35 protein-coding genes and 1 pseudogene are annotated in these 41900 nt (G+C 52.0%); 13 read left to right on the plus strand and 23 right to left on the minus strand.

Translation table 11 applies throughout. From position 1 onward, the window contains the following. The first annotated feature begins 255 nt into the window (after window positions 1–255). The gene (locus AACU94_RS19230) at window positions 256–570 is read left to right on the plus strand and encodes a DUF485 domain-containing protein (RefSeq protein ID WP_001337746.1); all 315 of its coding nucleotides are present in this window, start codon (window positions 256–258) and stop codon (window positions 568–570) included. Then, window positions 567–2216 (plus strand): cation/acetate symporter ActP, encoded by a 1650-nt coding sequence (gene actP / locus AACU94_RS19235; RefSeq protein WP_000832550.1) that lies wholly within the window; start codon window positions 567–569, stop codon window positions 2214–2216. The genes AACU94_RS19230 and actP overlap by 4 nt, the downstream gene beginning before the upstream one ends. An 82-nt stretch (window positions 2217–2298) precedes the next feature. Here the strand turns inward: actP and AACU94_RS19240 are convergent, their stop codons facing one another. From AACU94_RS19240 to soxR, 3 genes are all read right to left on the minus strand, one after another. After that, complete coding sequence (locus AACU94_RS19240) at window positions 2299–3948, minus strand: Na+/H+ antiporter (RefSeq protein WP_130205832.1); 1650 nt, start codon at window positions 3946–3948, stop codon at window positions 2299–2301. Window positions 3949–4097: 149 nt separating this feature from the next. Continuing rightward, complete coding sequence (gene ghxP / locus AACU94_RS19245) at window positions 4098–5447, minus strand: guanine/hypoxanthine transporter GhxP (protein ID WP_130205830.1); 1350 nt, start codon at window positions 5445–5447, stop codon at window positions 4098–4100. 543 nt (window positions 5448–5990) lie between these two features. After that, window positions 5991–6455 (minus strand): redox-sensitive transcriptional activator SoxR, encoded by a 465-nt coding sequence (gene soxR / locus AACU94_RS19250; protein WP_000412428.1) that lies wholly within the window; start codon window positions 6453–6455, stop codon window positions 5991–5993. A gap of 85 nt (window positions 6456–6540) precedes the next feature. On the opposite strand from soxR, the gene soxS reads away from it, so the two are divergent. After that, entirely contained in the window at window positions 6541–6864 is a 324-nt protein-coding gene (gene soxS, locus AACU94_RS19255) for a superoxide response transcriptional regulator SoxS (protein WP_000019357.1), read from the plus strand. A gap of 2 nt (window positions 6865–6866) precedes the next feature. Here soxS and AACU94_RS19260 read toward each other — a convergent pair whose 3' ends face one another. Continuing rightward, window positions 6867–8453, minus strand: coding sequence for an EAL domain-containing protein (locus AACU94_RS19260; protein WP_135490087.1), 1587 nt, complete (start codon window positions 8451–8453; stop codon window positions 6867–6869). Between the two features lie 439 nt (window positions 8454–8892). Between AACU94_RS19260 and AACU94_RS19265 the strand changes: the two genes are divergently transcribed. Next, a complete protein-coding gene (locus tag AACU94_RS19265) occupies window positions 8893–9174 on the plus strand; it encodes a YjcB family protein (protein WP_135385191.1) in 282 nt (93 codons plus the stop codon). A 98-nt stretch (window positions 9175–9272) separates the two neighbouring features. Here the strand turns inward: AACU94_RS19265 and ssb1 are convergent, their stop codons facing one another. Beyond that, entirely contained in the window at window positions 9273–9809 is a 537-nt protein-coding gene (gene ssb1, locus AACU94_RS19270) for a single-stranded DNA-binding protein SSB1 (RefSeq protein ID WP_000168309.1), read from the minus strand. Window positions 9810–10061: 252 nt separating this feature from the next. On the opposite strand from ssb1, the gene uvrA reads away from it, so the two are divergent. After that, window positions 10062–12884, plus strand: coding sequence for an excinuclease ABC subunit UvrA (gene uvrA / locus AACU94_RS19275; protein WP_130205822.1), 2823 nt, complete (start codon window positions 10062–10064; stop codon window positions 12882–12884). Window positions 12885–13091: 207 nt separating this feature from the next. Here uvrA and AACU94_RS19285 read toward each other — a convergent pair whose 3' ends face one another. From AACU94_RS19285 to AACU94_RS19315, 7 genes and pseudogenes are all read right to left on the minus strand, one after another. Continuing rightward, entirely contained in the window at window positions 13092–13448 is a 357-nt protein-coding gene (locus AACU94_RS19285) for an MmcQ/YjbR family DNA-binding protein (protein WP_135490088.1), read from the minus strand. Between the two features lie 3 nt (window positions 13449–13451). Then, window positions 13452–13869 (minus strand): annotated as a pseudogene (locus AACU94_RS19290) (secondary thiamine-phosphate synthase enzyme YjbQ). 110 nt (window positions 13870–13979) lie between these two features. Then, window positions 13980–14693 (minus strand): acid phosphatase AphA, encoded by a 714-nt coding sequence (gene aphA / locus AACU94_RS19295; protein ID WP_130205816.1) that lies wholly within the window; start codon window positions 14691–14693, stop codon window positions 13980–13982. 339 nt (window positions 14694–15032) lie between these two features. Beyond that, window positions 15033–16226, minus strand: a complete 1194-nt coding sequence (gene tyrB, locus AACU94_RS19300) for an aromatic amino acid transaminase (RefSeq protein ID WP_135385193.1) — start codon at window positions 16224–16226, stop codon at window positions 15033–15035. A 253-nt stretch (window positions 16227–16479) separates the two neighbouring features. Beyond that, entirely contained in the window at window positions 16480–17559 is a 1080-nt protein-coding gene (alr, locus tag AACU94_RS19305) for an alanine racemase (RefSeq protein WP_130218569.1), read from the minus strand. A gap of 52 nt (window positions 17560–17611) precedes the next feature. After that, complete coding sequence (gene dnaB / locus AACU94_RS19310) at window positions 17612–19027, minus strand: replicative DNA helicase (protein WP_130205810.1); 1416 nt, start codon at window positions 19025–19027, stop codon at window positions 17612–17614. A 70-nt stretch (window positions 19028–19097) separates the two neighbouring features. Then, window positions 19098–20132, minus strand: coding sequence for a LacI family DNA-binding transcriptional regulator (locus tag AACU94_RS19315; RefSeq protein ID WP_130205808.1), 1035 nt, complete (start codon window positions 20130–20132; stop codon window positions 19098–19100). 255 nt (window positions 20133–20387) lie between these two features. Between AACU94_RS19315 and AACU94_RS19320 the strand changes: the two genes are divergently transcribed. The 5 genes from AACU94_RS19320 to AACU94_RS19340 all read left to right on the plus strand — a co-directional run bounded on the left by AACU94_RS19320 (window position 20388) and on the right by AACU94_RS19340 (window position 27174). Then, window positions 20388–21959: an acyl CoA:acetate/3-ketoacid CoA transferase gene (locus AACU94_RS19320; RefSeq protein ID WP_135490089.1), complete on the plus strand. Its 1572-nt coding sequence runs from the start codon at window positions 20388–20390 to the stop codon at window positions 21957–21959. Further along, window positions 21952–22731 carry an enoyl-CoA hydratase/isomerase family protein gene (locus tag AACU94_RS19325; protein ID WP_135490090.1) on the plus strand — a complete coding sequence of 260 codons (780 nt, stop codon included), beginning with the start codon at window positions 21952–21954 and terminating at the stop codon, window positions 22729–22731. The genes AACU94_RS19320 and AACU94_RS19325 overlap by 8 nt, the downstream gene beginning before the upstream one ends. Window positions 22732–22808: 77 nt before the next feature. Further along, window positions 22809–24038 carry an Nramp family divalent metal transporter gene (locus tag AACU94_RS19330; protein ID WP_167856195.1) on the plus strand — a complete coding sequence of 410 codons (1230 nt, stop codon included), beginning with the start codon at window positions 22809–22811 and terminating at the stop codon, window positions 24036–24038. A gap of 10 nt (window positions 24039–24048) precedes the next feature. Continuing rightward, window positions 24049–26085 (plus strand): FAD-dependent oxidoreductase, encoded by a 2037-nt coding sequence (locus AACU94_RS19335; protein ID WP_130224284.1) that lies wholly within the window; start codon window positions 24049–24051, stop codon window positions 26083–26085. A gap of 105 nt (window positions 26086–26190) precedes the next feature. Beyond that, on the plus strand, window positions 26191–27174 hold the full coding sequence (locus AACU94_RS19340; RefSeq protein WP_130224282.1) for a quinone oxidoreductase: 984 nt from the start codon (window positions 26191–26193) through the stop codon (window positions 27172–27174). A 163-nt stretch (window positions 27175–27337) separates the two neighbouring features. Here the strand turns inward: AACU94_RS19340 and pspG are convergent, their stop codons facing one another. Together pspG and dusA are read right to left on the minus strand one after the other, a co-directional pair. Beyond that, window positions 27338–27580, minus strand: coding sequence for an envelope stress response protein PspG (gene pspG, locus AACU94_RS19345; protein ID WP_000891404.1), 243 nt, complete (start codon window positions 27578–27580; stop codon window positions 27338–27340). 133 nt (window positions 27581–27713) lie between these two features. Then, window positions 27714–28709, minus strand: coding sequence for a tRNA dihydrouridine(20/20a) synthase DusA (gene dusA, locus AACU94_RS19350; RefSeq protein ID WP_135490092.1), 996 nt, complete (start codon window positions 28707–28709; stop codon window positions 27714–27716). 155 nt (window positions 28710–28864) lie between these two features. Between dusA and zur the strand changes: the two genes are divergently transcribed. Next, window positions 28865–29380, plus strand: coding sequence for a zinc uptake transcriptional repressor Zur (gene zur / locus AACU94_RS19355; RefSeq protein WP_130205794.1), 516 nt, complete (start codon window positions 28865–28867; stop codon window positions 29378–29380). A 41-nt stretch (window positions 29381–29421) separates the two neighbouring features. Here the strand turns inward: zur and AACU94_RS19360 are convergent, their stop codons facing one another. From AACU94_RS19360 to dgkA, 4 genes are all read right to left on the minus strand, one after another. Continuing rightward, window positions 29422–29631 carry a CsbD family protein gene (locus AACU94_RS19360; protein ID WP_001030602.1) on the minus strand — a complete coding sequence of 70 codons (210 nt, stop codon included), beginning with the start codon at window positions 29629–29631 and terminating at the stop codon, window positions 29422–29424. Window positions 29632–29746: 115 nt separating this feature from the next. Next, window positions 29747–31072 (minus strand): MATE family efflux transporter DinF, encoded by a 1326-nt coding sequence (gene dinF, locus AACU94_RS19365; RefSeq protein ID WP_130218583.1) that lies wholly within the window; start codon window positions 31070–31072, stop codon window positions 29747–29749. A gap of 72 nt (window positions 31073–31144) precedes the next feature. Further along, a complete protein-coding gene (gene lexA / locus AACU94_RS19370; protein ID WP_064525560.1) occupies window positions 31145–31753 on the minus strand; it encodes a transcriptional repressor LexA in 609 nt (202 codons plus the stop codon). A 109-nt stretch (window positions 31754–31862) separates the two neighbouring features. Further along, window positions 31863–32231 (minus strand): diacylglycerol kinase, encoded by a 369-nt coding sequence (gene dgkA, locus AACU94_RS19375; protein WP_000002907.1) that lies wholly within the window; start codon window positions 32229–32231, stop codon window positions 31863–31865. Between the two features lie 170 nt (window positions 32232–32401). On the opposite strand from dgkA, the gene plsB reads away from it, so the two are divergent. After that, window positions 32402–34825: a glycerol-3-phosphate 1-O-acyltransferase PlsB gene (gene plsB / locus AACU94_RS19380; RefSeq protein ID WP_130218630.1), complete on the plus strand. Its 2424-nt coding sequence runs from the start codon at window positions 32402–32404 to the stop codon at window positions 34823–34825. Between the two features lie 152 nt (window positions 34826–34977). Here plsB and ubiA read toward each other — a convergent pair whose 3' ends face one another. From ubiA to malK, 5 genes are all read right to left on the minus strand, one after another. Beyond that, on the minus strand, window positions 34978–35850 hold the full coding sequence (gene ubiA, locus AACU94_RS19385) for a 4-hydroxybenzoate octaprenyltransferase (RefSeq protein WP_130218586.1): 873 nt from the start codon (window positions 35848–35850) through the stop codon (window positions 34978–34980). A gap of 12 nt (window positions 35851–35862) precedes the next feature. Further along, complete coding sequence (ubiC, locus tag AACU94_RS19390; RefSeq protein WP_064525550.1) at window positions 35863–36360, minus strand: chorismate lyase; 498 nt, start codon at window positions 36358–36360, stop codon at window positions 35863–35865. Window positions 36361–36538: 178 nt separating this feature from the next. Continuing rightward, window positions 36539–37459, minus strand: coding sequence for a maltose operon protein MalM (gene malM / locus AACU94_RS19395; RefSeq protein WP_135490093.1), 921 nt, complete (start codon window positions 37457–37459; stop codon window positions 36539–36541). Between the two features lie 241 nt (window positions 37460–37700). Next, a complete protein-coding gene (gene lamB, locus AACU94_RS19405; protein ID WP_135490094.1) occupies window positions 37701–39041 on the minus strand; it encodes a maltoporin LamB in 1341 nt (446 codons plus the stop codon). Window positions 39042–39112: 71 nt separating this feature from the next. After that, entirely contained in the window at window positions 39113–40228 is a 1116-nt protein-coding gene (gene malK, locus AACU94_RS19410; protein ID WP_130205781.1) for a maltose/maltodextrin ABC transporter ATP-binding protein MalK, read from the minus strand. Between the two features lie 364 nt (window positions 40229–40592). On the opposite strand from malK, the gene malE reads away from it, so the two are divergent. Then, window positions 40593–41783, plus strand: a complete 1191-nt coding sequence (gene malE, locus AACU94_RS19415; RefSeq protein WP_130205779.1) for a maltose/maltodextrin ABC transporter substrate-binding protein MalE — start codon at window positions 40593–40595, stop codon at window positions 41781–41783. The last annotated feature ends 117 nt before the right edge of the window (window positions 41784–41900 follow it).

The raw sequence follows: 41900 nt of genomic DNA on the forward strand, positions 1-41900 counted from the left end.
GTAGGCCTGATAAGACGCGACAGCGACGCATCAGGCGTTGATTGCCGGATGCGGCGTAAACGCCTTATCCGCCTACATTCGGCAACAGTTGTAGGCCTGATAAGACGCGACAGCGGCGCATCAGGCATTGATTGCCGGATGCGGTGCAAGCACCTTATCCGGCCTACATTCGGCAAGGGTTACTCGAGCGTTAACCTTCTCCCATAAGGGAGCGGGAATTAAAACAATCCCTACATTACCTCTGGAGAATCTGTGATGAATGGTACGATTTATCAGCGGATAGAAGACAATGCGCATTTCAGGGAGTTAGTCGAAAAACGGCAACGGTTTGCCACCATCCTGTCGATTATTATGCTGGCAGTTTATATCAGCTTTATTTTACTGATCGCCTTTGCGCCCGGCTGGCTGGGCACCCCGCTGAATCCGAACACCAGCGTTACACGCGGTATTCCCGTTGGCGTTGGGGTCATTGTTATCTCCTTTGTTCTCACTGGTATCTACATCTGGCGGGCGAACGGCGAATTCGACCGTCTAAATAATGAAGTCCTGCATGAGGTACAAGCATCATGAAAAGAGTTCTGACGGCGCTTGCCGCCACACTCCCTTTCGCAGCTAACGCCGCGGATGCTATTAGCGGGGCCGTTGAGCGCCAGCCAACAAACTGGCAGGCGATTATTATGTTCCTGATTTTCGTCGTGTTCACGCTCGGCATTACCTACTGGGCGTCAAAACGCGTACGTTCTCGTAATGACTACTACACCGCAGGCGGCAATATCACTGGCTTCCAGAACGGGCTGGCGATTGCCGGGGACTATATGTCTGCCGCCTCATTTTTGGGGATCTCCGCGCTGGTGTTTACTTCCGGCTATGACGGGCTGATCTACTCGCTGGGCTTCCTGGTGGGCTGGCCAATCATTCTGTTCCTGATTGCTGAACGTCTGCGTAACCTGGGCCGCTATACCTTTGCGGATGTGGCTTCTTACCGTCTGAAACAAGGGCCGATTCGTATTCTTTCGGCTTGTGGTTCTCTGGTGGTGGTGGCGCTTTACCTTATCGCCCAGATGGTGGGCGCAGGTAAACTTATCGAGCTGCTGTTTGGCCTTAACTATCACATTGCCGTGGTACTGGTCGGCGTGCTGATGATGATGTACGTCCTGTTCGGCGGCATGCTGGCGACCACCTGGGTACAGATTATCAAAGCCGTTCTGTTGCTGTTCGGTGCCAGCTTTATGGCCTTTATGGTGATGAAACACGTCGGCTTTAGCTTCAACAATCTGTTCAGCGAAGCGATGGCGGTACACCCAAAAGGTGTCGACATCATGAAGCCGGGCGGACTGGTGAAAGATCCGATCTCAGCACTGTCGCTGGGGCTTGGACTGATGTTTGGTACGGCTGGCTTGCCGCATATTCTGATGCGCTTCTTTACGGTCAGCGATGCCCGCGAAGCGCGTAAGAGCGTGTTCTACGCCACCGGGTTTATGGGCTACTTCTATATCCTGACCTTTATTATCGGCTTCGGCGCAATCATGTTGGTTGGTGCAAATCCGGAATATAAAGACGCGGCGGGCCATCTGATTGGTGGTAACAACATGGCGGCAGTTCACCTGGCCAATGCGGTGGGCGGCAACCTGTTCCTCGGCTTTATTTCAGCGGTTGCTTTCGCCACTATCCTCGCGGTGGTTGCGGGTCTGACGCTGGCAGGCGCTTCCGCGGTTTCTCACGACCTGTACGCCAACGTCTTCAAAAAAGGCGCGACCGAACGTGAAGAGCTGCGGGTATCAAAAATCACCGTGCTGATTTTGGGCGTGATCGCGATTATCCTCGGCGTGCTGTTTGAGAATCAGAACATCGCCTTCATGGTGGGCCTGGCGTTTGCCATCGCCGCGAGCTGCAACTTCCCAATCATTCTGCTTTCCATGTACTGGTCGAAGTTGACTACTCGTGGCGCAATGATGGGCGGCTGGTTAGGGCTGATTACTGCGGTAGTACTGATGATCCTCGGCCCAACGATTTGGGTACAGATCCTCGGTCACGAAAAAGCCATCTTCCCGTACGAATATCCGGCGCTATTCTCAATCAGCGTGGCATTCCTCGGCATCTGGTTCTTCTCGGCAACCGATAATTCAGCGGAAGGGGCGCGCGAGCGTGAACTGTTCCGTGCGCAATTTATCCGTTCCCAGACCGGCTTTGGCGTTGAGCAGGGCCGCGCGCATTAATCTCCACTAGCCTCTGGTCACCTGACCAACGGTAAAAAGGTGCGATGTACTGCACCTTTTTACCGATTACACCGCCAAAGCGTTATTGGTTCTCTTCAATTAACAACGCTTCCAGCAGATCGAGATCGTGTAGCAACTTTTGCAGCGTTTCGTTGCTGATCTCCCGCGTGGCGCGCAGGTGATAAAGTTCCGCACGTTCAGAACGCAACGCCGCCAGACGGAAGCGACGCTCCAGGTTCTCTTCCTGGACAGAACTTTCAACGTCGTTTCGGCCGTCGGCGCGACGACGCAGGTTACCGATGACGCGAGAGCTGACTTCGGTAAGCAGCTGGTTGTCGATATTCTCTTCAGTGTCCGCCGCCAGTCGCTCTTCCATTTTCTGGATCGCCACAATCGCCACTTCTGCCGTTGCCGCGCGCGCAATGCGTTCCTCTTTCAACTGCTGAGAATGATCTGCGACTTCAATGTGTTGCAGCAGAACAGGCAGCATCACCACGCCAACAAACAGCGAGAAGAGAATGACGCCAGCCGCCAGGAACACCAGCTCATAACGCGCCGGGAAGACGTTGCCATCCGGCAACAGCAGCGGAATAGAGAGCACACCAGCCAGGGTGATAGCCCCGCGAACCCCGGCAAAAGACGCGATAAGAATTTCTCGTGTGGTCCACGAACCAAACTCCATCGGTTTCTTCTTCAGGAAGCGGTTACTGAACTTTTTCATCGTCCACAGCCAGCCGAAACGGACCAGCATGAGCGCTGCGTAAATCAAGATGATGTCGGTAAACAGCATCCAGATTTCGACGTTCGGGTCGATCTCTGCCGCCATCAGCGACGTCTCCAGAATGCCCGGCAGTTGCAGGCCCAACAGCAAGAACACCATGCCGTTAAAGACAAACTCCAGCATCGCCCAGGTGCTGTTCGCACGCAGACGCATCGCCAGCGGCGCACGGCGCATCACGCCTGAACGGGTAATGGTCATCCCGGCAGCAACTGCCGCAAGGATACCGGAAACGCCAATATGTTCGGCAATCAGATAAGAGGCGAACGGCAGCAGGAACAGCAGGACTATCTGTGTCGCAGGTTCATCGCCGCCCCAGCGGCTCAGGAAGCGCAGCGAGCGACCATATAGCCAGCTCACCACAAATCCCGCGAGAATACCGCCGATCGCGACTTTCATAAATTCGACCGTCGCACCGCCAACAGTGAAGATCATGGTCCCCATCGCGACTGCCACGGCAAACTTCAACGACACCAGGCCGGAGGCGTCATTCATCAACGCTTCGCCCTGCAAAATACCCATGATTTTTTTCGGTATTCGCCCTTCGCCAACAATCCCGGAGAGCGCCACGGCATCGGTCGGAGAGAGCACCGCCGCTAGCGCAAAGGCCGGAATTAGCGGAATGCCTGGCACCACCCAGTAAATGAGGAAGCCAATGCCGACTACGGTGACTACCACCAGCGCCAGCGCAAGACCGAAGATCTCTCGGCCATGTTCGAGAAATTCACGAGTCGGCGTTTTCCAGCCATCAGCAAACAGCAGCGGCGGGATAAACAAAACTAAAAAGAGTTCAGGATCAAACTCCACATGCAAACCAAACGTCGGCCACGCCAGTAGCGCACCAATGGCGATTTGCATAAGCGGAAGCGGGATCTGAAAGGGCATGACACGAGTGACCACCCCGGACAGCGAAACCACGAGGGTCATTATCAGTATGGTAAAGAAGATTTCCATGCGTTCCCTGTTTGCGATGTTTTATGGTTTGAGAAAGGCGTTATGCCTGAATTCTCAGTTTTTTCAGAATATCGCAAAAGCTCACACAATGTACGGAGAAAATAAAAACGGGCGGCCATTGCCACCCGTTTTCAGAATCTTATTAAAGATTAGATAGCCCAGCCACCCGCGTAGAAGGTCACCAGTGCCGCGGCGATAACAACCGTACCAATGTTCAGCTTACGCCATTCGCCAGAAACCAGACGCCCAATAACCAGGGTAGCGAAACCGATCATAATGCCGGTCACGATGTTACAAGTCAGTACAATGAATACCGCCGTCACCAGCCCCGCCATCGCATCGACAAAATCAGCAAAGTCGATTTTAGCCACGTTGCTTAACATCAGCAGGCCAACATACATCAGCGCCGGAGCCGTTGCGTAACCTGGAACAAGGTAAGAGAGCGGAGAGAGGAACAGAATCAGCAGGAACAGCACGCCGACGGTGATTGCCGTCAGACCGGTTTTACCACCCGCTGCCGTACCCGCCGCAGACTCGATGTATACCGCGGCCGGAGCCGCCCCCACCAGGCCTGAGAAAACGCTGCTCAGGGAGTCGGTGGTCAGCGCTTTGCCGCCATCAATGATCTGCCCGTCTTTATCCAGCAGGTTCGCCTGACCGGCGACTGCACGGATGGTTCCGGTCGCATCAAAGACCGCAGTCATCACCAGCGCCAGTACGCTCGGCAGTACCACCGGATTCAGCGCGCCCATAATATCCAGGCTACCAATCAGCGAGTTACCATTTTCATCGCTCAATGACGGCATAGCGAAAACGCCGGAGAAATGAACGTTAGGATCGAAGATCAGGCCCACAATCGAGATACCGATAATGGTCAGCAGAATGCCGCCCGGCACTTTCAGTTTTTCCAGACCGACGATCACCGCCAGACCTACCAGCGACATAATAACCGGGAAGGTGGCGAAATCACCCAGCGCAACCGGCAGACCGTCGAGCGGATTTTTAATGACCAGGCCAACACCATTCGCAGCAATCAGCAGCAGGAACAGGCCGATACCAATCCCCGTACCGTGCGCCACACCGTGTGGCAAGTTGCGCAAAATCCAGCTACGGATACCCGTTGCAGAAATGACTGTAAACAGCACCCCCATCAGGAACACGGCGCCCAGCGCGACCGGAACGCTAATATGCTGCCCCAGCACCAGGCTGAATGCAGTAAACGCGGTCAGGGAGATAGCGCAACCGATAGCCAGCGGCAAATTGGCCCACAGCCCCATCGCGATAGAACCAATTCCGGCAACCAGACAGGTCGCAACAAAAACTGCTGCTGGTGGGAAGCCTGCTTTACCCAGCATGCCCGGAACGACGATGACCGAGTAGACCATCGCCAGAAACGTTGTTAACCCGGCAACCACTTCCTGACGGACAGTGCTTCCACGTTGTGAAATTTTAAACCAGGCGTCGAGTGAACCGCCGGTACGCGCTGATGGCGTAGACATAAAAAACATCCCCTGAGAGTTTATTTTTCGTCAAGATGCGTGGCGGACAATCCCCTGCCAGCGAAACGTTATCTTCCTGCTTCAGGTTTGCGACAATGTGGGGCGTCGCAAAAAAGCAAACGTTTAGCTCCGCGCATACAAAACGGGTGGTAAAAAAAGCAAACGATTATCCGGCGATCATAGCGGCTTTTTCAACCGAAGTTTGCTGCTTTTTTCCCTTTTCTTGTATTGACGATTAAAAACCAGGCAATTGATGCGCAAACGTTATCGTCGATGCGCAAAATTACGGCATTTGTAGGTAGCTTGTAGCGAAGGGTTGCAGTAAAAAATCGTGCAAGATGGCAAAAATATTGCGGCTAAAAAACGTCTTTTTGCACTGGCGAAGATACGGAGTCGGCATACAATTAAAGTATCAACACCAACCGGAACCTCCACCACGTGCTCGAATGAGGTGTGTTGACGTCGGGGGAAACCCTCCTGTGTACCAGCGGGATAGAGTGAAAGACAAAGACCGGAAACAAACTAAAGCGCCCTTGTGGCGCTTTAGTTTTGCTCGTCTTCCAGCAAACGCGCGCCAGTACCTTCTTCCCCTAATCGGTCGCCCGGGTTACGCAACGGGCAGTCGCTACGCGAAAGGCAGCCGCAGCCAATACAACCGTCCAGTTCATCTCGCAGAGCCACTAAGGTATGAATGCGCCGATCTAATTCTTCTCGCCATTGCGAAGAAAGCTGCTTCCACTCTTTGGCGCTTAATGTATGCCCTTCAGGCAACACACCAAATGCTTCACCAATAGTCGCCAATGGAATGCCAATACGTTGAGCAATCTTGATAATCGCCACATATCGCAACACATCACGCTTATATCGTCGCTGATTGCCGCTATTTCGAATACTGGTAATCAGCCCTTTGCTCTCATAGAAATGCAGTGCAGATACCGCTACCCCACTGCGTTTCGCCACTTCGCCTGGGGTGAGCAAGGCTTTAATGCGGGGTAATTTCTTTTCCATAAATCGCTTTACCTCAAGTTAACTTGAGGAATTATACTCCCCAACAGATGAATTAACGAACTGAACACTGAAAAGAGGCAGATTTATGTCCCATCAGAAAATTATTCAGGATCTTATCGCATGGATTGACGAGCATATTGACCAGCCACTGAACATTGATGTCGTCGCAAAAAAATCAGGTTATTCAAAGTGGTACTTACAGCGGATGTTCCGCACGGTAACGCATCAGACACTTGGTGATTACATTCGTCAACGCCGCCTGTTACTGGCTGCCGTTGAGTTGCGCACCACCGAGCGCCCTATTTTTGATATCGCAATGGATCTTGGGTATGTCTCGCAGCAGACCTTTTCCCGCGTTTTCCGTCGGCAGTTTGATCGCACTCCCAGCGATTATCGCCACCGTATCTAGAATTATTGCCCGCACATTAACTCATGTGCGGGTAATTTCCCTGTCCATTCCATAAACATTTGCGGCGGCATCGCCTTTGCAAAATACCAGCCCTGGCAATAACGCACGCCGCGTTTGCGCAGCCAATTAACCTGCTCCGACGTTTCTACCCCTTCCGCTATCGTTTTTAGCCCCAGACTGTGCGCCAGTTCAATGATGTGTTCCGCAATCAAATGGCTGGTTTTGTGCGTGGTCAGCGTCTCAACAAACGATTTATCGATTTTCAAAATATCGATATTCAATGAATTAAGGTTGTGTAAGTTGGAGTAGCCAATACCGAAGTCATCAATCGCAACTTCATAACCGGCCTGACGGAAAGCATGAATAATCGGCGTCATTTTGGTGACATCAAGAAACGCATGTTCAGTGACTTCAAATTTAATTTGCTGCGGACGCACCGCGTATTGCTCTATTTTCTGATTGGTTCGCGCAATTAAACGCGATGTATGAAAGTCGGAGGCCGACAGGTTAATAGAAACATAGCGATCGGCATGTGTTGCCAGATACGCCCCCAGATCGCTGAATACATTATCAATAACATAATCAGTGACTAACTCAATCATCCCCTCTTTTTCCGCCAATGGGATAAACTCTGCCGGACTCATCACTTGCCCCTGGCCACCTGGCCAACGTAGCAACGCTTCAGCGCCAATACATTTTTCTGTTTTGATATCGATAATTGGCTGGTAATAAAGACAAAGCTGTCTTTTTTCGAGGGCGCGTTGCAATTTGCGTTTGGGTGACTGGTACTCCTGGCTAATCCGCAACCAGAGTAACAGGAGTACCAGACTGCAAAAAATACCTGCGGGCAAAGCAAAGATAAGATGATTATAAAAATGAGCGATAAGACGTTTATTTGAAATGGCAACAATGGCCGCTATCGGGCGTTTTGTTGAATGTACCATTGCATACAAATGACCATTTCGTTGCACCGTTAAATCATTCAGATGAATTAACGGAGTAAACGTTTCAGCCGAGGCCTGGTTGCTTAACGAAAAAAAGGTTTTCGTCACCGTATCATACACGCCCCATTGCAACGTCGGATCGTCAGATATCACCTCGCTCCAGAATAAAGGATTGATGACCGCCACATAATTACCCCGCTGCATATAAGTCATTTTATAACCGGAGAAAAAAGGGGTATCGCGGTAATAATAGATAGAAATGTCAGGGTCACGCTTATAATCCGCGGGGGCGATCATATATCCGTCAGCGGGAGCGATAAGCGAAGAACATAAAAAACGGTTATCCTGGGCATATATCAGTTCATTGATATAAAGATAGCCACGAATAATATTCAACATTCGCTTCTGATGATCCGGAGTGCAAACTTGCCCCTGATAGCGTTCCGCTTCATCGCTCGCTGAATCTGCCTGTTGAATGACCAGCTCGGATTTATCCAGCGCCAGTTGGGCAAAGACACGAAGCTGATTGTTCACTTCTGATTTTGCCCAAATGAAGGCAATCCATAGTGACAGGATGATGGGAAGAAGTGCTACAAAGATAATGCCCGGCAACGCCAGCAACTTGTGTCGTGCACGATGACTCATTTCTATCAATTCCCTGTCTGGTTATAGCTGGTCATTGCAAGGTGAAAACCCTGGCCACCGACGACGTTAGATAAATCTTACGGTATAAATAGCACTTTTGCCTGATTTGAAATTGATACCTTTATAATCGTTGTTTTAATAAAAATAACACGCTGATATCAAAAAGAATTTACTAAAAAATGCGGGTCAGTCAGGAATGTACGATATTTTGTATTTCCACGACGCCACTGAAAAACCACAAAATAAGCACGCTAATAAAAATAGTGACTCTATCTGGCTAACAAACAACCAATTGTGATATAGTTCACAAAAATAATGAAACACACTAATTGTTTCATTTTGGTATTTTGTAAGCCCCATGATAGCCAGAGTGCATCACACCTCCCGTGAACAACACCGTGCTGTCCAGGGCATCGGTTATTTTCAGAGGAAATGTTCGATGGCTACCCTCACCACTGGCGTGGTTCTTCTTCGCTGGCAGCTTCTTAGCGCCGTACTGATGTTTATGGCAAGTACGCTCAACATCCGTTTTCGGCGGTCTGATTACGTAGGGCTCGCGGTGATCAGTAGTGGCCTGGGCGTTATTTCCGCCTGCTGGTTCGCGATGGGACTGCTCGGAATCACCATGATGGATATTGCCGCAATCTGGCACAATATTGAGTCGGTAATAGTGGAAGCCACAAATCAGGCACCGCCACAATGGCCGATGATTTTGGTGTGATATGCAGAAGCCTCCATTATGGAGGCTTCTTTTTTATCCCTGGCAGATGCGTTAATCACCTACCTTAAAACAATATAATCTATTGTTTTAAAACAAAATCAGAATGGGATATCGTCATCGAAATCCATCGGCGGCTCGTTAGACGGTGCTGCCGGAGCGGACTGCTGCGGGCGAGACTGCGCGCCGCCGCTGAACTGATTGCCACCCTGCGGCTGCTGAGGCTGGCCCCAACCGCCCTGCGGCTGACCGCCACCGACGTTACCGCCTGCCGGTGCACCACCGCCCTGACGGCCACCCAGCATCTGCATGGTGCCGCCAACGTTCACCACCACTTCCGTGGTGTAGCGATCCTGACCGGATTGATCGGTCCATTTGCGGGTACGCAGCTGACCTTCGATATAAACCTGGGAACCTTTACGCAGATATTCGCTGGCCACTTCAGCCAGTTTGCCGAACAGCACAACGCGGTGCCATTCAGTCTGCTCTTTCATCTCGCCGGTCGCTTTATCACGCCAGGATTCGGAAGTAGCCAGCGTAATGTTGGCAACTGCGCCACCATTTGGCATGTAGCGTACTTCCGGGTCCTGACCCAGATTACCAACGAGAATAACCTTGTTTACGCCTCTGCTGGCCATGTTCATGTCTCCTGAAAAAAAACGTTCTAATAAGTGTAAACGCGCGATTGTAGCATTACCAATAGCGGTTTTACTATGTTGTGACCTCGGTTCCGCTAAACAATTCTGGTCAAACATTGTTACATAGCGCTCTGGGTTTTGCATTCCAACACTGTATATTCATTCAGGTCATTCTGTGTCATAATTAACCGTTTGTGATCGCCGGTAGCACCATGCCACCGGGCAAAAAAGCGTTTAATCCGGGAAAGGTGAATGGATAAGATCGAAGTTCGGGGCGCCCGCACCCATAATCTCAAAAACATCAACCTCGTTATCCCCCGCGACAAACTCATTGTCGTGACCGGGCTTTCGGGTTCTGGCAAATCCTCGCTCGCTTTCGACACCTTATATGCCGAAGGGCAGCGTCGTTACGTTGAATCCCTTTCTGCCTACGCGCGGCAGTTTCTGTCACTGATGGAAAAGCCGGACGTCGATCATATTGAGGGGCTTTCACCCGCCATCTCAATTGAACAGAAATCGACGTCTCATAACCCGCGCTCCACGGTGGGGACAATCACCGAAATCCACGACTATTTGCGTCTGCTGTACGCTCGCGTCGGTGAGCCGCGCTGCCCGGACCACGATGTTCCGCTGGCGGCGCAAACCGTCAGCCAGATGGTGGATAACGTGCTGTCGCAGCCGGAAGGTAAACGTCTGATGCTGCTGGCGCCGATTATTAAAGAGCGCAAAGGCGAACACACGAAAACGCTGGAGAATCTGGCAAGTCAGGGCTACATCCGTGCACGTATAGATGGCGAAGTCTGCGATCTTTCCGATCCCCCGAAACTGGAACTGCAAAAGAAACACACCATTGAAGTGGTTATTGATCGTTTCAAAGTACGCGACGATCTCACCCAACGTCTGGCTGAGTCGTTTGAAACGGCGCTGGAGCTTTCTGGCGGTACGGCGGTCGTCGCTGATATGGACGATCCAAAAGCGGAAGAACTGCTTTTCTCCGCCAACTTCGCCTGTCCGATTTGCGGCTACAGTATGCGTGAACTGGAACCGCGTCTGTTTTCGTTTAACAACCCGGCGGGGGCCTGCCCGACCTGTGACGGCCTCGGCGTACAACAATATTTCGATCCTGACCGTGTGATCCAAAACCCGGAACTGTCGCTGGCTGGCGGTGCGATCCGCGGCTGGGATCGCCGCAACTTCTATTACTTCCAGATGCTGAAATCGCTGGCAGATCACTATAAGTTCGACGTCGAAGCGCCGTGGGGCAGCCTGAGCGCGAACGTGCATAAAGTGGTGTTGTACGGGTCTGGCAAAGAAAACATCGAATTCAAATACATGAACGATCGTGGCGATACCTCCATTCGTCGTCATCCGTTCGAAGGCGTGCTGCATAATATGGAGCGCCGTTATAAAGAGACGGAATCCAGCGCGGTACGCGAAGAGTTAGCCAAGTTTATCAGCAATCGCCCGTGTACCAGCTGCGACGGAACACGTCTGCGTCGGGAAGCGCGCCACGTGTATGTCGAGAATACGCCGCTGCCTGCTATCTCCGACATGAGCATTGGTCATGCGATGGAGTTTTTCAACAATCTCAAACTCGCCGGACAACGCGCGAAGATTGCGGAAAAAATCCTCAAAGAGATTGGCGACCGCCTGAAATTTCTCGTTAACGTCGGTCTGAACTATCTAACACTTTCCCGCTCGGCAGAAACGCTTTCCGGCGGTGAAGCCCAGCGTATCCGTCTGGCGAGCCAGATTGGCGCGGGGCTGGTTGGCGTTATGTACGTGCTGGACGAACCGTCTATCGGCCTGCACCAGCGCGATAACGAGCGCCTGCTGGGTACACTTATCCATCTGCGCGATCTCGGTAATACCGTGATTGTGGTGGAGCACGATGAAGACGCGATTCGCGCCGCTGACCATGTGATCGACATTGGCCCGGGCGCTGGTGTACACGGTGGTGAAGTGGTCGCGGAAGGTCCGCTGGAAGCGATTATGGCGGTGCCGGAGTCGTTGACCGGGCAGTACATGAGCGGCAAACGCAAGATTGAAGTGCCGAAGAAACGCGTTCCGGCGGATCCAGAAAAAGTGTTGAAGCTGACAGGCGCGCGTGGCAACAACCTGAAAGACGTAACGCTGACACTGCCAGTCGGTCTGTTTACCTGCATTACAGGTGTTTCAGGTTCCGGTAAATCGACGCTGATTAACGACACACTGTTCCCGATTGCCCAACGTCAGTTGAATGGTGCGACCATCGCCGAACCGGCACCGTATCGCGATATTCAGGGACTCGAGCATTTCGATAAAGTCATCGATATCGACCAAAGCCCGATTGGTCGTACTCCGCGTTCTAACCCGGCGACCTATACCGGCGTGTTTACGCCTGTACGTGAACTGTTTGCGGGCGTACCGGAATCCCGCGCGCGCGGTTATACGCCAGGACGTTTCAGCTTTAACGTCCGTGGCGGTCGTTGCGAAGCCTGTCAGGGCGATGGCGTGATCAAAGTGGAGATGCACTTCCTGCCGGATATCTACGTGCCGTGCGACCAGTGCAAAGGTAAACGCTATAACCGTGAAACGCTGGAGATTAAGTACAAAGGCAAAACCATCCACGAAGTGCTGGATATGACCATCGAAGAAGCGCGTGAGTTCTTCGATGCCGTACCGGCGCTGGCGCGTAAGCTGCAAACGTTGATGGACGTTGGCCTGACGTATATCCGCCTCGGGCAGTCCGCAACCACGCTTTCCGGCGGTGAAGCCCAGCGCGTGAAGCTGGCGCGTGAGCTGTCAAAACGCGGCACCGGGCAGACGCTGTATATTCTCGACGAGCCGACTACCGGCCTGCACTTCGCCGATATTCAGCAACTGCTCGACGTGCTGCATAAACTGCGCGATCAGGGCAACACCATTGTGGTGATTGAGCACAATCTCGACGTAATTAAAACCGCCGACTGGATTGTCGACCTGGGACCAGAAGGCGGTAGCGGTGGCGGTGAAATCCTCGTCTCCGGTACGCCAGAAACCGTCGCGGAGTGCGAAGCATCACACACGGCACGCTTCCTCAAGCCGATGCTGTAATCGTTAAGGCCGCTTTCTGAGCGGCCTCAGATTATTAACAAAGTGCGCTTTGTTCTTGCCGGATGCGGTGTGAACGCCTTATCCGGCCTACAAAAACATGCAATTTCAATATATTGCAGGGATTACGTAGGCCTGATAAGCGTAGCGCATCAGGCAATTTTGCGTTTGTCATCATTCTCAGGCCGCTTGCTGAACGGTCTTTTCCTTTCAGAGTTGCACCAGCAATTTACGTTTTTCTTCCGGCAGCAAATTCACCGCCTGCTGATACGACGCATCGACCAGATAATAGATTTGCGAATCCGGCAACGAGCCGTCGAGATATACGGTGCTCCAGTGCGCTTTGTTCAGATGCCGACTGGGACGCACATCGCTATGCTGCTGTCGCAAAAGCTCGGCCAGCGCAGGGCTGGTTTTCAGCGAAACCGCTGGGCGATTTTCCACTTCTTTCACCATCGCAAACAGCACATCTTCCACTTTGATTTGCGTTGCTTTCCAGTCACTATGCACACTCTGTTCTGCGCCTGGTTTTGCCATGCAATAATGTAGCAACTCCGAAATGGTCATTTTTTACTCCCCTTGTAGTGTCGCGATAATGCGACGCGAACCGCCGTGGATGCGATGTTCCCCAAGCCATATTCCCTGCCAGGTGCCGGTCTGAATACGCCCCTGATGCACTGGCAATACGAGCGATACCCCCAGCATCGAGGATTTGATATGAGAAGGCATATCGTCTGCCCCTTCATAGTCATGCTCATAGTTTCCGTTGTCGGGAACGGTGCGTAGGAAAAAAACGCTCCATGTCATAGCGTACTGTGGGGTCGCAATTCTCATTAAGTGTCAGAGAGGCGGAAGTGTGTTGCAGCAACAGGTGCAGTAAACCGACATTAACACGCGGCATATCAGCTAGTTGAGTCAGGATTTCATCCGTTACCAAATGAAACCCACGAGATTTAGCGCTAAGCGTGAGCGTCTTTTGAAACCACATGTGCTGCTCCTTGATAAAACTCTCTTAATCAGTTTGCAGCAAGACAGCGAAAGGATAAAGGTGTGATTAAAAAAACAGCATTCGGGAGAGTCAGGCGCTCTCCCGACTTATCAGTATTCTGAATTGATGATCACCTCTTCATCGAATGCACCCGCTTGTGGCAAGGGTTTGTAGGTAGAGTTAGAGGCTCGCAGAATGCGGATGCCACGGATGCCAACATCACGCGCAGCGGTAATATCGTTATCGGAATCACCATAAAAAATTCGGATATTTTTATCCTGTAGCCACTGCGTTTTTGTATTTTGTCCTGCTTTATCGCCCGCAAAAATCACCGGGTTCATACTGGTTGCAGGAATGTGAAAGTCATCAGCCAGCGTTTTTGACACTGTTTCAGTTTTCGTAGGGCTACGACCTGTCACAAAGAAAATGGTGTCGCCACGGCGGACATGCATATCAATCAGCTGACGCGCGACCTCTTTTGGAATACTGAATTCATCCCAACCGTTGTTCATCTTTTCCCAGAATGCCGGGTTTTTTAGATAATCTTCGCTTTCTGGAGAGAACGTTTTTTTGCCGCGCCAGAATCCAGGGCTGGAAAACAGAACAGTGTCATCAATATCAAACCCTACTGCCATCTGTGGGCGTCCTGCCAGACTGTTTTCAATTTGGGCGACTGAAACCCAATGAATTGGCGCCTGTTCAGCGAGTTTGGCTACGTTAGTACCCGGATTAAGCGGTGAAGGTGATGAGGCCAGGGCAACAGCGGAACTGTTTAGAGCGAACAATAAGCAAACGGCACTCAATGCCTGTGTGATCTTGCGCATATTTTTCCCTAAATAGTCAGTAAGTTAAAACTTTTTATTGTGAGATTTGTTGAAAAAACCATCTGACCATAACGCCAGCAGCGGGGGAAAGAAAGGATTATCTGCGGTTTTGTTAGAGAAAGGGAGCAGGATCACATGAGAGAAGTTCGTGTTTTTTAATAGCTTAATGTCTAGCCGTGGAGTAGGTATATCCATTTAGTCCGTGGTTAATATCGCTTACCAGAAGTGAGCGGCTTTATATGAGGGGTAGAATATTTCCTTCTCTCTATTCTCAATGATACTAATTATATCAACGAGTTAAAATTGAGCAGGCGGCTGTTCAACCACCTGCTAACGACATTACATCACGGCTGCAAACGCCTTCGCCACGCGATGCACATTTTGCGCATTAAGTCCGGCAACACACATGCGGCCGCTGGCAATCAGGTAAACACCAAACTCTTCACGCAGTCGGTCAACCTGAGCAGCGCTTAAACCGGTATAGCTGAACATGCCGCGCTGCTTAAGCAGATAATCAAAATTGCGTTCTGGCATCTCTTTACTCAATACCTTCACCAGTTCCTGACGCATCGCCAGAATACGGGTACGCATTTCTTCCACTTCTGCCAGCCAGCTAGCTTTTAACGCCGCATCATTCAGCACCGTAGCCACCACCTGCGCACCAAAATTCGGCGGGCTGGAGTAGTTACGGCGAACAGTTGCTTTCAACTGCCCCAGTACGCGGCCTGCGGCTTCGGCATCTTCACACACCACAGAAAGACCGCCAACACGCTCGCCGTAAAGGGAGAAAATTTTTGAGAATGAATTGCTCACCAGAGCAGGTAATCCGGCGCTGGCGATCGCGCGAATGGCATAGGCATCTTCTTCCATACCGGCACCAAATCCTTGATAGGCAATATCGAGGAATGGAATAAGCTCGCGTGCTTTGAGAATTTCAATCACCGCGTCCCACTGGTCGTTGGCGAGATCGGCGCCCGTTGGGTTATGGCAGCACGGATGCAGCAGCACAATGCTGCGGGCAGGTAATGTTTTCAGCGTCGCCAACAGGTCATTAAAACGCACGCCGTTGGTTGCTTCGTCATACCAGGGGTAAGTACTCACTTCAAATCCAGCCCCCGCGAATATTGCCACATGGTTTTCCCAGGTGGGATCGCTGACCCAGACGCCTGATTCCGGGAAGTAGCGTTTCAGGAAGTCAGCGCCTACTTTTAATGCCCCCGAACCACCGAGCGTCTGAATGGTCGCCACACGCTGTTGTTGTAGCACCGGATGGTCAGCGCCAAACAGCAGCGGCGAAATGGCATGGCGATAGCTGTTCAGCCCTTCCATCGGCAAATAAAGCGAAGCGCCATGAGGTTGTGCATTCAGACGCGCTTCCGCTTCCGCGACAGCTTTTAGTTGCGGAATAATCCCGTCTTCGTTGTAGTACAGGCCGATACTCAAATTCACTTTGTCGCTGCGAGTGTCTTCTTTAAAACGCTCCATAAGCGAAAGAATCGGGTCGCCAGCATAGGCGTCAACTTTTTGAAACACGCGATGGTTCTCCAGGTTTACGGGCAGGTGGTTAAAACACAATAAACCGGAAGATGGCGAAGATCGAGAGGATGTTCAGCGACGAACGGCAATTAGCAACCGAGTGAGACTCATGACAAACGCACAATCGCCAGATGCACGGCCTTTATAAGAGCCATGCGAGAAAATCAATTTATTGAATTTACAAGATATTACGTGCCGGATAAGGCATTCACGCCGCATCCGGCACAGACAAGCAACTATTACAGAACGACTAGTCCACGTATTTCATCGCGACCCTTGACGTCAGGCGCGTGATAAGTTCGTAAGCACTCACTTTTGTTATTTCTGCGATACGTTCTACGGGCAAACCTTCGCCCCATAAAATGACCTGGTCCCCGGCTTTATCCTGCGCCTGTGGACCTAAATCTACGCAGATCATATCCATCGCCACGCGACCAACAATCGGCACTTCACGACCATTAACCAGCACTGGCGTACCGGACGGCGCGGCGCGCGGGTAGCCATCGCCATAGCCCATCGCCACCACGCCAAGGCGGGTATCGCGCTCGCTAATCCAGGTGCCGCCATAGCCTACCGGTTCACCCGCTTTATGCTCACGCACGGCAATCAGGCTGGAGGTCAGAGACATCACTGGCTGGCAACCGAAATCAGCACCGGTGGAGCCATCTTCCAGCGGTGACACGCCGTAAAGAATGATGCCCGGGCGCACCCAATCAAAATGCGACTGCGGCCATAACAAAATTCCACCCGATGCGGCGATTGAACGCTTGCCGGGTTTGCCTTCGCAAAAGGTATTGAAGATATCGAGTTGTTTCTCAGTCGCGCCGCATTTTGGCTCATCAGCGCGAGCAAAGTGGCTGACAATATTTACCGGCTGACGGACGTTTTTACATTGCGTAAGACGTTGGTAAAACGCCTCAGCTTGTTCCGGTAACACGCCCAGTCGGTGCATACCGGTGTCGAGTTTCATCCAGACGGTAACTGGCTCCTCCAGACTGGCCTCTTCCAGAGCAGCGAGCTGTTCTTCGTTATGCACGGCGGTATGCAGATGTTCAGCGGAGATCGTCGGCAGATCGTCTGCTTCAAAAAAGCCTTCCAGTAACAAAATAGGTTGCGTGATGCCCCCTGCTCTAAGCCGCAGGGCTTCTTCGAGACGGGCTACGCCAAAGGCGTCGGCATCAGGAAGCGTTCGCGCGGTTTCAAGAAGACCGTGACCATAAGCGTTCGCTTTCACCACCGCAACCAGTTTACTGGCAGGTGCCAGTTCACGCAGACGTTGCAAGTTGTGTCGCAGAGCGCGGCGGTTAATCACTACAGTTGCCGCTTGCATTTGTATTCCTTGATAAGTGTTTGCTTTAATTACCTAATACATAAAATAATTATTATTCGTCATCGTACTGCGGCCCCGCGTAGTTGTCGAAGCGCGACCATTGACCGTTAAAGGTCAGACGTACCGTCCCGATTGGGCCGTTACGTTGTTTACCGATAATAATTTCCGCGATGCCTTTCAAATCACTGTTCTCGTGATAAACCTCATCACGATAGATAAACATGATCAAGTCCGCATCCTGCTCGATGGAGCCGGATTCACGCAAGTCGGAGTTGACCGGACGTTTGTCGGCACGTTGTTCCAGAGAACGGTTCAACTGGGACAGGGCCACCACCGGCACATTCAGTTCTTTTGCCAGCGCTTTCAGCGAGCGGGAGATTTCCGCAATTTCCAGCGTACGGTTGTCGGAAAGTGACGGCACACGCATCAACTGCAGGTAGTCGATCATGATAAGCCCAATGCCGCCGTGCTCACGGGCAATACGACGCGCGCGCGAGCGCACTTCCGTTGGCGTCAGACCGGAGGAGTCATCAATATAGATGTTACGTTTCTCGAGCAAAATGCCCATCGTGCCGGAAATACGCGCCCAATCTTCATCATCCAGCTGCCCGGTACGGATTTTGGTCTGGTCGACGCGCGACAGCGATGCCAGAGAACGCATCATAATCTGTTCCGATGGCATCTCCAGCGAGAAGATAAGCACCGGTTTATCCTGCAACATCGCCGCATTTTCGACGAGGTTCATCGCAAATGTCGTTTTACCCATCGACGGACGCGCCGCGACGATAATCAAGTCCGACGGCTGCAAACCGGCGGTTTTTTTGTTGAGATCGTCATAGCCGGTGTTTACCCCGGTGACGCCATCGTGCGGCTGCTGGAACAGTTGCTCAATACGCGCCACGGTAGCGTCGAGCACATCGGCGATGTTCTTCGGCCCTTCGTCTTTATTGGCACGACTTTCGGCAATTTTAAAGACACGGGATTCAGCAAGGTCGAGCAAGTCTTCACTGGTGCGCCCTTGCGGATCAAAACCAGCTTCGGCAATCTCGTTAGCAACCGAGATCATCTCACGGACAACAGCACGTTCGCGCACGATGTCAGCATAAGCGCTGATGTTCGCCGCACTTGGCGTATTTTTTGACAGCTCTGCCAGATAAGCGAAACCACCGACGCTATCAAGTTGCCCCTGGCGCTCCAGCGATTCCGCCAGAGTTATCAGGTCTATCGGGCTACCACCTTCCTGCAAACGCGCCATTTCGGTAAAGATATGGCGGTGCGGACGGGTGTAGAAATCGTCTGCCACTACACGCTCGGCCACATCGTCCCAGCGTTCGTTATCCAGCATTAAACCGCCCAACACCGACTGCTCCGCTTCGATCGAGTGCGGAGGCACTTTCAGCCCGGCAACTTGTGGATCGCGTTCGCGAAGCTCAGCCTGCTGTTTGTTGAAGGGTTTATTTCCAGCCATAGTGAATGGAGTTACCTGCTGTTAAAAAGGGATAGAGAGTATAGCGAGAAACAGTTTCTCGCTACAGCATTTAACGCCCCCGTCTTCCGGTAGAAGCGCGAATTTGCAGGGTTGGGCGATAGACGTAATGGCTGAGCGGTGCGTCTGGCTGCGCAATACGCCGTAAAATTTGCTGCGCCGCCTGTTTCCCCAGAGCCAATGGTTCTACCGCAATTGTGGTTAACGGCGGGTTACTGTAAGCACAAGCCGCCACGCCATCATTACCAATCAACGAAATATCTTCCCCGGCAAATAATCCTCTTTCGCCTAGTGCCGACTCCGCGCCAAAAGCCATTAAATCGTTATAACAAATCACCGCTGTGGGTGGCGAAGGCATATCCAACAGTTGTTGCATCAACTGGTAACCGTTGGCCTGAGTCGGTTCAGCGCGAAGCGAAAAAGCATCAGTGCTCCACGGCTGTAAATCATGATGGTTCATCGCCTCCAGGTATCCCTGATAACGCATATGGTGCGTAAGTCCCCCAATAAACACGATGTCTCTGTGCCCTTGTTGAATGAGATATTCCGTAGCTTCCCGGACGCCTGCGTGGCTGTCCACGCCAACGTAATCGACGGGCAATTGTTGCCAGTCCAGAGGGCGCATTGTGATTAATAAGGGTGTGGAACTGTTGGCATAACGCTGTAAATCGGCTTCTGAGGTGCTGTTTACTGGACAGAGGACAATGCCCGCAACGTGGTGTTCCAGCAAGGTATCAAGTACCTGTTTTTGCCGATCGCTACGCTGGGAGGTATTGGACATTACGGTGATAAAACCGTGCTCCGCCAGCGTGATCTCAAGGCCCATTGTAAATTCAGCGAAAAAAGGGTTGGTCAAATCATCAATCACCACGCCGATAGTCAGCGATTTTTGCGAACGCAGATTGGCAGCAAAACGGTTATAGACATAGCCTAATTGCTCAATGGCTTGCTGGACTTTTTGTTGCGTCTCTTTTTTGATAAGCGGACTGTCGTTGAGTACCAGCGACACGGTCGATTTCGAAACGCCAGCCGCACGTGCAACATCGGTTAATGTTACCCGCTTTCTTCCTGTATCCGACTTCGCCATGACTACTCCAAACCCCCATAAGATCAAGGCATTTACTTTATCATAATCTCCTTTTACTCATGCGATCCGTTAACGCCATGGATCGCAGGAGATCGTCGTTTCGATCACAGATTCATACTTCCCTTGTTGTATTTTTTGCACGCCAATCGTACAAATTACGCATAAATTAGATCGTTCCAATTAATTTATAATCACTATTATGTTGTTTTACATTGATATTTTTAATTATTTTTATATCGAAATAAGGAAATTATTATGTGCTCTGTACGCACGATCACTGCATCGGAAGCTGCAGATTTGATTGCTGATGGCGCAGTTGTCACCGTCTCCTCCTCCAGTGGAATGGGGTGTCCGGATGCCGTGCTGGCAGCAATAGGTGAACGCTTTCAACGTGCCGGACATCCGCAAAACATCACCAGCATCCACCCTATCGCCGCAGGTGATATGTATGGCGTAAAAGGCATCGATCATCTGGCGCAATCGGGTTTACTGGCAAAAGTGATCGCTGGCTCCTACCCCTCCGGGCCATCATCAATGACGCCTCCGTTAATCTGGCAAATGATCAATGACAACGCGATCCCCGCCTGGAATCTGCCTTCTGGGATCTTATTTGATATGCACCGGGAAGCGGCGGCTCATCGTCCTGGCGTGCTGACACAAACAGGCATGGATACCTATGTAGATCCCCTGTTGCAGGGCGGCGCAATGAATGAAAAAGCGGCGCAACAATCTCTGGTTGAACGTGTTCGATTTGCTAACGACGACTGGCTGTTTTTCCCCAGCATCGTGCCCCAGGTAGCGATCATTCGCGCTACCACTGCCGATGAACGCGGCAACCTGACTTATGAACATGAAGGGGCTTATCTTGGGCCACTGGAACAGGCCACAGCTGTTCGCAATAACGGTGGCATCGTAATTGCGCAGGTAAAACGGCAGGTTGCCGCCGGAAGTCTGAAACCAAAAGAGGTGCGTATTCCGGGTGTACTGGTGGATTACATCGTGATTGCGCCGGAACAAACACAAACCACGCAAACACAATACGAACCTGCCATTTCCGGCGAAATCAGTCGTCCGCTGTCCGCCTTTCGTTATATGGAACATGGCCCGGCGCGGGTTATTGCCCAGCGAGTCGCGCAAGAACTACAAAGTGGAGATGCGGTAAATATTGGCTTTGGTATTTCTGCCAATGTACCGCGTATTTTACTGGAACAAGGTCGCCACGGTGATGTCACCTGGCTGCTGGAACAGGGCGCAATTGGCGGAGTTCCACTACTGGAATTTCAATTCGGCTGCGCCTCTAATGCAGAAGCATTTTTGCCCTCTCCCCAGCAGTTCACCTATTTCCAGGGCGGTGGCTTTGATCTCACTCTGATGTCATTTTTACAAATCGGCGCAGATGGCTCAGTAAACGTCTCGCATCTGCCTGCCCGTCCACATGTCACTGCCGGATGCGGTGGGTTTATTGATATCACTTCACATGCGAAGCGCATTATTTTCTCTGGCTTTTTCAATGCTGGTGCCCAGCTGCAACTGGATGATGGTCAGCTGCGTATCATTAAAGAAGGCAAAGCCAAAAAGCTGGTGCAAGAAGTCGCCCACGTGACGTTCTCCGGCAAACGCGCAATAAGACTCGGGCAGCAAGTGCAGTACATCACTGAACGCTGCGTTCTGGAATTAACACCAGACGGGCTACTGGTCACAGAAATTGCCCCTGGTATTGATCCTGAACGCGACATTCTCGCCCAAAGCGATGCCCCACTCCGTCTGGCAGACGATCTCAAGCTAATGAATCCCCACTATTTTCAACAAGGACGTCACCATGAATAACGGCACTATTGACCTCCAGCGCAACGGTTTCATTGCCACTCTGGTGATTAATCGTCCGGCGAAACTCAACGCATTAACCCCGGAGATGCTTGAACAGCTGCTGACACATTGCCACACGCTTGAAACGGATTCGGAGATCCGCGTGGTTCTGCTGACCAGCGCCAGTGAAAAAGCGTTTTGTGTCGGTGCGGATATTCATCGCTGGACCTCTCTTTCTGCACTCGATATGTGGCGCAACTGGATCCGCCGCGGTCATCAGGCATTTGACGCTCTGGCACAACTGCCACAACCCGTAATCGCCCTGGTGCACGGACTGGCTTATGGCGGTGGTCTGGAACTGGCTGCTACCGCCGATATCCGTATTTGTAGCGCCGAGGCTCGGATGGCGCTACCAGAAACCGGACTGGCGACAGTGCCTGGCTGGTCAGGAACGCAGCGGCTGACGGCACTGCTTGGGCGCTCACTGGTGAAAGAACTGGTATTTACCGGCGAACCACTAGATGCACAGCGGGCATTGTCCTGCGGGCTGGTGAATCGTGTTGTCGCCAGGGAAGCATTACACGACGCCGGGCTGCAACTGGCACAACGTATCGCCCAGCGTGCTCCGGTTGCTGTGCAGATCGCCAAGCAAGTTATCGATGCCGGAGAAGGTATTGCTGTGGCCTCGACGCTTGAAGCGCTTGCTGGCGCTTTTTCCGCCACTACTGAAGATGCTCGTGAAGGAAGTCAGGCATTTGCCGAGAAGCGTCTCCCGCACTTTCAGGCGCGCTGAAAGCCTCTTACAAGGAAAGAAAGATAATGAATATGACAACCTCTGTTCCCCAAACGCCTTCTTTATTTCGGCGAATAATGACAAAACTTGCGGCCTTTGCGCCTGGCATCTTTCTTATTGGCTACAGCATTGGGACAGGCAGTATCACCACTATGGCGAAAGCGGGTGCAAACTATGGCGTCTCGCTGATGTGGGCCGTGGCGCTTTCTTGCATTGTTACCTGGTTTTTAATCCGTATTTATGGTCGTTATGCTTCCGTCACTGGTGAACGCGCGTTGACTGCATTTCGTCGCCATATCCATCCTGGCGTTGCTATGTTGTTTCTGATCGGGTTAACCGTTGCCGTCAGTGGTTCCATTATGGGGGTAATGGGCATTCTGGCGGATGTAATGGCAACATGGTCCACGACCTGGTTTAGTGGCGGTATCTCAGCACTCGCCTGGGCTATCGCGATGGTCATCATGATTAACGTGATGCTCTGGACCAACAGCAACACCGGGTTCGACAAAATCCTCTCCGCGCTGGTTGGCATTATGGGGCTGGCGTTTGTGATTAATTTTTTCATTATGATGCCGCCGGTCGCAGATCTGCTGGCCGGATTTATTCCGTCAGTTCCCGATCCTGTCGCTGGCGATAACAGTACGCCATTTCTGATAATTTCTGGCATGGTGGGAACCACCGTAGCGCCAGCAATGTTTCTTATGCGCACGACTCTGGTAAAAAGTAATGGTTGGGGTGTGGACAATCTGCCTCATCAAAATCGTGATGCCATTGTCAGTGCAGGAATGATGTTCATCATCAGTGCGGCGGTGATGGCTGCGGCTGCGGGTACGTTGTATCAAACTGGCACAGGTTTAAATAACGCCTCGCAAATGGTCATTATTCTCGAACCTATTGCTGGCTCGGCTGCCGTGGGACTATTTGTTATTGGTATTGTTGCTGCCGGGCTTTCCAGTCAGTTCCCGAATTTACTGTTAACGCCCTGGCTGCTGGCTGACTGGCGTGATACCAGCAACGAAGTTAGCCCAGGTTACCGTATCCTGATGACGGTTATGTCTCTGCTTTGTCTGGTTGTGCCGCTGTTCCACGCACGCCCGGTATTGGTGATGATTGCCAGCCAGGCCTTTAACGCCATTATTCTGCCGCTGACTGTTTTATGTATGTTCTGGCTGGCGAACAAGCCTTCGTTAATGGGCGAATATCGTTGCTCACGCTGGGAAAACGTCATGTTTGTTGCCATAAGCGCATTTACGCTAATCATGGGCTATATGGCAATGAGCGGCTTAATCGAAAGTCTGATGAAATAGGTGGGACGCAATGATTGACGAAACGCTAACGGCGCTCACTGATATCAAAATGCCCCATTACTCACCGCTGGCTCAAGCCAGCGGTAGTATCGACCTTAACGGCGCCATTTTACCTGAGTACCGCTGCAACACGCTGGTGCTAGGCAGTGGTGCTGCCGGATGGCGAGCTGCCGTCGAGCTGAAACGGCAAAATATCGATGTAATGGTAGCCTCCAGCAAAGCCTTCTGGGGCACTTCCGCCTGTTCTGGTTCTGATAAACAAACTCTCCACACCGCCAATACCCGTGCAAATGGTGACCATTTTCTGGCATTAAGTGACACTCTGGCGGCGGGCGGTTCGATGGATCATGACACTGCCTATGTTGAAGCCGTCGGCTCAGTGAACACCTGTGAAGTACTGAAATATCTGGGTCTGGATCTGCCAGAAGATCTCTTTGGCGCAACGTTGCGTTATCAAACCGATCACGATGAGTTCGGTCGCGCCACCAGTTGCGGCCCACGAACTTCTCGCCTGATGGTTAAAGTTCTGGCTCTGGAGGCAATGCGCCTTAATATTCCTCTGCGCGATCACACAACGGCGATTCGTATCCTGACTCGCGGTGAAGGAGAAAACAGACGAGTCGTAGGGGTGATCGCCATCGATAAAACCTGTCGGGATAATCCCTGGCGAATGGTAGTAATTCGCTGCCAACATCTGGTTTTAGCCACGGGCGGGCCAGGTGAACTTTATCGTGACAGTGTCTATCCGGTGAACTGTTTTAGTGCGTTGGGCATGGCGTTGGAAGCAGGTATAAGGCTGGTGAATCTTACGGAGAGTCAGTTTGGTATCGGTACACCGCGCAGCCAGTTTCCGTGGAATCTTTCCGGTACTTACATGCAAGCGATGCCGCGCATCTACTCGCAGGACCACTCCGGACGTCAGTATAATTTTCTGGCAGCTTATTACCCTACGACTCGTATGCTGGCCTCCGCGATATTTCGCAAAGGTTACCAGTGGCCGTTTCACGCGGAACGAATGCTGGAATATGGCTCCAGCCTACTGGATGTCGCGGTGTATGAGGAGACACAAAAAGGGCGCGATGTTTTTCTCGATTTTCTGCGGGAACCCGAACCCGCAGCGGACGGAACGCCATTCAACCTGCGAGAGCTGGATGATGATGTCATCGACTATCTGCAACAAAATCACGCCCTGCTGGCGCAACCGCTGGCGCGATTAACACAGATGAATCCTCTGGCTATTCGCTTGTATCAGATGCATGGTCATGATCTCACAGCCTCACCGCTAAAATTTACGCTAAATAATCAACATCTTAATGGCGGAATTGATGTTGATATTTGGGGGCGTACATCGCTAACTGGTTGTTATGCTGCCGGAGAAAATGCCGGAACACATGGTGTGACGCGTCCTGGTGGGTCGGCGCTCAATGCCGGGCAAGTTTTCGCCCGCCGCTGTGCATTGCATATTGCTCATCAGAAAAGTCAGGACCTCCCTCTCGAGAGGCAACAAATTCTCAGCACGATTAATGAGGCGCAACAGTTCCTGAATCAGGGGCTGCTGCGCGACGACGTGCGAGAAACGATACAAAATACCATGAGCCACCATGCCGCAATTTTGTGTCATACACAGGGGATCAACACTGCCACGCAAACCATAGCAACACTTTGTGAAGATATTCGCCGGGAAGGCATTCAAAGCGATGAAAACAGCCTCGCCCAATCTTTCCAGTGGCGGCAAAGTGCGCAACTGGCGCTGGCTGTACTGCGCTCTTTACAATGCTATATCGAAAACGGTGGCGGGAGTCGTGGTGCCAGGGCTGTCTATGATGGCGAAGCCGGTATCGCACCGCAAACACCAGGTGGGCCGCTCCTGACCTGGCGTTTTCGACCAGAAAATCAGGATGCCCGGCAATACATGATTTGTGTTTGTCTGGAAGCTAATGATTGCCATGCCTGGATTCGCTTGTGCCGTGAGCGGGGCGTATTAACGCTAACCAACTTTGAGCGCCAGTGGCAAAACTGGATTGCGGCGACGCTGTTTCAATACTGACCAGAGATATTCCGGGTTGTGACCACAGCCCGGAAAAAATCCCCGCGCGGCCCGGCGACTACTGTTAGGCTTAAAACAGATATGTCGCTCAGTAAAGGAGTTTAAATGGCAACACGCATCGAATTTCACAAGCACGGTGGCCCGGAAGTTCTGCAAGCCGTGGAGTTTACTCCTGTCGATCCGGCAGAGAATGAAATCCAGGTCGAAAATAAAGCCATTGGCATTAATTTTATCGACACGTATATCCGCAGCGGCCTTTATCCGCCGCCATCGCTACCCAGCGGATTAGGCACAGAAGCGGCTGGCATCGTGAGCAAAGTCGGCAGCGGCGTGAAGCATATTAAAGCGGGCGATCGCGTGGTTTATGCGCAATCAACGTTAGGGGCTTACAGTTCTGTGCATAACGTCAATGCCGATAAAGCCGCAATTCTTCCCGCGGCGATCTCTTTTGAGCAAGCCGCCGCATCATTCCTGAAAGGCTTAACGGTTTATTATCTGCTACGCAAAACGTATGAAATCAAACCTGACGAACAGTTCCTGTTCCATGCGGCTGCTGGCGGCGTTGGCTTAATTGCCTGTCAGTGGGCAAAAGCCTTAGGGGCAAAACTTATTGGCACCGTGGGAACGGCGCAAAAAGCGCAAAGCGCCTTAAAAGCCGGGGCATGGCAGGTCATTAACTATCGCGAAGAGAATCTGGTCGAGCGGTTAAAAGAGATCACCGACGGCAAGAAAGTGCGCGTAGTGTACGATTCCGTGGGCAGAGACACCTGGGAACGGTCGCTGGATTGCCTGCAACGTCGCGGCTTAATGGTCAGTTTTGGCAACTCATCAGGCGCAGTGACGGGTGTGAACTTAGGCATTCTCAATCAGAAAGGCTCGCTGTATGTGACACGCCCTTCCCTGCAAGGCTATATCACTACGCGTGATGAGTTAACCGAAGCCAGTAATGAACTGTTTTCTTTGATTGCCAGCGGGGTAATTAAAGTGGATGTCGCAGAACATCAGAAATACCCGCTGAAGGATGCGCGGCGTGCGCATGAGATTCTGGAAAGCCGGGCGACGCAGGGTTCCAGCTTACTGATTCCATAAAGAAATTGGGCTTCCACCTGGGAAGCCCTTTCTTTTATAGTTCGGCTGTATGTAGGGTACAGCTCGATGAATTTGTTTGACGCGCAATAGTGACAGATTTGATTATCAATTCCTATTTTGTTCTAAGGATAAAACCTGAGGTTGTGATCATCCGCACAATCCCTTAGTAACGCCAGCGGTCATAACGCTGATATTTCGGCACTTTTGGCGCTTTAATCGCCTTGATCACCCACACTACCGCAATCGCCAACAGCAGCCACGGCAGCAGCTTAATCATCAATGCCAGCATACCGCCGAGGAACATAATGGCCGTCGCCACAACCAGCGCAGCGATAATGCCCAGCAATGAAACGCCAGTGACCATCAACATGACAAAAAAGCCAATCACAAAAAGTAGTTCCAGCATGATGTTCTCCCAAAAATGAAATCTCTTGCTGGCTTTACAAGAATCATGCCAGAAATAACATATTGATTTATCAACAAAACGCCCCGCGTCGAAGCGCAGGGCGTGGTGAATTTGACTACTTTGTGGTGAAAAATTAACGCTTATCTGCCACCAGTTTGAGCGCATGTTCCAGCACGTTAATGTCGGCACCCGCTTTATGGGCATTTTCACTTAAATACCGCCGCCACTGACGCGCGCCAGGAATCCCCTGGAACAGGCCCAGCATATGCCGGGTGATATGACCGAGATACGTCCCCTGGCTGAGTTCACGCTCAATGTACGGGTACATGGCGCGCACCACTGCCACCGGGTCGGCATCGGAATCCGAGGAACCAAAAATCTCACGATCCACCGCCGCCAGAATGCCTGGGTTTTGATACGCTTCACGCCCGACCATCACGCCATCCATATGTTGCAGGTGTGCTTTAGCCTCTTCCAGTGACTTGATGCCGCCATTAATCGACATAGCCAGATGCGGGAAATCACGCTTCAGTTGATAGACGCGCGGGTAATCGAGCGGCGGGATCTCACGGTTTTCTTTTGGGCTTAAACCGGAGAGCCAGGCTTTACGCGCGTGGATGATAAACATCTCGCATTCGCCTTTGCCGGAAACGGTGTCGATAAAATTACAGAGAAATTCATAGCTGTCCTGGTCGTCAATGCCAATACGCGTTTTCACCGTCACTGGAATCGACACTACATCGCGCATCGCTTTTACGCAGTCAGCCACCAGTTGCGCATTCCCCATCAGGCACGCGCCAAACATGCCGTTCTGTACCCGGTCTGACGGGCAGCCGACATTCAGGTTGATCTCATCATATCCTCGCGCTTCTGCCAGCTTCGCACACTGCGCCAGCGCCGCCGGATCGCTACCGCCCAACTGTAACGCCACAGGATGCTCTTCTTCACTGTATGCCAGGTAATCACCTTTACCGTGAATAATCGCCCCTGTGGTCACCATTTCGGTATAGAGCAACGTATTACGGGAGAGCAGACGCAGGAAATAACGGCAGTGTCTGTCCGTCCAGTCGAGCATAGGAGCAATAGAGAAACGGTATGCGGGATAAGCGGTTTGTGATTCTGCTGACATGGCGATTTTTTAAGCATCTGGTGAATTGGGGGCGCTACTATAGCATAACGAATATGCGATCAGGCAATGTGGCAGCTTCGATGCCCGGTTGTCGGCGTTTAAGTGAGAATTATGGTAAAGTAAGGACATTCTTAACCCCACTTTCGAGGTGCACAATGGAAAAGACCACAACGCAGGAGTTATTGGCGCAGGCTGAAAAACTCTGCGCGCAGCGTAATGTGCGCCTGACACCGCAACGTCTCGAAGTGCTGCGCCTGATGAGCCTGCAAGAAGGGGCTATCAGCGCCTACGATCTGCTTGATTTGCTGCGCGAAGCCGAGCCGCAAGCCAAGCCGCCAACGGTTTATCGCGCGCTCGATTTTCTGCTTGAACAAGGTTTTGTGCATAAGGTTGAATCCACCAACAGCTATGTGCTCTGCCATCTGTTCGATCAGCCCACCCATACTTCAGCCATGTTTATTTGCGATCGCTGCGGCGCAGTGAAAGAAGAGTGTGCAGAAGGCGTGGAAGACATTATGCATACGCTGGCGGCAAAAATGGGTTTTGCCCTGCGGCATAATGTGATTGAAGCACATGGTCTCTGTGCGGCATGTGTGGAAGTTGAAGCGTGTCGTCATCCTGAACAGTGCCAGCATGATCACTCTGTGCAGGTGAAAAAGAAACCTCGCTAAGAGGGCGTACATCCTTGTACACGTCGGGCAGGAGGGATCAATTACCAGCGGTAATCATGGCGTTTTTCCCAGCTATCAACCTCTTTTTCTGCCTGATCTTTCTGGTAACCGTAACGTTCCTGGATTTTACCCACTAACTGGTCACGCTTACCTTCAATGACCGTCATGTCATCATCGGTCAGTTTGCCCCATTGCTCTTTCACTTTACCTTTGAACTGTTTCCAGTTACCGCCGACTTCGTCTTTATTCATATTCAAATCCTCATCGTTAGGTGGTGAATGAGTGTACGCTCACTTTTTTTCTGAACGTGGGATTAAGTGTAGTCAGGAATTTGGCTTAGGATTATTTATTCAGAACTTTTAACCGTCATGTTGCTGAAAACCAGGTTCCATTACGCCAGTGACGACGCCAGATAACCGCCAGAGAAAGCCCGCGCAACGCCAGAAAGACGGTTAACGCCAGCCATAAACCATGGTTACCCAACCACGGCAACGTCAGTAGCGTCAAAGCAAACCCTGCTGCTGCGACTGCCATACTATTGCGCATTTCGGCAGCGCGCGTTGCCCCAATAAACATACCGTCCAGCAGATAACACCAGACTCCCACCAGCGGTAAAATAACCTGCCAGATTAGGTAGCGATCGGCCAGATTCTGGATCTGCGTTAACGACGTTAGCAACGCGATGATATGTTCACCCGCCAGCAAATAAACCACCGAAAACAACAATGCCACGATCCCCGACTGGCGGCACGCTGCGCGCCAGACATCCAGTAACTGGCTACCGTCGCGCGCACCATACGCCTGACCGGAGTGGGCTTCAACCGCGTAGGCAAAACCATCCAGCGCATAGGCAGTAAAGGTGAGTAGCGTCATCAGAACCGCGTTAACAGCGATAATGTCACTCCCCAGTCGCGCGCCAAGTACGGTGATCGCGCCGAAACAGAGTTGCAACAACAGCGAGCGCAGCATGATATCGCGGTTAAGTGCCAGCAAGCGACGGAAGTTTCCTCGCCAGGCAGTTTTCAGCATTTCGCCGGAGATTCCGCGTAGTTTGAGGATTTTACGCACCATGAGCAGACCAATCAGCAATGTTGCATATTCCGCAATAACCGTCGCCAGCGCCGCGCCCTGCACGTTCATATGCAGCCCCATCACCAGCCAGACATCCAGCACAATGTTGAGGATATTGCCAACCACTAACAAAATCACTGGCGCGCGGGCATATTGCACGCCGAGCAACCAGCCGAGCAGCACCAGATTCGCCAGCGACGCCGGTGCGCTTAACCAGCGGATTGCAAGAAAGCGCCGCGCCTGTTCCAGAACCGCTTCGCTACCACCAACAATATGCAGCGCCAGCTCGATAATCGGCGTACGCAGTAAGGCAATCAACGCTCCGGCCCCCAGTGCCAGCAGCAACGGCTGCACCAGCGCACGCGCCAATGCCTGAGGATTTTTGGCACCATAAGCCTGTGCAGTAAGCCCGGTAGTGCTCATACGCAAAAACAGCAACAGCATAAAGAGAAAACTGGTCGCCGTTGCGCCAACCGCCACGCCGCCCAGATAAACCGGACTATCAAGATGACCAATGACCGCCGTATCAACCAGTCCCAGCAAGGGAACGGTGATATTGGAGAAAATCATGGGTAAAGCCAGATGCCAGAGTGCTTTATCAGATGAAGTGAGGAATGCCATGCAGACAAGCCTGATGAAGAGAGATTAAAAACAAACCGCGATGCCAGGCGGCATCGCGGTATCAGAGATAGATTACAGCCAGTCGCCGTTGCGAATAACACCAACCGCCAGCCCTTCAATGCTGAAGCTCTGCTGACGAAGGTCAACGACAATGGGTTTAAACTCGCTATTTTCTGGCAAAAGTTCGACTTTATTACCCTGTTTTTTCAGACGCTTAACGGTAACTTCGTCATCTATACGCGCGACAACGACCTGACCATTACGCACATCCTGGGTTTTATGCACTGCCAGCAAGTCGCCGTCCATAATGCCGATATCTTTCATCGACATCCCACTGACGCGCAGCAGGAAATCGGCATTCGGTTTGAACAGGGAAGGATCGACCTGATAATGACCTTCAATATGCTGCTGCGCCAGAAGCGGTTCACCGGCAGCCACACGGCCCACCAACGGTAACCCTTCTTCCTCTTCCTGCAACAGACGAATCCCGCGCGATGCGCCGGAAACAATTTCAATAACGCCTTTGCGTGCCAGCGCCTTCAGATGTTCTTCTGCCGCATTTGGGGAACGGAACCCCAAACGCTGCGCGATTTCCGCACGCGTCGGCGGCATACCTGTCTGGCTGATGTGATCACGGATGAGATCAAACACCTCTTGTTGCCTGGCCGTTAACGCTTTCATTCCGCCCCCTGGGTGTATATACAGTTATGCTGTGAGTATATACAGCAAAAGGTGATTTTGGAACCATAAACTACACAATAAACCAGAGATTTATCGAATTCTGGAAGGGTTATCCAAAATGCGACCATAACAGAATGCACCAGGTAATCACGGCGACGATAATGGCGATCAGCACCGCGGCAGAGCCCATATCTTTCGCCCGCCCGGAAAGCTCATGGTATTCAGAGCCAATACGGTCAACCACCGCTTCGATGGCACTATTGAGAATTTCCACAATCATCACCAGCATGACAGAACTAATAAGCAATACTCGGGTTATTGCATCCACATCCAGCCAACAGGCAATAACCACTGCCAACAATACCGCGACACCTTCCTGACGGAATGCCGCTTCGTTGATCCATGCGGCACGTAAACCTTTCCAGGAATAGCCAGCAGCTTTGATAATTCGGGTGAATCCAGTGGTATTATTGGCCATCGAAAGAACCTTTTTACATTATGAGCGTCAATATCAGTGTACCGTTGAATCCGAAGATTACGGTTAGCGTAACGTCGCGCGAAACATGAGCGGATACCACAGAATTTCCCATGACTTTCTGCTATCCTTCCCGCGCATTTGCATTATTAACCAGAGGCTTTACATCGTTTATGTCCGGCTGGCCACGAATTTACTACAAATTACTGAATTTACCATTAAGCATCCTGGTAAAAAGCAAGTCTATTCCGGCAGATCCTGCCCCGGAACTGGGACTGGATACCTCTCGTCCAATTATGTACGTTTTACCGTACAACTCAAAAGCGGATTTGCTGACGTTGCGCGCCCAGTGCCTGGCGCACGACCTGCCTGACCCATTAGAGCCGCTGGAAATAGACGGCACGCTACTGCCGCGCTATGTGTTTATTCATGGCGGGCCGCGTGTTTTCACCTATTACACACCGAAAGAAGAGTCTATTAAGCTTTTCCACGACTATCTCGATCTGCACCGTAGCAACCCAAATCTGGATGTGCAAATGGTGCCAGTATCGGTGATGTTTGGTCGTGCGCCAGGGCGTGAAAAAGGTGAAGTTAACCCGCCACTGCGCATGCTCAACGGCGTACAGAAATTTTTCGCCGTGCTCTGGCTCGGTCGCGACAGTTTTGTTCGCTTCTCTCCGTCAGTTTCGCTGCGCCGTATGGCGGATGAACACGGCACGGATAAAACTATCGCTCAGAAACTGGCACGCGTGGCGCGTATGCACTTTGCCCGCCAGCGTCTGGCTGCTGTGGGGCCGCGCCTGCCTGCTCGTCAGGATCTGTTTAACAAGCTGCTCGCCTCCCGCGCCATTGCCAAAGCGGTAGAAGATGAAGCGCGCAGCAAAAAAATCTCCCATGAAAAAGCGCAGCAGAACGCGATTGCGCTGATGGAAGAGATTGCGGCGAACTTCTCTTACGAGATGATCCGCCTGACTGACCGCATTCTGGGCTTCACCTGGAACCGACTTTACCAGGGCATCAACGTCCATAATGCCGAGCGCGTTCGCCAGCTGGCCCACGACGGTCATGAGCTGGTGTATGTGCCTTGCCACCGCAGTCACATGGACTACCTGCTGCTTTCTTACGTGCTGTATCACCAGGGGCTGGTGCCGCCGCATATCGCCGCCGGGATCAACCTGAATTTCTGGCCTGCCGGGCCGATTTTCCGCCGTCTGGGTGCATTCTTTATTCGCCGCACGTTTAAAGGCAATAAACTCTATTCCACGGTTTTCCGTGAGTATCTCGGCGAACTGTTCAGCCGTGGTTATTCCGTCGAGTACTTTGTGGAAGGCGGTCGTTCGCGTACAGGCCGTTTGCTGGACCCGAAAACCGGTACGCTGTCGATGACCATTCAGGCGATGCTGCGTGGCGGCACACGTCCGATTACGCTGATTCCGATCTACATCGGTTACGAGCACGTCATGGAAGTGGGTACTTACGCCAAAGAACTGCGCGGGGCAACGAAAGAGAAAGAGAGCCTGCTGCAGATGCTGCGCGGTTTAAGCAAGCTGCGTAATCTCGGTCAGGGCTATGTCAACTTCGGTGAACCAATGCCGTTGATGACCTACCTTAACCAGCACGTGCCAGACTGGCGTGAATCTATCGATCCCATCGAAGCGGTGCGTCCGGCCTGGTTAACGCCGACGGTCAATAACATTGCTGCCGATCTGATGGTACGCATTAACAACGCAGGCGCGGCAAACGCCATGAACCTGTGCTGTACTGCGCTTCTGGCGTCACGTCAGCGCTCACTCACCCGCGAGCAGTTAACCGAGCAACTCAACTGCTATCTGGATTTGATGCGCAACGTGCCTTACTCCACGGACTCTACCGTTCCTTCGGCCAGCGCCAGCGAGCTTATCGATCACGCGCTGCAAATGAACAAGTTTGAAGTTGAGAAGGATACTATCGGCGACATCATCATTCTGCCGCGCGAGCAAGCGGTGCTGATGACCTACTATCGCAACAACATTGCGCATATGTTGGTGCTGCCTTCGCTGATGGCGGCAATTGTCACCCAGCATCGCCACATCTCCCGCGACGTATTGATGGAGCACGTCAATGTGCTTTACCCAATGCTGAAAGCGGAGCTGTTCCTGCGCTGGGATCGCGACGAGTTGCCGGACGTTATTGATGCGCTGGCAAATGAGATGCAACGTCAGGGGCTGATTACACTGCAAAATGACGAGCTGCATATCAATCCGGCACATTCCCGCACGCTTCAGCTGCTGGCCGCAGGCGCGCGCGAAACGCTGCAACGTTATGCCATCACTTTCTGGCTGCTGAGCGCCAACCCGTCGATCAACCGCGGTACGCTGGAGAAAGAGAGCCGCACCGTGGCGCAACGTCTCTCCGTGCTGCACGGCATCAACGCACCGGAATTCTTCGACAAGGCGGTATTCAGTTCCCTGGTACTGACGCTGCGTGATGAAGGGTATATCAGCGACAGCGGCGACGCCGAACCGGCAGAAACGATGAAGGTCTATCAGTTGCTGGCGGAGTTGATTACGTCAGATGTACGTTTGACGATTGAGAGTGCGACGCAGGGTGAAGGGTAATTGGTGAGAGTTGCCGGATGTATCCGGCCTACCATGACTTGCAAATTCAATAAATTGCGATGTGTTATGTAGGCCTGATAAGCGCAGCGCATCAGGCAGCTTTTCCCAGAAAAAAAGCCGGATGACCATGACCATCCGGCTTTTTTACATCATCAGAAATGCCAGTAACTCATTGCCAGCCCTAAAAACAGCACCAGGCCAACATAGTTATTATTCATAAATGCTTTAAAGCAGGCTTCGCGCTCGCGGTTAGCAATCAGTTTTTGTTGATATACAAACAGCGCGCCCGCGACCAGAATTGACCAATAATATCCCCAGCCTAAGCCATTTAACTCGCCGATAATCGCCATCAGCACCAGCACGCCAATCTGCAAAATACCGATAATCAACTTATCGTATTGACCGAACAAGATAGCGGTGGACTTAATGCCAATCTTCACGTCATCGTCACGGTCGACCATCGCATATTGCGTGTCGTAAGCCACCGCCCACAGAATATTGGCAAGGAACATCAGCCAGCAGCTTAACGGCACCGATTCACTCACAGCGGCAAAAGCCATTGGAATCGACCAACCAAACGCCGCACCCAGCACCACTTGCGGTAAATGGGTATACCGCTTCATAAACGGGTACACCCACGCCAACGCCAGTCCGGCAATCGACAACAGAATGGTCATCGTGTTCAGTGTCAATACCAGTAAGAACGAAATCAGCACCAGCACCACAAATAGCGTTCGCGCCTCTTTCTCCGTAACCGCACCACTGGGAAGCGGTCGGTTTGCTGTGCGCTTCACATGGCCATCAAATTTACGGTCAGCATAGTCATTCACCACGCACCCGGCGGCGCGCATCAGCCAGACGCCTGCGACAAACACCGCCAGGACCCAGAGTTGGGGAACACCCGGTGTCGCCACCCACAGCGCCCACAACGTTGGCCAGAGCAGCAGTAACGCGCCAATTGGCTTATCCGTACGCATTAAGCGGTGAAACGCCAGCAGCTTATTTTGCGTCAGACTCCACTCCATATTTTTTTCCTCTTAGTACAACGGTGACGCCGGTAAAAATAGCTCGGTCAGCAGCAGTGGCTTACCGCTTAATCGCAGGCGGGAACGTCGCCCCCACAATCCGGCATCACGGCCTATCTCAATAAAGTCCCGGGTTAATGTCGATGATGTGAACAGATAGCGGCCTAACGGCGTTTTACCTAATTTTTGTAACGCCAGCTCGGGGCCACTTAACGTTGACACAGGAACGACGGTACGTCCGGCGAGCCAGGGTTCACCATCAGCACATAACAATATTTCTCGTAACCAGTAACGGGGCTCTTTCGGCAGCAGCGGTAATTCTTCGGGGATTTCATTCTGCTCGACAAACCCTTCGCGGATCATCGTTACGCTCACCGTTTTTCCCTGCTGTTCAAAACGTTTAGTCATGGAATCTTCCAGCAACAACCAGTCGAGCAGTTGCGGTTCCAGCGCAGGGATCTCTGCAAAATAGCGCAGCGCACGCAGTTGCGTTAACGCGGGGTGTGACATGCCGAACTCTCCGTTACATAACGTAAAGGCATTGTATCGCAGAAAAGCGATAACGGGAGATGTAAAGCATATTAAGTGATCTAATACGCAACAAAAACGCAACAATCACTGGGAGGGAGAAAAAAAGGTGCGCCCGAAGACGCACCAGTTGTTGCAAAATCAGCACTGTGGGGCGTAATTACCCCTTGCCTTTTACACTGCTGATAAAGGTGGAACGGGCAGATGTCGATCCCAGACGTTCAGCTTCATCAAGCAGTTTTAACGCCTTATCAACATCACCTTTCGCAACAGCGTTTTTGATCGCGGTATTAAAATAACTTTCCGTGTCGTTGAGCATCGGTTCGCTTTTCTTCGCTGGCGCCGGAGCGGATGCAGCCACGGCTGGTGCCGCCGTGTTGCCTACCGTAACCGGAGCTGGGGCGGAAGAACCAAATAACGGTCCCACCAGCACACTGGAGCTGGAGTTCGTTTTCACTTTCAGTTTCAGCAGGCCATCAGTGGTATGACGAGCTACCGGGTCTGGAATATCAGGGATCGAGTTACCGACGCCTTTGGCATAGGCTTTTGCCGGGTCGAGCAGTTGCGTCGTCTGCTGGAGATCTTTTTCTGTGGTAAAGATCAGAACATACAGTTTTTGCTGCCCCAACGCTGGTGTCAGGCGCATCACTCCTTCCAGACGATCTGCGCTCATGACGCCTGGTTCCTGGTAGGTGAAATAACTGCTGGGGAAGAAGGCTGATGGGGTCATGCTCTGATCAAGAATCAGCACATTTGGCGCAAATACACTGGTTTGTTTGTTCACTTCGCTGGTCAGCGTAAGGGTCAGTTCGCCAATGTTTGCCGGAACGCTGTATGCCGCAACCGGACCACTGATACCAGGAACGTTCAACCGTTGGCCGCCAGTCGCTAACTGGGTAGTCTGAGTTTTGGATTGATCGACGGGTGTCCAGGTTAATTGTTGTAGCGCGGCAGATGGAATAGCTGGGGCGTCACTGGTGTTTTGCGGTACGTAGTTGACGTCGGCGAGGCTAATTCCAGGCGCGCTCGCCAGCAACCCTGCTGATAAACAGAGGGCGATGAGACTTTTATTCATTTTCATTGTTTTCACCTCAAAATCTGGAGTTCAGCGGTAGCCAGGCAATAGCGCGCTAAACCGATAATCAGAGGGGCTTGCGCCCCTTATAGATAATGACAACGTGTTTTTATGCCGGATGCGGCGTAAACGCCTTATCCGGCCTACATTCGGCAGCTGTTGTAGGCCTGATAAGACGCGACAGCGTCGCATCAGGCGTTGGTTGCCGGATGCGGCGTGAACGCCTTATCCGGCCTACGCTTTGTTATTACCACCAGATTTCCATCTGGGCGCCGAAGGTCCACTCGTCGCTATCACCGCGACCGAAGCTACCGCCTTCGAAGCTCGCCGGAACGGCTTTACCGTAGTTCGGGTTGGAAGAGGAACTACCGTTGTAGTCATAGCCCCATTTCTCATCCCACTTGGCGTAGGTCGCGAAGAGACGAATAGCCGGACGTGACCAGATGCTGTCGCCAGCCTGCCATTGTTGTGCGAGGGTAATTTTGTACTGATTGTTCTTGTCGCCAGTGCGCTGGGATTCGACGTTGTCGTAGCCGATTTCCATCAAGGTGCTCATAATTGGCGTCCACTTGTACATCGGGCGAATACCGACGGTCCACCACTTGGTGCCGTTATCGTTATCCCAGTTGATGTCCTGATACATACCCACGTACATCATGTCCCAGTTGTCGCCCATCGAGATCGCACCGTGATCAAGAATACGCAGCATGTGGCCGTTGTTGTTGATGTTGTAGGCAAAGTGTTCGTTATCAAACGCGACGCCAGAGCCCTGCGACAGACCTTTACCCTGCGAGGTCATCGAATCAGTTGCGTACTGAACAACAAACTTGTTGAAGCCCTTCAGGATGCTCTGAGTATGTTCAGCAGTGAATAACCAACCGTCTTTCGATGCGCCATCAACCAGACGATAGTTATCACGCAGGTTAGCGCGACCGTAGTCGACACCCAGTTCTAAGGTTCCGCCTGGGTTGATTTCCATCTGCGCTAAACGCACGTCGAAGACATCGTTCGCGGTTTCGTTGGTGTAGTCATAGATATTGTTGCTGGCGAAAGAAGAAGAACCACCAGCTTCAGAAGAGCGGGTTGCTGCCAGAGAGAGCTTACCGAAGCCAACATCGATGTTTTCCAGACCGGCACCAGGACCAGAAATATCCCAGTAGTAGAAGTCGATCATATGAACGTCATGACGTTGATAGAAACGCTTACCCGCCCAGATGGTGGAACCTGGCAGCCATTCAATCAGGTTTTTACCCTGCACGTTCGCTTCACGGAAGGCCGGATCGGTAGCTTCCCAGTCATTCTGTTGCGCGACGGAATAGGCCACGTTAGTGTCGAAATAGAAGCTCTTATCGCCCTCTTTCCACACTTCCTGACCCAATTTTAATTCAGCATAAGTTTCACATTCGTTGCCAAGACGGTATTTACTTTGAGCACCAGTGGTCTGGAAACACTGTTGTTCACCGCCACTCCCTGTCCAGCCGATACCGGAACGAGCGTAACCGTGGAAATCCACAGCCATTGCCTGAGCAGACATTACGCCCGCTGCGACGGCAACCGCCAGAGGAAGTTTGCGCAGAGTAATCATCATTCTATCTCCTGAGTCATTGCTTTTCTTTTTTCACATCACCTGTCACAGGTTTTGTGTCTTTTGTAGGGTGCTTAAACGCCCGGCTCCTGATGCAGTCGACGACACGCAGTGCCATCTTCACGGAACAGATGGCAACGCTCTGGCGGCAGGCCGATAGCGAATGTGGCACCTTCTTCTACCAACACCACGTCAGACTGGCGGTACACCAGGTTTTGACGAATGGAAGGGATCTGGATATGAATTTGGGTTTCGTTGCCGAGTTGCTCGACGACCTGAACTTCACCTTCAAGGATGACGTCGGCGATATCACTTGGCAGTAGATGTTCCGGGCGAATGCCCAGTGACATGTTGGCTCCGACCTGAACGTTGTGGCTTTCAACCGGAAGCCAGACTTGCTGGAGGTTTGGCATCGGCAGCTCAACCTGGACTTGATCGATTGCAACGGCGGTCACTTTTACCGGCAAGAAGTTCATTTTCGGCGAACCAATAAAACCAGCGACAAAGCGGTCCGCCGGATAGTGATACAGTTCGAGGGGTTTCCCGACCTGCGCCACGCGCCCGGCATCCAGCACCACGATTTTATCGGCCAGCGTCATCGCCTCGACCTGATCGTGGGTGACGTAAATCATCGTGCGGCCCAGACGTTTATGCAGGCGGGAGATTTCGATACGCATCTGCACACGCAGCGCAGCGTCAAGGTTGGATAGCGGTTCATCAAGTAAAAACACGCTTGGCTCTGCCACCAGCGTTCGACCAATCGCCACTCGCTGACGCTGCCCGCCGGAGAGTGCCTTCGGTTTGCGATCAAGCAAGTGCGCCAGTTGCAGTACTTCCGCCACCTGGTTAACGCGCTGGTTGATCACCTCTTTCTTCGCGCCCGCCAGTTTCAGGCCAAAGGACATGTTTTCTGCCACTGACAGATGGGGATAGAGCGCATAGGACTGGAACACCATTCCGACGCCGCGTTCTGCTGGCGGGGTATCGTTCATTCGTTTCTCACCGATGAACAGGTCGCCGCTGGTGATCGTCTCAAGACCGGCAATCATGCGCAGTAACGTTGATTTACCGCAGCCAGATGGCCCGACAAACACCACGAACTCACCTTCGTGGATCTCGAGGTTGATATCTTTCGATACCACCACATCCCCCCAGGCCTTCGTTACATTTTGCAGCTGTACGCTCGCCATGCCCTTCTCCCTTCGTTACAACCTGTCATCGACAGCAACATTCATGATGCGGTGACTATGCTTGATCGACAGATAGCTTAAATCCTCCACCCCCAGGCTTTTTTATGGGGGAGGAGGCGGGAGGATGAGAAGGTGGTGTCTGCGTACTAATCCGAAGGAAAGTAAGGAAATTCGTGATGTTGCTTGCAAAAAACATGGCGATTTTGTGTGCGCCCTCCCGCAATACTGCCGTTTCTGCGACATGGATCACACAAAACGAAGGTGGGGCGTAGGGGCAAGGAGGATGGAAAGAGGTTGCCGTATAAAGAAACTAGAGTCCGTTTAGGCGTTTTCACAAGCACTTCACCAACAAGGACCAGAGATTATGAAAATAAAAACAGGTGCACGCATCCTCGCATTATCTGTTTTAACGACGATGATGTTTTCCGCCTCGGCTCTCGCCAAAATCGAAGAAGGTAAGCTGGTAATCTGGATCAACGGCGATAAAGGCTACAACGGCCTCGCTGAAGTCGGTAAGAAATTCGAGAAAGATACCGGAATTAAAGTCACCGTTGAGCATCCGGATAAGCTGGAAGAGAAATTCCCCCAGGTTGCGGCAACTGGCGATGGTCCGGACATCATCTTCTGGGCGCACGACCGCTTTGGCGGCTATGCCCAGTCTGGTCTGTTAGCTGAAATCTCTCCGGACAAAGCGCTCCAGGACAAGATTTATCCGTTCACCTGGGATGCCGTGCGTTTTAACGGCAAACTCATTGCTTACCCGGTTGCAGTTGAAGCGTTATCGCTGATTTATAACAAAGATCTGTTGCCGAACCCGCCAAAAACCTGGGAAGAGATCCCGGCGCTGGATAAAGAACTAAAAGCGAAAGGTAAGAGCGCGCTGATGTTCAACCTGCAAGAACCGTACTTTACCTGGCCGCTGATTGCTGCCGACGGTGGTTATGCGTTCAAGTATGAAAACGACAAATACAACGTGAAAGACGTTGGCGTGGATAACGCTGGCGCGAAAGCGGGTCTGACCTTCCTGGTTGATCTGATTAAAAACAAACACATGAATGCGGATACTGACTACTCCATTGCAGAGGCAGCCTTTAACAAAGGTGAAACTGCGATGACCATTAATGGTCCGTGGGCATGGTCTAACATCGACACCAGCAAAGTGAACTACGGTGTGACGATGCTGCCAACCTTCAAGGGACAACCTTCCAAACCGTTCGTTGGCGTGCTGAGCGCAGGCATTAACGCGGCCAGTCCGAACAAAGAGCTGGCGAAAGAGTTCCTCGAAAACTACCTGCTGACCGACGAAGGTCTGGAAGCGGTGAATAAAGACAAACCGCTGGGTGCCGTGGCGCTGAAGTCTTACCAGGATCAGCTGGCGAAAGATCAACGTATCGCCGCCACTATGGATAACGCCAAGAACGGTGAAATCATGCCGAACATCCCGCAGATGTCCGCCTTCTGGTATGCCGTGCGTACCGCAGTAATCAACGCAGCCAGTGGTCGTCAGACCGTTGATGCCGCGCTGAAAGATGCACAGGGTCGTATCACTAAGTAATGCTTGAAATGCCGGATGCGGCGTGAACGCCTTATCCGGCCTACGAAGCCGAAACGTATGTAGGCCTGATAAGACGCGTCAGCGTCGCATCAGGCAGTTGTTGCCGGATGCGGCGTG

Source organism: Escherichia sp. E4702, from assembly GCF_963883545.1.
In the GTDB taxonomy this organism is placed as follows: Bacteria; Pseudomonadota; Gammaproteobacteria; order Enterobacterales; family Enterobacteriaceae; genus Escherichia.

Excerpts from the sequence above, each read along its gene's own strand:
- AACU94_RS19230 (WP_001337746.1), top strand. The coding sequence starts at position 256 with ATGAATGGTACGATTTATCAGCGGATAGAAGACAATGCGCATTTCAGG.
- actP (WP_000832550.1), top strand. The coding sequence starts at position 567 with ATGAAAAGAGTTCTGACGGCGCTTGCCGCCACACTCCCTTTCGCAGCT.
- AACU94_RS19240 (WP_130205832.1), bottom strand. The coding sequence starts at position 3,948 with ATGGAAATCTTCTTTACCATACTGATAATGACCCTCGTGGTTTCGCTG.
- ghxP (WP_130205830.1), bottom strand. The coding sequence starts at position 5,447 with ATGTCTACGCCATCAGCGCGTACCGGCGGTTCACTCGACGCCTGGTTT.
- soxR (WP_000412428.1), bottom strand. The coding sequence starts at position 6,455 with ATGGAAAAGAAATTACCCCGCATTAAAGCCTTGCTCACCCCAGGCGAA.
- soxS (WP_000019357.1), top strand. The coding sequence starts at position 6,541 with ATGTCCCATCAGAAAATTATTCAGGATCTTATCGCATGGATTGACGAG.
- AACU94_RS19260 (WP_135490087.1), bottom strand. The coding sequence starts at position 8,453 with ATGAGTCATCGTGCACGACACAAGTTGCTGGCGTTGCCGGGCATTATC.
- AACU94_RS19265 (WP_135385191.1), top strand. The coding sequence starts at position 8,893 with ATGGCTACCCTCACCACTGGCGTGGTTCTTCTTCGCTGGCAGCTTCTT.
- ssb1 (WP_000168309.1), bottom strand. The coding sequence starts at position 9,809 with ATGGCCAGCAGAGGCGTAAACAAGGTTATTCTCGTTGGTAATCTGGGT.
- uvrA (WP_130205822.1), top strand. The coding sequence starts at position 10,062 with ATGGATAAGATCGAAGTTCGGGGCGCCCGCACCCATAATCTCAAAAAC.
- AACU94_RS19285 (WP_135490088.1), bottom strand. The coding sequence starts at position 13,448 with ATGACCATTTCGGAGTTGCTACATTATTGCATGGCAAAACCAGGCGCA.
- aphA (WP_130205816.1), bottom strand. The coding sequence starts at position 14,693 with ATGCGCAAGATCACACAGGCATTGAGTGCCGTTTGCTTATTGTTCGCT.
- alr (WP_130218569.1), bottom strand. The coding sequence starts at position 17,559 with ATGCAAGCGGCAACTGTAGTGATTAACCGCCGCGCTCTGCGACACAAC.
- dnaB (WP_130205810.1), bottom strand. The coding sequence starts at position 19,027 with ATGGCTGGAAATAAACCCTTCAACAAACAGCAGGCTGAGCTTCGCGAA.
- AACU94_RS19315 (WP_130205808.1), bottom strand. The coding sequence starts at position 20,132 with ATGGCGAAGTCGGATACAGGAAGAAAGCGGGTAACATTAACCGATGTT.
- AACU94_RS19320 (WP_135490089.1), top strand. The coding sequence starts at position 20,388 with ATGTGCTCTGTACGCACGATCACTGCATCGGAAGCTGCAGATTTGATT.
- AACU94_RS19325 (WP_135490090.1), top strand. The coding sequence starts at position 21,952 with ATGAATAACGGCACTATTGACCTCCAGCGCAACGGTTTCATTGCCACT.
- AACU94_RS19330 (WP_167856195.1), top strand. The coding sequence starts at position 22,809 with ATGACAAAACTTGCGGCCTTTGCGCCTGGCATCTTTCTTATTGGCTAC.
- AACU94_RS19335 (WP_130224284.1), top strand. The coding sequence starts at position 24,049 with ATGATTGACGAAACGCTAACGGCGCTCACTGATATCAAAATGCCCCAT.
- AACU94_RS19340 (WP_130224282.1), top strand. The coding sequence starts at position 26,191 with ATGGCAACACGCATCGAATTTCACAAGCACGGTGGCCCGGAAGTTCTG.
- pspG (WP_000891404.1), bottom strand. The coding sequence starts at position 27,580 with ATGCTGGAACTACTTTTTGTGATTGGCTTTTTTGTCATGTTGATGGTC.
- dusA (WP_135490092.1), bottom strand. The coding sequence starts at position 28,709 with ATGTCAGCAGAATCACAAACCGCTTATCCCGCATACCGTTTCTCTATT.
- zur (WP_130205794.1), top strand. The coding sequence starts at position 28,865 with ATGGAAAAGACCACAACGCAGGAGTTATTGGCGCAGGCTGAAAAACTC.
- AACU94_RS19360 (WP_001030602.1), bottom strand. The coding sequence starts at position 29,631 with ATGAATAAAGACGAAGTCGGCGGTAACTGGAAACAGTTCAAAGGTAAA.
- dinF (WP_130218583.1), bottom strand. The coding sequence starts at position 31,072 with ATGGCATTCCTCACTTCATCTGATAAAGCACTCTGGCATCTGGCTTTA.
- lexA (WP_064525560.1), bottom strand. The coding sequence starts at position 31,753 with ATGAAAGCGTTAACGGCCAGGCAACAAGAGGTGTTTGATCTCATCCGT.
- dgkA (WP_000002907.1), bottom strand. The coding sequence starts at position 32,231 with ATGGCCAATAATACCACTGGATTCACCCGAATTATCAAAGCTGCTGGC.
- plsB (WP_130218630.1), top strand. The coding sequence starts at position 32,402 with ATGTCCGGCTGGCCACGAATTTACTACAAATTACTGAATTTACCATTA.
- ubiA (WP_130218586.1), bottom strand. The coding sequence starts at position 35,850 with ATGGAGTGGAGTCTGACGCAAAATAAGCTGCTGGCGTTTCACCGCTTA.
- ubiC (WP_064525550.1), bottom strand. The coding sequence starts at position 36,360 with ATGTCACACCCCGCGTTAACGCAACTGCGTGCGCTGCGCTATTTTGCA.
- malM (WP_135490093.1), bottom strand. The coding sequence starts at position 37,459 with ATGAAAATGAATAAAAGTCTCATCGCCCTCTGTTTATCAGCAGGGTTG.
- lamB (WP_135490094.1), bottom strand. The coding sequence starts at position 39,041 with ATGATGATTACTCTGCGCAAACTTCCTCTGGCGGTTGCCGTCGCAGCG.
- malK (WP_130205781.1), bottom strand. The coding sequence starts at position 40,228 with ATGGCGAGCGTACAGCTGCAAAATGTAACGAAGGCCTGGGGGGATGTG.
- malE (WP_130205779.1), top strand. The coding sequence starts at position 40,593 with ATGAAAATAAAAACAGGTGCACGCATCCTCGCATTATCTGTTTTAACG.